The organism is uncultured Sphingomonas sp. (genome assembly GCF_913776855.1).
Lineage (GTDB): Bacteria > Pseudomonadota > Alphaproteobacteria > Sphingomonadales > Sphingomonadaceae > Sphingomonas.
Window position 1 is genome coordinate 1 of the sequence record NZ_CAJYQD010000027.1, and the last position, 41713, is coordinate 41713.

At 66.5% G+C, this 41713-nt stretch carries 31 protein-coding genes and 1 tRNA gene; 16 read left to right on the forward strand and 16 right to left on the reverse strand.

Annotation, left to right across the window (positions count from 1 at the left end; translation table 11 throughout):
* Positions 1 to 114: 114 nt before the first annotated feature.
* Both QZ755_RS06865 and QZ755_RS06870 read right to left on the reverse strand, forming a co-directional pair.
* Positions 115 to 1650, reverse strand: coding sequence for a tryptophan halogenase family protein (locus QZ755_RS06865; RefSeq protein ID WP_294321130.1), 1536 nt, complete (start codon positions 1648 to 1650; stop codon positions 115 to 117).
* Positions 1647 to 2648, reverse strand: a complete 1002-nt coding sequence (locus tag QZ755_RS06870) for a LacI family DNA-binding transcriptional regulator (RefSeq protein ID WP_294321132.1) — start codon at positions 2646 to 2648, stop codon at positions 1647 to 1649. The genes QZ755_RS06865 and QZ755_RS06870 overlap by 4 nt, the downstream gene beginning before the upstream one ends.
* A gap of 165 nt (positions 2649 to 2813) precedes the next feature.
* On the opposite strand from QZ755_RS06870, the gene bglX reads away from it, so the two are divergent.
* The 3 genes from bglX (at position 2814) to QZ755_RS06885 (ending at position 8597) form a co-directional block, all read left to right on the forward strand.
* Positions 2814 to 5090 carry a beta-glucosidase BglX gene (gene bglX / locus QZ755_RS06875; RefSeq protein WP_294321134.1) on the forward strand — a complete coding sequence of 759 codons (2277 nt, stop codon included), beginning with the start codon at positions 2814 to 2816 and terminating at the stop codon, positions 5088 to 5090.
* Between the two features lie 189 nt (positions 5091 to 5279).
* The gene (locus QZ755_RS06880; protein ID WP_294321204.1) at positions 5280 to 6473 is read left to right on the forward strand and encodes a multidrug effflux MFS transporter; all 1194 of its coding nucleotides are present in this window, start codon (positions 5280 to 5282) and stop codon (positions 6471 to 6473) included.
* 78 nt (positions 6474 to 6551) lie between these two features.
* Positions 6552 to 8597 carry a M13 family metallopeptidase gene (locus QZ755_RS06885; RefSeq protein WP_294321136.1) on the forward strand — a complete coding sequence of 682 codons (2046 nt, stop codon included), beginning with the start codon at positions 6552 to 6554 and terminating at the stop codon, positions 8595 to 8597.
* 45 nt (positions 8598 to 8642) lie between these two features.
* Here QZ755_RS06885 and QZ755_RS06890 read toward each other — a convergent pair whose 3' ends face one another.
* Complete coding sequence (locus QZ755_RS06890) at positions 8643 to 11714, reverse strand: autotransporter domain-containing protein (RefSeq protein WP_294321139.1); 3072 nt, start codon at positions 11712 to 11714, stop codon at positions 8643 to 8645.
* Between the two features lie 365 nt (positions 11715 to 12079).
* Here QZ755_RS06890 and QZ755_RS06895 point away from each other — a divergent pair, with 365 nt between their 5' ends.
* The 8 genes from QZ755_RS06895 to QZ755_RS06930 all read left to right on the forward strand — a co-directional run bounded on the left by QZ755_RS06895 (position 12080) and on the right by QZ755_RS06930 (position 24608).
* The gene (locus QZ755_RS06895; RefSeq protein ID WP_294321142.1) at positions 12080 to 14536 is read left to right on the forward strand and encodes a prolyl oligopeptidase family serine peptidase; all 2457 of its coding nucleotides are present in this window, start codon (positions 12080 to 12082) and stop codon (positions 14534 to 14536) included.
* Positions 14537 to 14737: 201 nt separating this feature from the next.
* A complete protein-coding gene (locus QZ755_RS06900; protein WP_294321144.1) occupies positions 14738 to 15058 on the forward strand; it encodes a hypothetical protein in 321 nt (106 codons plus the stop codon).
* A 369-nt stretch (positions 15059 to 15427) separates the two neighbouring features.
* The gene (locus QZ755_RS06905) at positions 15428 to 16570 is read left to right on the forward strand and encodes a succinylglutamate desuccinylase/aspartoacylase family protein (protein ID WP_294321147.1); all 1143 of its coding nucleotides are present in this window, start codon (positions 15428 to 15430) and stop codon (positions 16568 to 16570) included.
* 130 nt (positions 16571 to 16700) lie between these two features.
* On the forward strand, positions 16701 to 17897 hold the full coding sequence (locus QZ755_RS06910; RefSeq protein ID WP_294321152.1) for an aspartate aminotransferase family protein: 1197 nt from the start codon (positions 16701 to 16703) through the stop codon (positions 17895 to 17897).
* Entirely contained in the window at positions 17894 to 19315 is a 1422-nt protein-coding gene (gene astD / locus QZ755_RS06915; protein ID WP_294321155.1) for a succinylglutamate-semialdehyde dehydrogenase, read from the forward strand. Before QZ755_RS06910 ends, astD begins: the two co-directional genes overlap by 4 nt.
* Positions 19312 to 20328 (forward strand): arginine N-succinyltransferase, encoded by a 1017-nt coding sequence (locus tag QZ755_RS06920; protein WP_294321157.1) that lies wholly within the window; start codon positions 19312 to 19314, stop codon positions 20326 to 20328. The genes astD and QZ755_RS06920 overlap by 4 nt, the downstream gene beginning before the upstream one ends.
* A gap of 21 nt (positions 20329 to 20349) precedes the next feature.
* Positions 20350 to 21726: a VOC family protein gene (locus tag QZ755_RS06925; protein WP_294321207.1), complete on the forward strand. Its 1377-nt coding sequence runs from the start codon at positions 20350 to 20352 to the stop codon at positions 21724 to 21726.
* Positions 21705 to 24608, forward strand: coding sequence for an FAD-binding and (Fe-S)-binding domain-containing protein (locus QZ755_RS06930; protein ID WP_294321160.1), 2904 nt, complete (start codon positions 21705 to 21707; stop codon positions 24606 to 24608). The genes QZ755_RS06925 and QZ755_RS06930 overlap by 22 nt, the downstream gene beginning before the upstream one ends.
* Positions 24609 to 24614: 6 nt before the next feature.
* On the opposite strand, the gene QZ755_RS06935 is transcribed toward QZ755_RS06930, so the two are convergent.
* Both QZ755_RS06935 and QZ755_RS06940 read right to left on the reverse strand, forming a co-directional pair.
* Positions 24615 to 25067, reverse strand: coding sequence for an Lrp/AsnC family transcriptional regulator (locus tag QZ755_RS06935; protein ID WP_058715504.1), 453 nt, complete (start codon positions 25065 to 25067; stop codon positions 24615 to 24617).
* Positions 25054 to 26979 (reverse strand): isoaspartyl peptidase/L-asparaginase, encoded by a 1926-nt coding sequence (locus QZ755_RS06940; protein WP_294321162.1) that lies wholly within the window; start codon positions 26977 to 26979, stop codon positions 25054 to 25056. The genes QZ755_RS06935 and QZ755_RS06940 overlap by 14 nt, the downstream gene beginning before the upstream one ends.
* 155 nt (positions 26980 to 27134) lie before the next feature.
* On the opposite strand from QZ755_RS06940, the gene QZ755_RS06945 reads away from it, so the two are divergent.
* On the forward strand, positions 27135 to 29912 hold the full coding sequence (locus QZ755_RS06945) for a TonB-dependent receptor (RefSeq protein WP_294321165.1): 2778 nt from the start codon (positions 27135 to 27137) through the stop codon (positions 29910 to 29912).
* 29 nt (positions 29913 to 29941) lie between these two features.
* On the opposite strand, the gene QZ755_RS06950 is transcribed toward QZ755_RS06945, so the two are convergent.
* The 6 genes from QZ755_RS06950 to QZ755_RS06975 all read right to left on the reverse strand — a co-directional run bounded on the left by QZ755_RS06950 (position 29942) and on the right by QZ755_RS06975 (position 34316).
* Positions 29942 to 30856 carry a LysR substrate-binding domain-containing protein gene (locus tag QZ755_RS06950; protein ID WP_294321169.1) on the reverse strand — a complete coding sequence of 305 codons (915 nt, stop codon included), beginning with the start codon at positions 30854 to 30856 and terminating at the stop codon, positions 29942 to 29944.
* Positions 30857 to 31403: 547 nt separating this feature from the next.
* Positions 31404 to 31480, reverse strand: a tRNA-Arg gene (locus QZ755_RS06955).
* Positions 31481 to 31526: 46 nt separating this feature from the next.
* Positions 31527 to 32195, reverse strand: a complete 669-nt coding sequence (gene nth / locus QZ755_RS06960) for an endonuclease III (protein WP_294321172.1) — start codon at positions 32193 to 32195, stop codon at positions 31527 to 31529.
* A gap of 5 nt (positions 32196 to 32200) precedes the next feature.
* Entirely contained in the window at positions 32201 to 32929 is a 729-nt protein-coding gene (gene dapB / locus QZ755_RS06965; RefSeq protein ID WP_294321174.1) for a 4-hydroxy-tetrahydrodipicolinate reductase, read from the reverse strand.
* A gap of 281 nt (positions 32930 to 33210) precedes the next feature.
* On the reverse strand, positions 33211 to 33525 hold the full coding sequence (locus QZ755_RS06970; protein ID WP_294321177.1) for a DCL family protein: 315 nt from the start codon (positions 33523 to 33525) through the stop codon (positions 33211 to 33213).
* On the reverse strand, positions 33525 to 34316 hold the full coding sequence (locus QZ755_RS06975; RefSeq protein WP_294321180.1) for a KilA-N domain-containing protein: 792 nt from the start codon (positions 34314 to 34316) through the stop codon (positions 33525 to 33527). Before QZ755_RS06975 ends, QZ755_RS06970 begins: the two co-directional genes overlap by 1 nt.
* 356 nt (positions 34317 to 34672) lie before the next feature.
* Between QZ755_RS06975 and QZ755_RS06980 the strand changes: the two genes are divergently transcribed.
* Positions 34673 to 35374 (forward strand): NAD-dependent deacylase, encoded by a 702-nt coding sequence (locus QZ755_RS06980; RefSeq protein WP_294321182.1) that lies wholly within the window; start codon positions 34673 to 34675, stop codon positions 35372 to 35374.
* Here QZ755_RS06980 and QZ755_RS06985 read toward each other — a convergent pair.
* Positions 35364 to 36155, reverse strand: a complete 792-nt coding sequence (locus QZ755_RS06985) for a 3'(2'),5'-bisphosphate nucleotidase CysQ (protein WP_294321185.1) — start codon at positions 36153 to 36155, stop codon at positions 35364 to 35366. The genes QZ755_RS06980 and QZ755_RS06985 overlap by 11 nt on opposite strands.
* A complete protein-coding gene (locus tag QZ755_RS06990; RefSeq protein ID WP_294321187.1) occupies positions 36142 to 37488 on the reverse strand; it encodes a metallopeptidase TldD-related protein in 1347 nt (448 codons plus the stop codon). Before QZ755_RS06990 ends, QZ755_RS06985 begins: the two co-directional genes overlap by 14 nt.
* A 141-nt stretch (positions 37489 to 37629) precedes the next feature.
* On the opposite strand from QZ755_RS06990, the gene QZ755_RS06995 reads away from it, so the two are divergent.
* On the forward strand, positions 37630 to 38013 hold the full coding sequence (locus QZ755_RS06995; protein WP_294321190.1) for a VOC family protein: 384 nt from the start codon (positions 37630 to 37632) through the stop codon (positions 38011 to 38013).
* A 195-nt stretch (positions 38014 to 38208) separates the two neighbouring features.
* Entirely contained in the window at positions 38209 to 38721 is a 513-nt protein-coding gene (locus QZ755_RS07000) for a hypothetical protein (RefSeq protein WP_294321192.1), read from the forward strand.
* A 282-nt stretch (positions 38722 to 39003) separates the two neighbouring features.
* On the opposite strand, the gene QZ755_RS07005 is transcribed toward QZ755_RS07000, so the two are convergent.
* Positions 39004 to 39633, reverse strand: coding sequence for a DNA-3-methyladenine glycosylase 2 family protein (locus tag QZ755_RS07005; RefSeq protein WP_294321195.1), 630 nt, complete (start codon positions 39631 to 39633; stop codon positions 39004 to 39006).
* Positions 39634 to 39702: 69 nt separating this feature from the next.
* Between QZ755_RS07005 and QZ755_RS07010 the strand changes: the two genes are divergently transcribed.
* Positions 39703 to 40020, forward strand: a complete 318-nt coding sequence (locus QZ755_RS07010; protein ID WP_294277554.1) for a 2Fe-2S iron-sulfur cluster-binding protein — start codon at positions 39703 to 39705, stop codon at positions 40018 to 40020.
* 456 nt (positions 40021 to 40476) lie between these two features.
* Here the strand turns inward: QZ755_RS07010 and rlmB are convergent, their stop codons facing one another.
* Positions 40477 to 41220: a 23S rRNA (guanosine(2251)-2'-O)-methyltransferase RlmB gene (rlmB, locus tag QZ755_RS07015; protein ID WP_061779285.1), complete on the reverse strand. Its 744-nt coding sequence runs from the start codon at positions 41218 to 41220 to the stop codon at positions 40477 to 40479.
* On the reverse strand, positions 41220 to 41713 hold a 494-nt coding region (locus QZ755_RS07020), incomplete at its 5' end, for a M28 family peptidase (RefSeq protein WP_294321199.1). The genes rlmB and QZ755_RS07020, both read right to left, overlap by 1 nt.

Here is a 41713-nt window from a genome sequence, read left to right on the forward strand (position 1 = left end):
GGGAGAGGCTTATGAAACCGGTTACTTGCGCGCGTAACCGGTTACAACCGTCGTTGTGCATTCCATTTCACTATCGTGACGGCTGTTGCGCAAACGTCACAGGTGACGCATCGGTCAGCCCTGGAGCGGCGGGGCCTGGCAATGGCGGGCGATAAACGCCTCATGGGTGGGCAGGCCGTTCGCCACCTCGGCGATCACTTCCTCGACCTCGCGCAGGAAGGCAGTAGTCTGCGCGTCGGGGATCATGTCGACCATCGGGTCGTACTGCGCGTCGAGCCCCTGCCCCAGCAGAACCTGCACCCAGCTCTCCTCGCGGAACAGCTCGGCCTTGCCGTGCATGAAAAAGCGTGCCGAGGAGCGGAACAGCTCGATCCGCTCGGCCAGGCTGTCGGGCACGTCCATATGGCGCAGATACTGCCAGAAGGGCGTGTCCTCGCGCAGCGTGACCTTGTAATGCGCGATGATGAAGTCGCGCACGTCGCGATATTCGAAATCAGTCTGGCGGTTATACTCGGCCATGTCCGCCGCGTGGAACCCGCGCCCCGGAAACAGCGCCAGCAGTCGCAGCAGTCCGGTCTGGATCAGATGGATGCTGGTCGATTCCAGCGGCTCCAGGAAACCGCCCGCCAGCCCCAGCGCGACGACATTCTTTTCCCAGGCGCGGATCCGCTTGCCTGGCCGGAACCGCACGGGGCGCGGGTCCCCGAGTGCTGGCGTATCGAGATTCGCCAGCAGGGTCGCCGCCGCGTCGTCGTCCGACACGAACCGGCTGCTATAGACATGGCCGTTGCCGGTCCGATGCTGCAACGGAATGCGCCATTGCCAGCCTGCACCATGCGCGATCGAGCGGGTATAGGGGGTCAGCGGCCCACTGCCCCGCGCGCTCGGCACCGCCAGTGCCCGGTCGCAAAGCAGCCACTGGCTCCAATCCTCATAGCCGACGCCCATCGCCTCGCCGATCAGCAGGCCGCGCATGCCCGAGCAGTCGATGAACAGGTCGCCGTCCACGGTGCGCCCATCGGCTAGCACGACATGATCGAGATGGCCATCGCTTGCCCGTCGGTTGGCAGCGACGATCCGCCCCTCGATCCGCTCGACCCCCGCCTTCTCCGCCCGCGTCCGGAGGTAGCGCGCATAGAGCGAGGCGTCGAAATGATAGGCATAGTCGATATCGGCGATGGGCGAGTTCGGATGCGCCGGATCGGGCATGGTGAAGCGGTTCATCCGCGCCGCCAACGTGTTCAGCGCATAATGATCGAAATGCTTCGCACGCCCCCGCGCCGCTTCCTTCAGCCAGAATTGATGGCAGTGCAGCCAGTAGAGGTCCTGCCCGATCTTGCCGAAACCGTGGATATAGCTGTGCCCCGGCGCGCGCCAGTTGCGGAACTCGATGCCCAGCTTGAAGGTCGCCTGGGTCGCGCGGACCATCTCGAACTCGTCGATCCCGGCCAGCCCGTTGAAGGTGCGGATGGCCGGAATGGTCGCCTCGCCCACCCCGATCGTGCCGATCTCCTCCGACTCGATCAGCCGGATCGTGTAGGCGCCGAGCAGCAGCCGAGAGAGCAAGGCCGCCGCCATCCACCCGGCCGTCCCGCCACCGACGATGGTGACGGTCTTGATCGGCGGATTGGAATGCGCCGCCCCCGTCATGCCGCACCCGCCGGGCTGGTCGCGCGGATCACCAATTCGGTCGCGATGGTCTGCGTCTCCAGCGCCAGCGTCCCGCCCTCCAGCGCATCGACCAGCCGGGCGACGGCGCGCTCGCCCATCTCGGCCAGCGGCGCGCGGACCGTGGTCAGGCCCAGATAACGGGCGAGTGGGATGTCGTCGAAGCCGGTGACCGCGACCGTGCCCGGCACATCGACCCGCCACTCGCGCAGCACGCTCAGGACGCCCAGCGCCATCATGTCATTGCCCGCGACAATGCCGTCGTAGCGCACGCCCCGTTCGGCGATCTCGGCCATCGCCGCCGCGCCCGAATCCTCGTGGAAATCGCCCTCTATCACGACCGGCTCCACCTCGGGGGCCAGTCGCGCCATGGCGGACAGATAGCCCTGCCGCCGCTCGTCCGCATCGATATTGCCGAACGGGCCCGAGACATGGACCAGCCGTCGCCGCCCCTGCGCAACCAGATGTTCGACGCTCGCCGCGATTCCCGCCGCATTGTCGATGTGGAAAGACGCGCGGCCCGGGCCGTGCTGGGAATTGATCAGGACGGCGGGCACGCCCAGCGGCAGCGCCTCGTCCAGCCCGCCCGCGACCAGTTGCGGCGCCATGACGATCAGCCCGTCGACGCGGCCGCGCATCGATCGCACCGCCTGCGCCGCCCGTTCGGCATCGGCATGCATGTTGGACAGCAGCAGGTGATAGCTGCGCGCCGTCACCTCGCGATCCATGCCGCGCACGATCTCGGAAAAGAACTCGCCATGCAGGTCGGGCAGGACGACACCGATCGCATGGCTGCGCGACAGCGACAGGCTGCGCGCACCCGCATGGGGGACATAGCCCAGCGACCGCGCGGCGGCCATCACCCGCTCGCGCGTGTCGGGATGCACGCTGCTATGTCCGTTCATCGCCCGCGACACCGAGGCGACCGATACCGCCGCCTCGCGCGCCACATCACGGATCGTGGCCGATGACTGCCTCACATTCCTCCCCTTCCCCGCAAAATGCGCGAGGAAACCCGCTATAGCATGTGTCGCATCTTGTGCGATGCCGATCGCCTGTGTAACCGGTTACACAATAGCGTCAACATCCATGCTGTAATGCGAAACGTCCAAACGTTCGCCGTGGTTTAGGGGAGTAGAAGGCCGATGTCCGACAACACCATTTCGCGCCGCGCCGCGCTGCTGGGCATGGGCACCGTCGCCGCCTGGGCGGCCAGCCCCGCCCGCGCGCTGCTGGCGCAGGGAGACGGCACCACCCTGTCCGCCTCGGTCGAGGCGATCCTGGCCAAGATGACGCTGGAGGAAAAGGCCGGGCAGTTGCAGCTGAACGCGGCCGCCTGGGGCGGCGGCGTCGCCACCGCGCTCAACCCGCCGTCCAACGGCCCCAGCTTCGAGGGACAGTTGGCCGATGCCATCGCGGGCAAGCTGACCGGCGTGTTCAACGGCAACGGCGCGGAGATGGCGCGGCGGATGCAGGGCGCGGTGATGCGCGATTCGCGCCTGAAGATCCCGCTGATCTTCGCCGCCGACGTCATCCATGGCCATCGCACCATCTTCCCGGTGCCGGTCGCCGAGGCCGCCAGCTTCGACCCCGACCTGGCGATGCGCACCGCGCGCATGGCGGCTTACGAGGCGGCGGGTGCGGGCATCGACTGGACCTTCTTCCCGATGGTCGACATCGCGCGCGACCAGCGCTGGGGCCGGACCATGGAGGGCGCAGGGGAAGACCCGATGCTGGGCCAGCTGTTCGCCATCGCCCGCGTCAATGGCTTCCAGGGCAAGAACCTGGCCGCCGACGATGCGGTCATGGCCTGCATCAAGCATTTCGCGGCATACGGCGCGGCCGAAAGCGGCCTCGACTACAACATCGTCGACATGTCCGAACGGACGCTGCGCGAAGTCTATCTGCCGCCCTATAAGGCCGGGTTCGATGCGGGCGCGATGAGCGGCATGGCCTCGTTCAACGAGATCAACGGCATCCCCTCGACCGGCAATCCCTGGCTGATGAAGCAGCTGCTGCGCGACGAGTGGAAATTCCCCGGCATCATCGTCTCCGACTATACCGGCGACGAGGAGATGATCGCGGCCGGTTTCGCCAAGGACGGCAAGGACGCGGCACGCATCGCCTTCCTGGCGGGCGTCGACATGAGCATGCAGTCGAACCTGTATGCGCTCCACCTGCCCAGCCTGGTGCGCGAGGGCGCGGTGCCGCAGGAGGTGCTCGACCGCTCGGTCCGCCGCGTGCTGGCGGTCAAGCAGATGCTGGGCCTGTTCGACGACCCCTTCCGCCGCATCGACCGCAAGCGCGAAACGGCCCGGTCGCGGACCAAGGCCGCCATCGCCCTATCGCGCGAGGCTGCGCAGAAGTCGATGGTGCTGCTGAAGAATGACGGCGACCTGTTGCCGCTCGACCCCGCCCGCAAGATCGCGCTGATCGGTCCCTTCGCCAGCGGCCAGCATGACCTGAACGGCCCCTGGGTGGTGTATGGCGACAATAACCAGGCGATTGATCTGGTGACCGGCCTGCGCGCGGCGGGCGCGAAGAACGTGACGGTCACGCAGGGCTCAGGCGTCGAGGAAGCGCTGCCCGGCGGGATCGAGGCGGCGGTCGCGGCGACGCAGGGCGCGGATGTCGTGGTACTGGCGATCGGCGAGAGCGAGAGCATGTCGGGCGAGGCGCAGTCGCGCACCTCGATCACCGTGCCCGCGCCACAAATGGCGCTGGCCGAGGCGGTGGCGAAGACCGGCAAGCCGATCGTCGTGCTGCTGAAGAACGGTCGCGGCCTGGCGCTGGAGGGCGCGGTCAAGGACGCGCCCGCGATCCTGGTCACCTGGTTCCTGGGATCGGAGACCGGTCATGCCATTGCCGACGTGCTGTTCGGCAAGGTCGGCCCCTCGGGCCGTCTGCCGCTGAGCTTTCCGTATGAAAGCGGACAGGAACCCTATTATTACGCGCACAAGGAAACCGGCCGCCCCGCCCCCGCCGGAGCGCGCGTGCCCTACAAGACCCAGTGGCGGACCGCGCCCAATGCCGCGCTCTATCCGTTCGGCCATGGGCTGACCTACGGCAAGGTCAGCTATGACGCCGCTGACGTGCCTACCAGCCTGGCCTGGGACGGGCGGATCACCGTGTCGGCGACCGTGACCAACACCGGCACGCGGGCCTGCGAGGAACTGGTCCAGCTCTACATCCGCGACCAGGTGGCCAGCATCACCCGGCCGGTGCGCGAGATGAAGGCGTTCCGCAAGGTCGCGCTGGCACCGGGCAAGAGCGAGCGGGTCAGCTTCACCCTGACCCGTGCCCAGCTCGAGTTCCTGGGCACCGATCTGCGCCCGACGGTCGAGCCCGGCACCTTCGACGTGTGGATCGCCCCCTCGGCACAGGCCGACGGTGCGCACGGCACGTTCGAGCTGGTAAAGTAAGTCCGTCACGGAACCTACCGCCCCCTTCCACCGAAGGCCCTAATGCGGTTTAGGAAGCTATGCAGCCCCTCTCCTCTATCCGGAGAGGGGCTGCATAAATGTCGATCGTCTTTCGGGATTTAGCCATGGTCACCGCCACCTGGCATCTCTAGACGGACCATCATGACGGATCAGACTGAGCGCGCCCCCATGCGCGCGGGCGAATATGTCGCCTTCATCGCGGCCTTGATGGCGGTCAACGCCCTGGGCGTCGACCTGATGCTGCCGGCGCTTGCCGATATGGGTCGCCAGCTGGGGATCGCCACCGCCAACCACCGGCAATGGATCATCACCGTCTATATGCTGGGCTTCGGCGCGGGTCAGCTGGTCTATGGCCCGCTCGCCGACCGCTATGGGCGGCGGCCGATCCTGCTGGTGACGCTGGCCGGGTTCGTGGGCGCCAGCATCTTTGCGGCGGGGTCTCAGACCTTTGCCGCGCTGCTCGGCGCGCGGGTGTTGCAAGGGCTGATGTCCGCCTCCACCCGCGTGCTGGCGGTGGCGATCGTGCGCGACCGGTTTTCCGGCCGCCAGATGGCGCGCACCCTGTCGATCGCCCAGATGATCTTCTTCCTGGTGCCGATCATGGCACCCAGCCTGGGCCAGGTGCTGCTGGGGTTCGGGCCGTGGCGGTTCATCTTCTACGCGCTGGCCGGTTTCGCCGCCTTCGTACTGGCCTGGTCGGCGCTGAGGCTGACGGAGTCGCTGCCCGTCGCGCGACGCTCGCCTTTGTCGCTGGTGTCGCTGAAGAACGCCTATCGCCTGACCCTGACCAACCGCTTCTCGGCGGGCTATGCGGTATGTGCGTCGATGACCTTTGGCGGGGTCATCGCCTTCGTCTCCTCGGCCCAGCAAATTTTCGTCGACGAGTTCGGCGCAGGCGACCGCTTCACCATCCTGTTCGCGCTATGCGCCTTTTCCATGGGCTGCGCGTCCTTTGCCAACAGCCGGTTGGTCGAGCGGCTGGGCACGCGGCTGATCTCGCAATCGGCGGTGCTGGGGCTGATCGCGCTGTCGGTGCTGCATCTGGGTGTCATCGCGGCGGGACACGAGACGCTGATCACCTATATGGTCTTCCAGGCGCTCAGCATGACGTGCATCGGCCTGTGCGGATCGAATTTCGGGGCGATGGCGATGGAGCCGGTCGGCCATATCGCGGGCACCGCCTCGTCGATCCAGGGCTTCATCACCAGCGTCGGCGCGGTCATCGTCGGCTCGGCGATCGGCCAAGCCTATAACGGCACCACCTATCCGCTGGCGATCGGCTATCTGGCCATCGGGCTGGGCGTGCTTGCGCTCGTCTATCTCATCGAGGACCGCCAGCTGTTCCGCGCCCGCCATGGTTAAGATGACAGGCCGTTCACTTGACACCGACCGGCGACGGGTTCTCCATCCGCGCCAACATCACCGGATCGCAGGACACTCATGAAGCGCTACGCGTTCGCCACCGCCCTTCTCGTCACCACCGCCGCCATCGCGCAAACGGGCCATCTGCCGGGCGTGGACAAGGCCTATATGGACCCCAGCGTGAAGCCGGGCGACAATTTCGACACCTATGCCAATGGCGGCTGGCGCAAGACCGCCGAAATCCCGGCCGACCGCTCGTCGATCGGCGTCGGGCTGGACGTGTCGCTGCGCGCCGAGGCCCGCACCGCCGCGATCATCAAGGGTGCCGCCGCGACCAAGGGCGCACCGGGCAGCGACCAGCAGCGTATCGCTGATTATTATGCCGCCTATACCGACACGAACGGTATCGAGGCGCGCGGGCTGACGCCGATCCAGGCGAGCCTTTCCGCCATCGCCGCAATCAAGGACAAGAGCGACCTGTCGCGCGCGATCGGCGCGGCGATGCGGTCGGATACCGACCCGTTCAACAACAACAATTACGCCAGCACCAATGACCTGTTCGGCCTGTTCGTCAGCCAGGACCTGAACCAGCCGACGCGCAACGTCCCCTATCTGATGCAGGGCGGGCTGGGCCTGCCCGATCGCGACTATTACCTGTCCGACAAGCCCGAAATGGCGGAGATCCGCACCGCCTATCAGACTTATCTGACCCAGCTGATGCAGCTGGCGGGGCTTTCCGATCCGCAAGCGCGCGCCGCCCGCGTCTTCGCGCTGGAGACGAAGATCGCCGCCGCCCAGACCGACATCATCGCCAGCCAGGACGCGCATAAGGGCGACAATCCCTGGACCCGCGCCGATTTCGATAAGCGCGCGCCGGGGTTGGACTGGACGGCCTTCTGGACGGCGGCGGGCCTTCCCGCCGGGCAGCGCGACTTCATCGCGTGGCAGCCGGACGCGATCACCAAGCTGTCGGCGCTGGTCGCCAGCGAGCCGCTGCAAAGCTGGCAGGACTGGCTGACCTTCCACACGATCAACCAGGTCACAAGCGTGCTGCCCAAGGCGATCGACGACGCCTCGTTCGGCTTTTACGGCCGCACCCTGACCGGCACGCCAGCGCAGCAACCCCGCGAGAAGCGCGGCATCGCGGTGGTCAACGGCGCGCTGGGCGAGGCGGTGGGCAAGATCTATGCCCAGCGTTACTTCCCCGCTTCGTCCAAGGCCGAGATTCAGACGATGGTGAAGAACATCGTCGGCGCTTTCGACCGGCGCGTCGCCGCGCTCGACTGGATGGCGCCCGCGACCAAGGCGGAGGCGCGGCGCAAGCTGGCCGTGCTGAAGGTCGGCGTCGGCTATCCCGACCATTGGTGGAATTATCCGAAGTTCGAGGTGCGCGCCGACGACCCCGTCGGCAATGCCCAGCGCGCCCGGCTCGCCCTGTACCGCTATCACCTGTCGAAGCTGGGCAAGCCGGTCGACCGCAGCGAATGGTGGATGACGCCGCAGACGGTGAACGCGGTCAACCTGCCGCTGCAGAACGCGCTGAACTTCCCGGCCGCCATCCTCGAAAGCCCCTACTTCGACCCGAAGTTCGACGCGGCCGCCAATTACGGCGCGATCGGATCGGTGATCGGGCATGAGATCAGCCACAGCTTCGACAATCTGGGCGCCGATTTCGACTCGACGGGCCGCCTGCACAATTGGTGGACGCCCGCCGATCTGAAGCGCTTCGAGGCCGCGGGCCAGGCGCTGGTGGCGCAATATAGCGCATACGAGGCGCTGCCCGGCCTGCACCTGAACGGTGAACAGGAACTGGGCGAGAATATCGCCGATGTCGCCGGACTGACCGCCGCCTATGAAGCGTACAAGGCCTCGCTGGGCGGCAAGCCCGCGCCGGTCATCGACGGGCTGACCGGCGACCAGCGCTTCTTCCTGGCCTTTGCGCAAGGCTGGCGGACCAAGATGCGCGACCGGGCGCTGCGCGCGCGGATCGCCACCGATGTCCACGCGCCCGCGCCGTGGCGCGTGCTGACCGTGCGCAACCTCGACGCTTGGTACGCACCATTCCACGTCCAGCCGGGCCAGGCGCTGTACCTGCCGCCCGAAAAGCGCGTCCACGTCTGGTAAGAAGGGCCCCCGGCCCGCCATCAGGGCGGGCCGGGACGAGCCGCATCAAAAGGCGAGTGTCAGCCCCATCTTGCCCGCCACGCCAGTATGGTCCTGCTGGCGCTCTTCGCCGACATCGACATTGACGGCGAAATAGCGGCTGCCACCCTTCAGCCGGACATTGCCCAGCCAGCCCGCCTTGCGCGCCTCGGGCGTCAATGCGAAGTCGCTGCCGCCCGCGAAGCTCGCCACCGTCGCGTCCATATGACTGCTGAGCAGCGCGCGGTCGCCGCCCTCGACCTCGACGCGCAGGAAGCCGCCGTCCTCGGGATCGGGCTTGCGGAAGTTGTAGCCCAGCGCCAGCGTCGTGTTGACGCCCGTCTCATAGGCGCTGCGCCCCGCCAGGATCAGGTCGAAGCCCGCGCCGCCGCCGGTTTCGGCATAGCCATTCTGGTTCAGCCGGACATAGTCGATCGTCGCCTGGGGCCGCAGGTACAGGCGGCCGATATCGAGCTGATAGGACAGGCCGCCCGCCGCGTCATAGGTCCGCCCACGCGAACGGCCATTGGCGGTGCGGCTGAAGGCGTTGCCCCCGCTGGTCCCGTTGAAGGTCCGGTTACCATCGAAGCTGATCGCGCCGATCATGCCGGTCGCAAAGGCGTGCAGCCCGCCCCACTGCCCGCGCCAGTACAAGCCACCCTTATATTCCTGGCTGGTCATCGCATCGGCATTGTCGACCGCGTCGTTAATGCCGATCAGATAGGCCACCGACACGCCCACCCGGCCAAAGTCGCCCAGGCCATGTTCCACGCCCCCGGTCAGGCCCCAGCCGCTGACGTCATACCCCGCGCTGCCGCCCGTACCCTTGCGGTCGGCCCAGGCGACCTGCTGCAACCAGCCCGCATAACCATTGTGGCGCAGCGGCGGCATTTCGGGATCGGCCAGGATGCGGTTGAGCGCGCGCGACGACAGGCTGACCGAATCGAAATGGCCATCGCCGAAATCGGGCAGCATCTGACGAAGCCCCGCCGCGACCTGCGTGCCATTGCCCCAGGACAGGAAGGTATCGCCCACCGCCGCGTCGCCCAGCGCGGCGGCATAGGCGGGGTCATAGACGCTCGCCAACGCTCCGTTTAGGCCAAGTTGCGCGGCGCTCTTGCGCGCGACGGTGACGATGACGGCATGGCCGGTGGCATCCGCGCCGAGCGTGCCGGTGAACAGATAAGGCAGGCTGAGATCGGCCAGCCCCAGATTGGCCGCACCGTTCAGCGTGCCCGCCTGCAGCACGGTATAGCTGCCGACCGCATTGTTCAGCGCGGTCGCCAGCACCGCGACCTGCGCCCCCGTGCCGATCGTCGCGGTGCCGGTGACGTCGAGCAGGCTGGCGGTGCCGTTCGTTCCGTTCACCGTCACGCCCAGCGTACCGCCGTTCAGCGTCAACGCGCCAATCGTCGTCGTTCCCGTGGCGCTCAGGTTCAACGTGCCGCCATTGATCGTGACGGCGGTGTTGCCCGCATGGGCGAGCCCGCCGGTAAAGGAGGAGGTGCCCGAGAGGCCCAGCGTCGAGGCGCCGCCCCCAAAATCGGCCATGCCGCTATAGGTCGCCGCCCCGGCCAGCGTCATCGCATTGCTACCCGCGCCGAAGGTGACATTGCCCGCCACCTTGCCCGCATTGATCGTCAGGCTGTCGGGGCCGCTGCCGAACAGGATCGCGCCGGTGATCGAAGGGGCGATGCTGCCGGTCGTCGGGAAATTCTGGGTGATGCTGGTCCCGGTCGCATTGGCCGACAGGTCCATCGCGATCGGGGTGCCCTGGCCATTGGCAAGGATAGTGCCGGTGTTCGTGATCGACGCCAGCGTGCCCGACAGGTCGCGCACCGCATAGCTGGTCGCGCCGGTGGCGGACAGCGCGGTGATCGAGCCGCTGTTGGTCATCGACCCGACCGAGGCGCCGGTGTCGATCAGCACCGCCGTCGATGCCTGCCCCGCGCCGCCCGCGCCGCTGGCATTGACGATGCCGCTATTGTCGAGCGCGGACGCGGTCGTGCCGCTGCCGATCCAGATACCCGTCGCGCTGGCGGCATTGGACACCGCGCTGACGCTGCCGCGCACGACCATGCCGCCGGTCAGCGCGGTGGTGCCGCCCAGGCCGCCGATATGCACCGCATTGGTCGCATTGCCCGCATAGACGCCCGAGCCGGTCGCGGTGCCATTGATCGCGACGCTATAACCGCCGGTGTCACCCGCAATCGCGCCGATCGTCGTCGCGCTGCCGGCCGACCCGATCTGAAGCGCGGGCGCACTGCCATAATTGGTCAGCGTGCCCGCCGTCGTCGTCGTGGTCGTTCCGTTGGTCGTCGTGCTGGTCGCCGCCGCGATGGTGACGCCGCCGCCGACATTGCCCGCAACCCACAGTGTCGGGCCGCCCAGCGCCAGATTCTGCGCGGTCAGGCTGGCCACGCTGGTCGGCAGTGTCACCGAGCTATAGCCGCTGGTCGCCATCGTCGCGGTCACGTTCACCGCGCCGGACACCGCCCCGTTCAACACCGTCGCACTGCTGCCCGTGCCATAGGCGGAGATCGAACCGCCCAGCGTCACGTCACCGTTCACCGCGCCGGTGACAATGCCATAGCTGGCATCGCCGTATACCGTGGTCGTGCCGCTATGGACCAAGCTGCCGTTCAATGGTCCGCCGAGCGCGATGCCCGCGCTGGTGTTGCCGTTGACCGTGATCGTGCCGCTATTCGTGATCGTGCCGTTGAACGCGCCCAGCGTCTGGATGCCGAACCGGGCCGCCCCTTGCGCATACGGCCCGTCGAGCACGCTGTCGCCATTGGTATCGGTGCGCGTATAGCTTTCGGTCAGCGCGATCGAGCCGCTGTTGGTGATCCCGCTGGTGACACCGGGATTGGCCAGGATGCCGATACTGTTGCTGATGTCTTTCGACGTGATCGAACCGGCATTGGACACGGTGGCGTTGCTATCGATGGTGACGGCCGCTCCCGCCCCGCCCGGCGTGACCGACCCGCCGCTGGCGATCGCCACATTCCCCGCGGTCGAGGTCGCGAGCGGAGTGGTGGTCGCGCCGCCCACGGTCGTATCGGCCAGCGCCGGGGTAGCGATCAGACCAAAGGCCACGGTCGAGAGATAACGGATCGTCCTTTGCGCCACGCGGAACCCCAGTGTTGCGGCGGATGATCCGCCTGGAAAGAATACAGGCCCGCCACACAGCCAGACCAATTCCCGCCCCTAAGTATCGCAGCGATAGAGCGTCAAATTAAAAGGCTGATATATTCAACATCTACAGATTACATCTTCATCATGTCAGTTTTCGTAAAATTTCTTTCCTATATTATCATGCTATATTTGTATCAAAATGTCTCGAGCTGTCGCAAAACTTCCGAGACAGGATTTGGTCGAGCCGACATTTCCCCGGCCGGGGTCTGGCGTGGGCGGCGCGGGCGTGCCACACCCCCTTTGCACGTCATAACAAGGGGTTGGGAATGCGCGTCGGAACTCGTTTGGTCTCGGTCTTCCTGGCAACCAGCGCGGCCGTCACGGCCCCCGGCCTGGCACAGGCGCAAACATCCGGCACCCCCTATCACCGCGCGCCCGACGCCATCGCGAAGGCACTGGAAACGCCGCCGACCCCGGCGGTCGCGCTCAGCCCCGATCATCGCACCATGGCGATCCTGGGCCGCGAGAACCTGCCCTCCATCGCCAATCTGTCGAAGCCGATCCTGCGGCTGGGCGGATACCGCATCGACCCCGCCACCAACGGCCAGGCCGAGGTGCGCGTCGCATGGCTGAACGCGCTCAGTTTCCAGGATGTGGCGAGCGGCCGGACGGTCGCGGTCCAGCTGCCCCAAGGCACCCGCTTCGCCGCGCCGGACTGGTCGCCCGATGGCGCCCACCTGGCCTTTTACGTGCAGGAGCCGAACGGCCTCTCGCTCTGGGTCGCCGATCGCGACGGATCGGCCCGGGCGATCGCCAAGGGGCTGAACGGCACGTTTGGCACGCCCTTCGCCTGGACGCCCGACAGCCGCGCACTGATCGCCTATATGGTCGCGCCCAACCGTAGCGCTCCGCCCGCCGCCGACCCGACCCCGGCAGGCCCGATCGTACAGGAAAGCCATGGCCGCACATCGGCGGCGCGAACCTATGAGGACCTGCTCGGCGATGCGCATGACGAGGCGCTGTTCGACTATTATTTCACAGGCCAACTCGTCCGGGTCGACCTGTCCGGTGCCGCCCAAGCCATCGGCGCGCCGGGGCTGATCGCGGACTTCAGCGTCTCGCCCGATGGCCGCTACCTGCTGACCGAGCGGCTGAAGCGCCCCTATTCCTATCTTCTTCCTGCGCGCTTCTTCCCAACGGAAATCGCGGTCGCCACGATCGAGGGGCAACCGGTGAAGACGCTGGTCGACCGGCCGCTTGCCGATGATCTGCCGGTCGATTTCGATGCGACCGTCAAGGGCCCGCGGGACGCGGTATGGCGCTCGGACGCGCCCGCCACGCTGGTCTGGGCCGAGGCACTCGATGGCGGCAACCCCAAGGCCAGGATCGCCTTTCACGACAAGGTGATGATGCAGGCCGCCCCCTTCACTGCCGAGCCGGTCGAGCTGGCAAAGACCCCTGCCCGCTATGCCACGACGATGTGGGGCGATGACGACTTTGCGATGGTCGTCGACCGCGAATGGCGCTCGCGCACCGAACATCGGCTGGCGGTGTCCCCTGCCCGTCCCGGCGAGCCCCGCATGCTGCTGACCCGCAATTACCAGGACCAATATGGCGACCCCGGCCGCCCGGTCCTGGAGGAGAATGCGGCGGGCAAGCCGGTGATGCGCTTCACGCCCAAGCACGACGCCGTCTATGTCACCGGCGAAGGCGCGACCAAGGCGGGGGCCTTCCCCTTCCTGGCGACGATGCCCCTCAGCGGCAGTGAGCAGACCCGGCTGTGGACGGCCAAGGCTCCTTATTACGAAAGCGTCGTCGCGATGCTCGACGATCAGGGACAGCGCATCCTGACCCGGCGCGAAAGTGCGACGCTGGTCCCCAATTACATGATCCGCTCCGTAAAGGGCGGCGGCGTGAAGCCGGTCACCCGCTTCACCGATCCCGCACCGGTCTTTGCGGGCGTGTCCCAGCGGACGATCACCTACACCCGCGCCGACGGGCTGCCGTTGTCGGGCTCGCTTTATCTGCCCGCCGGTTATGATGCGAAGCGCGACGGGCCGCTGCCGACGCTGCTTTGGGCCTATCCGGCCGAATATACCGATGCGAAGGTCGCCGGGCAGACGGTCGATCAGGGCAATCGCTTCGTGCGGCCGCGCGGGATCAGCCATCTGTTCCTGCTGACCCAGGGCTATGCCATCCTCGACAACCCCGCCATGCCGATCATCGGCGAGGGCGGCGCGGAGGCCAACGACACCTATGTCCAGCAGCTTCAGGCCGATGCCCAGGCGGCGGTCGACGCGGTCGTCAAGCTGGGCGTCGCCGACCGGTCCCGCATGGCGGTGGGCGGCCACAGCTACGGCGCGTTCATGACCGCCAATCTGCTCGCCCACACCAAGTTGTTCCGCGCGGGAATCGCCCGGTCGGGCGCATACAACCGCACCCTCACCCCCTTCGGCTTCCAGGCCGAACAGCGCACCTATTGGCAGGCGACCGACACCTATTCGAAGATGAGCCCCTTCACCTATGCCGACCGGATCAAGGCGCCGATCCTGCTGATCCATGGCGGCGCCGACGACAATAGCGGCACCTTCCCCATCCAGTCGGAACGGATGTACGCCGCGCTGAAGGGGAATGGCGCTACGGTGCGCTATGTCGTCCTCCCCAACGAGCCGCATGGCTATCGCGCGCTGGAGTCGACCGAAGAGACGCTGTGGCAGATGACCGACTGGCTCGACCGCTACGTCAAGCCACCGGTCCCTGCTGCGCCGCCCGCCGCGCGGTAAGTACCGCAACGGCGCGCGACGCGTGATGGTAGAGAAGTCGAGAAATGCTGGTCGTGGCGCTGGTTTGCAGTCCGAACCGATACGCAATGCCGCCTTTTTCGATGCTGGATACGAGACGATCGCCGCACATGGTCGGGCTCGCCGGGCTGTGGCGAACGCGAAATTGTGCGTGGATCGAGCTGGCATGCTAGAGGCCGCCGTATGGCAAAATCCCAAAGCAACACCGGTACGGTCAGCGTCGATGGCGACCAATATGATTGGCGGCTCCAGCGTGAGCCGCATCTTTCCGATGACGAAGGCTGGAAGGGGATGACCATTTCCCTGGTTCAGCAAAACACCAAGCGCGAAGCGTGGGTCGAGTTTCCGGCACCCAAGCGGCTCTTGAGGGGTTTGCCGCCCGGTCGCCTGCAGCTTGATGATGCAACGATTTCGCGCTGCGTGCGGGCCGCTCTGGCAGCGGGTTGGGAACCCATGTCGCGGGGCAAGCCGGTGGTGTTCACGGTCGACGCCGAAGGCAACTGACCCCAGGTCCACCACCCTGCGGCGTTCGGGATCACACCGTCCAATCGGGGGTCAGACACCTGACGCACCAGCAAGTGGCAAAGCAGGCACGGGACGATGAGGAGAGGCCGAGAAGGATATCGCGTCGCGGTCGAGAAAATCGAACCCAATGCCCATCCGTCAACAGGACGGACATAGAAATGGTACGCCCAAGATGGAAGCAATGGACACGCGGACCGTACCTGAAGCTGCTACCTCACTGACAGAATTGCGAAATCCTTCATGTCGCCTTCCGTGATGAGCGGGACGCATCAAGACATGACGGATTATCGCTTGGCCGCGCTCGTAACGACATGGCACGCTTTGCTCCTGTCGTCCTGGAGAGCCGCCATGTCCCGTCTGTTTTCCGTTCTTGCCCGGCCCCTGCTGGCCGTCGCGCTGTTCGCCGCCCTCCCCACCGCCGCGATGGCGGGCGAGCCGGGGGACCGGATCGACGGATCGCCGGTCATCGAGAAGCTGGACGTCGCCACCATGCCTTCCGGCAAGACGCGTTTGTGGCTGCGGGTCGACGACAATGAGATCGGACAGGGCTATTATGTGCCGATCATCGTGGTGAAGGGGGCGCAGCCCGGTCCCCGCTTCCTGCTCACCGCCGGCATCCATGGCGACGAACTGAACGGCATCGGCGTGATCCACCAGTTGGTCGAAGGGCTCGACCCGGCGACCATGAAGGGGACGCTGATCGCCATGCCGGGCCTCAATGCGCCGGGCCTGCGCAATTCGACGCGCGCTTTTACCGGCGGCCACAATGGTTCGGGCGAGAATCTCAACCGCCTGATTCCGCGCGATCCGCATGTGCAGGGCGATGAAGGCAATGCGGCGCAGCGTTATGCCCGGCGGCTATGGTCGCGCGTCTTCACCGGCAACACCGATTTCGCGATCGACCTGCATACCCAGTCGCGCGGGGGTGCCTATCCGGCCTATGTCTTCGTCGCGACCCCGGTCGCCAAGCGGATCGCGATGATGCTGCGACCGGACAGTGTCTATGTGAATGCGGGCATCGACGGCGCGGTGGAGGACATGCTGAATGCCAATGCCATCCCCGCCGTCACCTATGAGCTGGGCGGTGCGGAGGTGTTCGACAACGCGATGATCGCGCGGGGCCTGCGCGGCGTGCGCAATGTGATGATCGACCGGGGGATGCTGCCGGGCAAGCCCGATATCCGCGATCCGGAACCCTTTCTCGGCAATGTCGTGACCAATGTCGACAGCCCGCGCGGGGGATGGGCGCAGCTGCGCGTGAAGTTGAACCAATATGTGAAGAAGGGCGATGTGCTCGCGGTCGTGACCGATCCGTTCGGCCGGACCATCGCCACGCTGACCGCGCCGCTCGACGCGCGGGTTGCGGGCCTGGGCACCGATCCACGGACCCAGCCGGGCGACATGGTCGTCCGCCTGCTGTCCTGGGACGACAGCCTGCCGTGCAAGCGCGACGGGTGCCCGTCGACCGTCACCCCGATCAAGGCACGCTAAGCCCGTCTTCTTCATTCCCATTGCTCATCAACAGATGATGGCAATGCGTTTGTTCATGGTTCTTCCAGGGGCCAAATAGGGCGGCAGCCTGACCCGCCAGTGCATTCCCGAATCCGTAATAGGAGCCGTCATGACCGATCCCCTGATGAACCTGTACAACCGCGCACCGATCGCGGTGGATCGTGGTGAGGGCGTGTGGCTGATCGATACCGAGGGGCGGCGCTATATCGACTGTGTGGCAGGCATCGCGACCGACGCGCTGGGCCATGCCCATCCCGCTTTGGTCGCCGCGCTGACCGAACAGGCGGGCAAGCTGTGGCATGTCTCGAACATCTTCCGCATTCCGGGGCAGGAAGCGCTGGCGCAGCGGCTGGTCGATGCGTCGTTCGCCGATTGCGTGTTCTTCGCCAATACCGGCACCGAAGCGGTCGAATGCGCGATCAAGACCGCGCGCCGCTATCATCACGTCAACGGCCAGCCCGAGCGGATCGACATTATCGGCTTTGCAGGCTCGTTCCACGGCCGCACCTATGCCGCGATCAACGCCTCGGGCAATGCGGGCTATATGGAAGGCTGCGGCCCGCGGCTGCCGGGCTTCGTCCAGCTGTCGATCGACGATACGGCGGCGATCGAGGCCGCCATCGCCAGCCCGACCACCGCGGCGGTGATCGTCGAGCCGGTGCAGGGCGAGGGCGGCGCGCGCGCGCTACCCGGCGAATGGCTGCTCCGCCTGCGTGAGCTGACCCGCGAGCACGGCGTGCTGCTGATCCATGACGAGGTGCAGAGCGGCATGGGCCGCACCGGCAAGCTCTTCGCGCACCAGTGGTTCGATGGCGCGGCACCCGACATCATGGCGCTGGCCAAGGCGCTGGGATCGGGTTTCCCGGTCGGCGCTTGCCTCGCCACGACCGAGGCGGCGAAGGGCATGACCCCCGGCGTCCACGGCACGACCTTCGGCGGCAATCCGCTGGCCATGGCGGTCGGTATCGCCGCGTTCGACACCATCGCGAAGGAGGAAACCCTCGCTCATGCCCGTGCGGCCAGCGCCGATTTCTTCGAGCGGCTGGAGGCGCTGCGTGGCCGTTTCCCCGATGTGATCGCCGAAGTGCGTGGCAAGGGGCTGCTGATCGGTCTCAAGATGATCCCGAACAATCGCGAGTTCATGGGGATCGCGCGCGACCATGGCATATTGGTCGCGGGCGGCGGTGAGAATTGCGTCCGCCTGCTGCCGTCGCTGCTGATCTCTGCGCAAGAGATTGCCGAGGCGGTCAACCGGCTGGAAGCGGCGTGCGTCGCGGCGCGCGGGCTGATGGCGAAGGCGGCATGAGCGTGTTGACCTCCACCTGCCCGGCGACGGGCGACACCGTCTGGACCGGTCCGGTCGCCAGCGGCGCGGATGTCGATGCAGCGGTCGCCCGCGCCCGTGTGGCGTTTCGCGATTGGCGGCGCACCTCGGTCGCGGAACGGGTGGCGATCGCGCGCGCCTATGCCGCCGTGCTGAAGGCGCACACCGCCGACCTCGCCGAGCTGATCGCGCGCGAAACCGGCAAGCCGCTGTGGGAAGCCACGCAGGAAGTCGGCACGATGGTCGGCAAGGTCGAACTGTCGATTGCCGCCCAGGCCGAGCGCGCGGGCGAAAAGCGCAGCGCGATGCCGTTCGGTGAATCCGTCCTGCGCCACCGCCCGCACGGGGTGATGGCGGTGCTGGGGCCGTACAACTTCCCCGGCCACTTGCCCAACGGCCATATCGTGCCCGCGCTGCTCGCCGGGAACACGGTGGTGTTCAAGCCGTCAGAACTGACCCCGGCGGCCGGCGCGGCGATGGCGGACGCCTGGAGTGAAGCCGGTCTGCCCGAAAACGTGTTGCAGGTCGTACAGGGCGCGCGCGAGACCGGCGCGGCGCTGGTCGCGGCGGACATCGACGGGCTGCTCTTCACCGGATCGGCGACGACCGGCGCGCATTTCCGCCGCGCTTTTGCCGAGCGGCCCGATGTCATCCTGGCGCTGGAACTGGGCGGCAACAACCCGCTGATCGCGTGGGACGGGGACGTGACCGAGGTGGCGGCGCTGATCGTCCAGTCCGCCTATATCACCACCGGACAGCGTTGCTCCTGCGCGCGCCGCCTGATCCTGCCGACCGGCGCGTTCGGCGATGCGGTGGTGGAGGCGGTTGCCGCGCTGATCCCGCGCCTACCCATCGGTCGCTGGGACGAGAACCCCTATATCGGCCCGCTGATCTCCGACGCCGCCGCCGCGACCGCCCGCCGCCAAGTCGCTGCACTGGAGGCGGCCGGGGCGCGTGCCATCGTGCCGTTCGGCGGGATCGAAAGACGCAGCGCGGCTTTCGTGACGCCCGCGCTGCTCGACGTGACCGGCGTGGCCGTGCCCGACGAAGAGATTTTCGCGCCGGTGCTGCAGGTCGTCCGCGTCGCGGACTTCGACGCCGCCATCGCCGCCGCGAACGATACCCGCTTCGGCCTGTCCGCCGGACTGCTGACCGACGACGATGCGCTATGGGAGCGTTTCGTGCTCGATGCGCGCGCGGGCGTGGTCAATCGCAACCGCCCGACCACCGGTGCGGCGGGCGCGCAGCCCTTTGGCGGGATCGGCGATTCGGGCAATCACCGCCCCAGCGCCTATTATGCCGCCGACTACTGTGCCTATCCGATGGCGAGCTTCGAGGCCGGTAGCGCGACGGGCAACTGGGACGCGCTGAAGCCGGTATTGGGAGCCGGCGCGGCGTGACGATCGTCCTGCGGGCCGCTGGCGGGCATGACCTGTCGGCGCTCTATGCCATGGCGCAGACCACCGGCGGCGGGTTCGTCAACCTGCCGCCGGACAAGGCCAAGCTGGCCGAGCGACTGGCCGCCGCCGATGCCGCCTTCGCGCGCGACACCGACCGCTTCGGCGTCGACCGGTTCCTGTTCGTGCTGGAGGATTTGGGCAGCCAGGCGATCCACGGCACCTGCCAGATCTTCTCGCATATCGGCACCGACGCGCCCTTCTACAGCTATCGCATCGACCGGCACGGCGCGGACCATGCCGTGCTGGGCCGGTCGGTCGATCACACGACGCTGACCATCTGCACCGACCATGCCGGGTGCAGCGAGGTGGGCGGGCTGTTCCTGCGCGCCGATGCCCGTGCGGGCGGGGCGGGCACCTTGCTGGCACGCAGCCGCTATCTGTTCATCGCGATGCACCGCCCGCGCTTTGCCGACCGGACCATCGCCGAATTGCGCGGCGTGGTCGACGAGGCGGGCGAGGCGCCCTTCTGGGACGGGATCGCCGCGCGCTTCTTCGGCATGGGCTTTGCCGCGGCCGATGCGTTCAACGCGGAGCATGGCACCCATGTCCTGGCCGGCCTGATGCCGACGACGCCGGTACTGCTGGCGATGCTGCCCGACAGCGCGCGCGCCGTGCTGGGCGTGCCGCATCCCTCCGGTCGCCCCGCGCTGCGGCTGCTGGAGAAGGAGGGGTTTCGCCATGACCATTATGTCGACCTGTTCGACGGCGGCCCGACCGTGACCGCCGCGACCGACGACATCGCCACCATCCGCGCGGCGCGCACCGCCATCGTCCGCGCGGTGGGGCAAAGCGACGACGCCACGCCAGCCATCGCCGCCGCCGGTCGGCTGGCTGGGTTTCGCGCCTGTTTCGCGCGCATCGCGCGCCATGACGACGGCATCCTGCTTGACCCCGACGCCGCCCGCGCGTTGCATGTCGGGATCGGCGATACCCTTACCCATGCCCCGCGCTGACCCTATCTGTCCGAGGTGACCATGACCCAAAGCTTCACAGCCCCCGACGCGATCCGCACCCGCTTTTCCGAAGCCATGTCGGCGATGTACCGCGCTGAGGTGCCGCTATACGGCGACCTGCTGTCGATCGTGGCCGAGGTGAACGCGCAGGTGCTGACCGACCGCCCCGAACTGGCGGCGGAAATGGCGGCGGCGGGCGAACTCGACCGGCTGGACGTCGAACGCCACGGCGCGATCCGGCTGGGCAGCGCGGCGGAACTGCACAGGATGCGCCGCGCCTTTGCGGTGATGGGAATGCATCCGGTCGGCTATTACGACCTGTCGGTGGCGGGCGTGCCGGTCCATTCGACCGCCTTCCGCCCGGTTGACGACGCCGCGCTCAACGCCAATCCGTTCCGCGTCTTCACCTCGCTGCTGCGCCTCGAACTGATCGAGGATGAAGCGTTGCGCGCCGAGGCGGAATCGATCCTGTCGACGCGGCAGATCTTCACGGACGAGGCCATCCGACTGATCGAACGGGCCGAGGCGCAGGGCGGGCTGGACACCGCCGATGCCGACCGCTTCGTCGCCGCGCTGCTCGAAACCTTTCGCTGGCACGGCGATGCGCGGGTCGACGCCGCGACCTATGACCGGCTCCACGACGCGCACCGACTGATCGCCGATGTCGTGTCGTTCCGCGGGCCGCATATCAATCACCTGACCCCGCGCACGCTCGACATCGACGCGGCGCAGGCGGCGATGCAGGCGCGCGGGATCGCGGCGAAGGCGGTGATCGAAGGGCCGCCGCCACGCGCCGTCCCGATCCTGCTGCGCCAGACCAGCTTCAAGGCGATCGAGGAGGGCGTGACCTTCCCCGGCGACCGGCCGGGTCATCACACCGCCCGCTTCGGCGAGATCGAACAGCGTGGGGCGGCGCTGACCGCCAAGGGACGCGCGCTGTACGACCAATTGCTCGCGACCGCGCGGGGGGAGCAGGGATCGCAGGGCGACAGCTATGCCGACCGACTGGCCCTCGCCTTCGCCGCCTTTCCCGATACGCCGGAGGCCTTGCGCGAACAGGGGCTGGCCTGGTTCCGCTACGACCTGACCGAGGCCGGGCAGCGGCTGGTCGCGACCGGCGTGCAGCCGGCGGGCGATATCGATGCATGGCTGGCGGCGGGCTATGTCCGTGCCCAGCCCATCGTGTACGAGGATTTCCTGCCGGTCAGCGCGGCGGGCATCTTCCAGTCCAATCTGGGCGGCACCGAACAGCGCAGCTATGCCGCGTCCGCCGCGCAGGCCGCGTTCGAGGAAGCGCTGGGCGACACGGTGCAGGACGAACTGGCGCTCTATGCCGAGGCGCAGGCACGGTCGATCCAGCAGGTGCAGGACGCGTTGTGCGGAGTGGCAGCGGCCTGATGGGGTCGGTCGCGAACCTGCTGCGCCGCCTCGACCAGGCGGGCTTTGCCGGTGATGCCGAGGACGGCATCGGCGCGCGGCAGGTCGCATCGACCGACAACAGCATCTATCAGGTTCGCCCGGCGGCGATCGTCTATCCCTGCACCGGCGAAGACGTGACCCTGCTGGTCCGCACCCTTGCCGATACCGGCCTGTCGCTCACGCCACGCGGCGGCAATACCGGCACCAACGGCCAGTCGCTGAACGACGGGATCATCGTCGATTTCGCCCGTCATATGCGCGGGATCAGTGCTTTCGATCCCGAGACGAACACCGTCACGGTCGAACCCGGCGTCGTGCTGGACCAGCTGAACGCCTTCCTCAAACCGCATGGCCGCTTCTTTCCGCCGATGGTGTCGACCGCCAGCCGCGCGACGATCGGCGGGATGGTGGCAACCGATGCATCCGGCAAGGGATCGCGCCGCTGGGGCAAGACGTCGGACTATATCGCCGCGATCGACCTGACCCTGTCGGACGGCACGCCGTGGCGCGCCGAACCGATGACGCGCGCTGAGGCCGAGAGAATCGCGGCGGGCGACGGCATCGTCGCCGACATCCACCGCGAAGCGCTGCGCATCGTGACGGAGCGCGCCGACGATATCGCCGCGATCTTCCCGGAGATGAACCGGGGGCTGACCGGCTATAATTTGCAAAAGACCTGGGACGCCGCCGCCGACCGGTTCTTCCTTGGCTATCTGCTCGCCGGGTCGGAGGGGACGCTGGCGATCACGCGCTCGATCAGCTTGCGGGTCGCGCATCGCCCAAAGAAGCGCGCGCTGGCGGTCATCCGCTATGCCGCCTTCGATACCGCGATGCGCGACGTACAGCGGCTGATCGCCGCCGATCCGGTCGCCATCGAAATCCTCGACGACAAGGTGCTGGGCGTCGCGCGCAGCGACATCATCTGGTCGAGCGTCGAGGGGCTGCTGGGCGGGGCGAGCGACGCGCCGGTGGCGGCGATGAATTTCGTCGAATTCACCGCCGACGACGATGCGACCATCGACGCAGGGCTTGCCGCGCTCGCCGATATCGGACCGCAGGGTGACATGCGCATCGTGCGCGACGATGCCGCCATCGGCCAGCTCTGGACCTTGCGGGAGAAATCCGTTGGCCTGCTCGCCCGGCTGGGTGGCGCGCGGCAGGGCATTCCCTTTGTCGAGGACACCGCCGTCCCGCCGGAAAAGCTGGCCGATTTCGTCGCCGAGTTTCGTGCGCTGCTCGACGGGCATGGCCTTAACTATGGCATGTTCGGCCATGCCGATGTCGGCTGCCTGCACGTCCGCCCGTTTCTTGACCTGCGCGATCCCGCACAGGCCGCGCTGATCCGGCCGATCTCCGACGAAGTGGCGCGGCTGACCAAATCCTATGGCGGGTTGCTGTGGGGCGAACATGGTCGCGGCTATCGCGGTGAGTTCTCGCCGCTGTTCTTCGGCAGCCTCTACCCCGAACTCCAGGCGCTGAAAGCGGCGTTCGACCCGCATAACCGGCTCAACCCCGGCAAGCTCGCCGCGCCCGCCGGGCAGCCGATCGACCGGATCGATGGCGTACCCTTGCGCGGCGAGGTCGACCGACGGATCGACGCGACGCGCTCCAAGGACTTCGACCGCGCGGTGGCGTGCAACGGCAATGGCGCGTGCTTTGCGTGGGACTCGCTCGACGTGATGTGCCCGTCCTACAAGGCGACGCGCGACCGCGCGCAGTCTCCAAAGGGCCGTGCGTCGTTGTTGCGCGCCTGGGCCCGGTTGGATTCGATCGCCGAGCCGACCCCGGCGGAAGTCGCCGAACGCGATGCGCTGGCCGCCGATACGCAGGCGTCGCTCGCCACCTGTCTGTCGTGCAAGGCGTGTACGACTTTGTGCCCGGTGAAGGTCGACGTGCCGACGATGAAGTCGCGCTTCGCCGAGCGCTACTGGGCCAAGCGCACCCGCCCGCTGCGCCACCGCGTCGTCGCGCAGATGGAAGCCATGCTCGCCGCCGCGCGCAAAATGCCCGGGATCGCCAATGGCGTCGCCAGCAGCGACCGCGCGAAAGCAGCGCTGGAACGCACGCTCGGTTATGTCGACTTGCCCGCCTTCGCGGTGGCGGACCCGCACACCCTTCCGCCTGTCGTGTCGAAGGCGAAGATCGACGCACTGCCAGCAGACGCGCGGGCGAACATCGTCATCCTGGTCGAGGACAGCTTCACCGCCAGCTTCGACGGCCCGCTGGTCGCTGCCGCCGGGCGGGTGCTGGCGGCGTGCGGCTATACCGTGCTGCGCCTGCCGCCGCGCAGCAATGGCAAGGTGCTGCACCTGTTGGGAATGCGCGACCGCTTCGCCCGCATCGCCGCCAAGCGCATGGCGGAGGCGAAGGCGTTTGCCGATCTGGGCGTCCGGCTGGTCGGGCTGGATGCCGCCACCGCGCTGATGTTCACCCAGGAATTTGCCGAGATGACCGGCACCAGCGTCGATGTCGCCGGGCTGGAGACCCTGCTGGCCGAGGAGGTTCGACAGGGCCGCGTGCCCGCCGCCGTCCGCGCCGTTCCGCCGCAACGCCTGCTGGGCCATTGCACCGAACAGGCGCTCCGCCCGCAGGCGCTGGCGCTCTGGGCGGAGGCGCTGGCCGGGTTCGGCATCGCCGCCCAGCCGACCAAGACCGGTTGCTGCGGTATGGCCGGACTGTTCGGGCATGAGGCGCAGAACCAGACGCTATCGCGCGATATCTTCGCACTCAGCTGGGCAGACGTGACTCGCGACGACGCGATGCTCGCCACCGGTTTTTCCTGCCGTTGCCAGACCAAGCGCCTGACCGGCCGCCGTCCGCTGCACCCGGTCGAACTAATCGACCGGGTGCTGGCGGGGTAGCACCCGCTACCGCCGCAAGCGCGTCGCCAGCACGACCGCCGACATCGTCCGTCCGATCCCTTCCATGCGCCCGATCGCGTCGATCACATCGTTCAGCCGCTCCAGGCTGGGCGCCTCGACCATGGCGATCAGGTCATATTCGCCCGCAATGGCATAGACGCCGGTCAGCTCGGGGATCGCGGCCAGCGCCTCGTTCGTCTCGTCCAGCAGCTTGGGCAGAGTCGTCATCATCACATGCGCGCGCACCATGCGCCGGTCATGCGCCTCGCCCAGCCTGACGGTATAGCCGTCGATCGTCCCGTCCTGCTCCATGCGCGCGATGCTGGCATAGACATGCGCGCGCGACACGTTCAGCACATGCGCCAGTTCGGACACCGGAACGCGCGAATCCTGCCGCAACAGCGCCAGCAATCGCGCGTCCAGCTCACGCTTCGACGGGTGGGGGTTATCGGCCGACATCCATTTCTCCCGCATAGATGGCGGTACGTGGGGATTGGTCATCCGATACGCTACCACGATACATGCCATCGGTATTCATGGCGAAGGCGATATGCCCGCGGCCGTCCATCGCGATCAGCCCGCCGTCGCCGCCGATCTCGCCCACCTCCTCGATCGTGTCACTGGCCGCCGTGGCGATGTCCTGTCCCTTCCACTGCACCCGGTCGCAGATCTGGCGCGCGGCGACCTGCCGGATGAAGAATTCCCCGGTGCCGGTCGCCGACACCGCGCAGGTCTGGTCCATCGCATATGTGCCCGCGCCGATGATCGGTGAGTCGCCGATCCGTCCCCAGCGCTTGCCGGTCAGCCCGCCCGTCGATGTCGCGGCGGCCAGGTGCCCGCGCTGGTCCCGCGCCACCGCGCCGACCGTGCCGAAACGATGCGTCGGATCGAGGGCGGCATGCTCCTCGTCGCGCTTCCACGCCTGATATTCGCGCCAGCGCTTCTCGGTGCGGAAATAGGAGGGATCGACCTGCTCCACGCCCTGTTCGCGCGCGAACTGGTCGGCACCCGCCCCGGTCAGCAGGACATGGCGGCTATGCTCCATCACCGCGCGGGCCAGCACGATGGGGTTCTTGGTGGCGCTGACCCCGGCGACCGCGCCCGCGCGCAGGGTCGCCCCGTCCATGATCGCCGCGTCGAGCTGGTTCTTGCCCTCCGCGTCGAACACCGCGCCGCGCCCGGCGTTGAAGTGGGGATCGTCCTCCAGCACACGCACCGCCGCCTCCACCGCATCCAGGCTGCTGCCGCCCTTGGCCAGCACCGCCGACCCGGCAGCCAGCGCCGCGTTCAGCCCGTTGCGATAGGCGCGCTCCTGGTCCGGCGTCAGCGATCCCTTCGGAATCACGCCTGCCCCGCCATGGATCGCCAGCGACCAGTGGCCGCCGGGCGGCAAGGGGGCATCGATCAGCCTGCCCGCGACCACCTTTGCCGTGCCGACGAATGCGGGCTTGGACACGGTCATGGTGTTCAGGTCGATCCTGTCCCCCGGCGCGACGCCGGTGATGCGGATATCGGCCCAGTCCAGCGGCTTGCCCCGTGTCAGCTTCGGGATGCCTTGCGGCTGCACCAGCCAGGCATGGGTGTTCTTCGGCCCGTAGAAGGTCGCTTGTCCGTCCGACTCGACGCACAGCGTGCCCGCTTCGTCGACGCCCAGGCCGATCGCGGTCGGATCGCCGGTCGCGCGCGCCTTGGCGACAAAGGCGATCAGCCGCCCCAGCCGGTCGCGCTCGTTGAAATGCGTGTCGGTAATGACATGAGCGAGGCGCGGCATGTGCAGGAAACCATGGACCAGCGTCACCGCATCGCCCAACGGATCGGACAGCGCCTTGAACGAATCGATGCTGCCGCCATCCATCGCGCCGTAAGCCGTACCGCCCAGCACGGCGAGGCCGGCGCTGGTGCCCGCGATCGGCTTGCCCGCCGCGACATGCGCGTCCAACGCGCGGGCGACCGGCGTCCCCTGCCAGAAGCGGACATATTTCGCCTGGTCGCCCCCCGCCAGGAAGATGCCGTCCGCCTTGGCGATCGCCGCCAGCACGCGGGGGTCGGTCGATGCGGTGCGATCGGTGAACAGGATGGTCGACACCGACTGGACGCCGGCCATCGTCGCGAACATCTCGCGTCCGCCCTCGCCATCGCCCGACGCGCGAAGGATCAGGATGTGGCCATAGCCTGCCTTCTTCGCAAACCACTGGAACGCCTGCTTGTCCCAGTCGCCGCCGCCCATCAGCATCAGGCCCTGCGACGGGGTTGCGGGTCGGGGCTTGGCCGGATCGCCGGTCACGAAGAAGCGCGCGCCGGCAACCGTCGCCCCCGTCTGTTGCCCCACCGCCTGCTGCCCTGCCGCCGGCGCCGCCGACGCAATCCCCACGCATATCAATGCGATACCCAGACCATAGTGTCGCAAGGCCACACTCCTCATCAAAACAAAGAGACGAACATTCAACATGGCGTTTTTATGTTTCAATATGGCGGAAGTCCATGGCATTATGATTGCGCCTAGGGGTAAAAATGGGGAGCTTTATAATGCGGGGGACCTCGGTCGTTCATTGGCTGACGGGTGTGGGGATGATGGCGATGGCGGGGAGCGCGATGGCGCAGGACCTGCCGGCCAACGCCCCGACGGCGGACGCATCGGATGAAATCACCGTCCTGGGATCACGCATCCCGCGCGTGCAGAAGGAAGGGCCCGCACCGGTTACCGTCGTGACGTCGGAGGATATCCTGAAGGGCGGCTTCCTGAGCGTCCCCGACGTGTTGCGCAGCCTGACCCAGAATAGCGGCGAGACTCAAGGGCAGCAGAGCGCATCGGGCGCCAGCTTCAGTCCCGGCGCGCAGCAGGTCGACCTGCGCGGCCTGGGGCCCAACCATACGCTGGTGCTGGTCAACGGCCGCCGCATCGCCGACTTCCCGCTGCCGTTTCAGGGCAACAGCAACTTCACCGACATCTCGAACATTCCCGTCGGCCTGATCGACCGGGTCGAGGTGCTGAGCGGCAGTGCCTCGGCCATCTACGGGTCGGACGCGATCGCGGGCGTCGTCAATTTCCAGCTGAAGACCAAGGCCGACGGCACCCGTATCGACATGCGCTACAGCGATACCGACCATGGCGGCGGCGCGGCATATCGGCTGATGGCGACGACCGGCTGGGAAACCGGCGGCTTCCACGGCGTGGCCGGAATCGAATTCCTGAACCAGCGCCCCTTGTGGCAATATCAGCGCAAGCGGCAGGACTCGACCGCCGACAACCCGACCACCGCCACCCCGCTGGCGCAGCGCACGTTCCTGCGCGCCGACGAGGATGCGAACTATATCGATCCGGGTCAGGCGACGTGCAGCGCGCTGTCCTCGCTCAATCAGGGTACGATCTATTACGCCGATCGCCGTCGCTACGGCCGCTTCTGCGGCAGCAATGAATCGGTCGCTTATGGCACGATGCTATCCGACCGAAAGTCCATCACCGCCTATGGCTCGATGGGCTATGATCTGGGCGGCGGCACCGAACTCTTTGCCGACCTGCAGTTCAGCTATTCCAAGCTGAAGCTCTTCCGCCGGGTCAAGAGCTGGTATTACGTGTCGCCCGACGGCAACGAGGAAGGCACCTTCTTCAACCCCAACCTGGCGCCCGACGCGACCGACAGCGGGTTGCAGCTCGACAACTGGACCCGCCAGTTCACGCCCGAGGAAATGGGCGGTTTCCAGAACGGCATGACCCGCAACCGGTCGATCACCTTCAACATCACGCCCGGCATTCGCGGTCAATTCGGCACGAACGACAAGTGGAAGTACGAGGTGTCGTTCAACCATGCGCAGTATGATTCGCGCGTCACCTTCCCCGAAATCGTCATCTCGAAATCGAACGCGTTGTTCCTGGGACAGCAGCAGGGGGTCGATCCGGCCACCGGCTATGCGATCTTCAATGCCGATGTCCGCCGCCTCTACACGCCGCTGACGCCGGCCGAATATCGCTCGATCTCGGTCGATTCGCTCTATCGCCCGCGTTCTTGGACGGACACGCTGGCCGCCGCGCTCAACACCACCGACCTGTTCCAGCTGCCCGCCGGTCCGGTCGGCTTCGCCTTCGTCGCAGAGGCGGGCAAGCAGGGCTATGAATTGCGCCCCGATCCGCTGACGCTGACCAACTATTATGTCGGGCTGGTGGATTCAGACGGCAGCGGGTCGCGCAATCGCTGGGGCTTGGGGTATGAATTCCGCGTGCCGGTGTTGTCGTTCCTGCAGCTCAGCACCGCAGGGCGGTACGACTCGTTCCACATCGCGGGCAACACGTTCGGCCGCTTTACCTATAATGTCGGCAGCGAATTGCGGCCGACCAAAAGGCTGCTCTTCCGCGCCGCCTATGGCACCGGCTTCCGTGCGCCCGACCTCAATTACGTCTTCCGGGGGCCGGGCAACACGCACCCTTCGGCCACCGACTATTATCTGTGCCGCGTGGAGGAGCCGAACGAGACGATCGGCGATTGCAGCTATTCCGACCAGACGATCATCGCCCGCAAGACGGGTAATCGCCAGCTTCAGCCCGAGACCTCGACCTCGCTCAACGCCGGTGTGGTGTGGCAGCCGTCGAACCGCATCGACCTGTCCGTCGATTATTTCCGGGTGAAGATGAAGGATCAGGTGCGCGACATCAGCATCGATTCCGTGCTGCGCGATGAATCGCGTTGTCGCGCAGGCGGCGGTGCCGATCCATCGTCGCCGACCTGCCGCGACGCGCTGGCCCGCGTAATCCGCTATACCAGCGGCGCACTGGCCGGGCAGCTACAGGCGGTGGCGGTCAATCCGATCAACGTCGCGGAGGAAACCACCGACGGCATAGACATCGCCGCCAATATCCGCCTGCCGACCGCCGCGATCGGCGACTTCGCCCTGTCGGGCGGCTATACCTATGTCTTCAACCACACGGTGCGCCAATATCCGGGCGATCCGATCATCAACAAGTTCGCGGTCGACAGCAATTTCGACATTCCGCGCGATAAGGGCACGGCCAGCCTGACCTGGAGCCTTGGCGATTTCTCGACGACGATCACCGGTTTGCGGTTGGGCAAGCTGCCGAACTATGATCAGGACGGCTTCATCAAGGCCAGCTATCTGTTCAACCTGTCGATGCGTTACGATCTGAACGAACGCCTTCGCCTGACCGGGACGGTGACCAACCTGTTCGATCAGGCGCCGATCCACGATCCGACCTATGCGTCCTATCCCTATTACGACATCTCCTGGTTCGACGGGATCGGCCGCAGCTATGCCGTGCAGCTGACGTGGAAGATGGGCGGGAAACCGCTTTGATCCCAAGCGCCTAGCCCGTCAGCGCCCATTCACGCCTCCGCCCTGGCTTCATCCAGCAGCCAGTGGCGGAAGCGGTCGAAGAGCGGGCTGTGGCTGCTACGGCGCGGCCAGACCAGATAATAGGCCTCCGACGCGCTGAGCGTGACATCGATCGGCGTCACCAGCGCGCCGGACGCCAGCTCCGGGCGGATCAGGAAGGACGGGATCAACGCCATGCCCATCCCCGCCGCCGCAGCATGGGCAAGCATCAGGAAATGCTCGTACACGGGCCCTTCGCGGATCGCCGCCTCGGCCATACCGGCGGCGGCGAACCAGCGCGCCCAGGCATCGGGCCGCGCCTCCAGCGACAAGAGGGTATGCGGCAACAGGTCGGCGGGCTTCGCCACCGGATGGCGCGCCAGCCAGTCGGGCGAACAGACGGCCACGACATCCTCATGGAACAGCAGCGCATGGTCCGCACCCGGCCAGTCGGGCAGGCCGAAATGGATGGCGGCGTCGAACCGCTCTTCGGCAAAATCGAACGGATAGGAGCGCGCGGCAAAGTTCACCAGCAATTCGGGGTGCCGCGCGGTCAGGCCCGGCAGGCGCGGGGCCAGCCAGCGCATGCCGAAACTGGGCAGCGTCGCGATGGTCAGCGCGCGGTCGGCCACCGGAGTCAACAGCCGCCGTGTGGCGCTGCGCAACCGTTCGACCGCCGGTCCGACCGCTTCGGCATAGGCCAGCGCCGCCGGGGTCGGCGTCACCCGCCGCCCGCGCCGCTCGAACAGCGGCACGCCCAACCAGTCCTCCAGCAGTGCGATCTGTCGGCTGATCGCACTCTGCGTCAGCGCCATGCGCTGCGCCGCACGCGAAAAGCTGCTGGTCTCCACCGCCGCCAGGAAACTGGCGAGCGCGGGCAACGGCGGCAGTTCGCGACGGTGGATATCACTATGATCATTGGGCATGAAGGATGGGCCGGGTCCGCTATCATGACGTCTGGTCCACGCTGACATTCCGGGCCCGAAACGGCAAGGCCATCATACCAGTTAGGCATCAAGCAAAGCTTTGCCCCATACCCCTGTTCCCGGCCTCCCATAGGACAATGACGGGCGATCGATCATCGCCGACACCATCATCGATTACCCATTCACCACCACGGCGCCCCAGGTTCGCGCGGTTTATCGACGAGCGCTGAGCAACATAGTCGTCGTCGACCGCAACGGACGGCGCGGGCTTCGGCAAATGTTAAAGAAGCTAGCTGCGCAGGATAATCTTGATCGATATGTCGCATCGTACTGCGTCCAGCCAACACGTCAAACGGGGAGCCGAAGCGAATGTTCTGCCGCAACCCGTAGGTGTCTGAACACGAAACTTCACGCCATCGCCGATACCAAGGCCCGCCCTTGCGCCTCTTCATCACGACTGGTCAAATAAGCGACGACACTGACCCCATGCGTCGTCATCCAGGCTCTCACCCAAAATGCCATTATCATTGGCCAATATGTTGGAAGCTGGCGCACCCGACAGGATTCGAACCTGTGGCCTCTGCCTTCGGAGGGCAGCGCTCTATCCAGCTGAGCTACGGGTGCGTGGGCTGGCCGACTAGCATTGCGGGCCCAGGCGCGCCAGCCCTTTTTATGTAGGCGCGGCTTTTCCGGCCTTGAGCGCAGGCGCGGGCGTCTTGGGGCGATAGGCGCACAGATCCTCGACCGGGCAGCGCCAGCATTCGGGGCGCCTCGCCTTGCAGATGTACCGACCGTGCAGGATCAGCCAGTGATGCGCGTGCAGCCGGAACGGGGCGGGGGTCGCCTTGTCCAGCTTCAGCTCGACCGCCAGCACTGTCTTGCCCTTGGCCAGGCCGGTGCGGTTGCAGACGCGGAAGATGTGTGTGTCGACCGCGAAGGTCTCGTGGCCGAAGGCGGTGTTGAGCACGACATTGGCGGTCTTGCGCCCGACACCGGGCAATCGCTCCAGATCGGCCCGCGCCTGCGGCACCTCGCCGCCATAGTCGTCGACCAGCATCTGCGACAGGGCGATGACGTTCTTGGCCTTGGTGTTGAACAGGCCGATCGTCTTGATGTGGGCTTTGAGCCCCTCCTCGCCCAGATCGAGCATCTTCTGCGGCGTATCGACCTCGGCGAATAGCGCGCGCGTCGCCTTGTTCACGCCGATATCGGTCGCCTGCGCCGACAGGGCGACCGCGACGACCAGCGTATAGGGGTTGCGATATTCCAGCTCGGTCTCGGGATGCGGGTTCGCCTCCGCCAGACGGTGGTAGAATTCGACGACGTCCGCCTTCTTCATGGCGCTTACAGCCCCAGCACGTCGCCCATGCGATAGCGGCCCGGCGCCTGCCCCGCGAGCCACAGCGCCGCCCGCACTGCGCCGCGCGCGAAAATCGTCCGGTCCTGCGCGAAATGGCCGAGCGTCAGCCGCTCGCCCTCGCCTGCGAAGATCACCTCATGGTCGCCGATCACCGAACCGCCGCGCAGGGCCGCCAGCCCGATCGTCCCCTCGGTGCGCGCGCCAACCAGTCCGGCGCGACCATCGACGCGCAGTTCCGACAGCGGATGCCCCCGCCCAGCCGCCGCCGCCTCACCCAGCAGCAAGGCGGTGCCCGAGGGCGCGTCGACCTTGTGCCGGTGGTGCATCTCGGTGATCTCGATATCCCAGTCGCTGCCCAGCCGCGCCGCCGCCTCGCGCACCAGATTGGCAAGCAGCGTGATGCCGAGCGAGGTGTTGCCGGTCTGGAGCACCGCGATCTCGGTCGCGGCGGCGTCGATCGCGGCGTGCTGCACAGGGGAAAGGCCGGTCGTGCCGATCACGATGGGGGTGCGCGCCGCCCGGGCGGCCGCCAGATGCACGTCGAGCGCGCCTGCGATCGAGAAGTCGACCAGCACGTCGGCGGACTTGGCCAGCGCGTCCGGATCGTCGCGCGAGTCGCACCCGCCCGCCAAGGTCGCGCCCTCGCCCTCGATCAGCTCGGCGATCGCGCGGCCCATGCGCCCGGCGCTGCCGTAGATACCGATGGCGGTCATGCGAGGGTTCCGGTGGATGAAAGGGAGGAGGTCTTCATGCCGCGTTCCTTGGCACAGGTCCCTGCCGGAAGAAACCGGCTGGTGACCATCCAAGCCGCTATCCGCAACGCATCGTCCAGCAGATTATCCAGAGCTTCTCACCGAACCCAAGTAGATTGCGCCCATAAGATAACTTTGCCGACACCCAATGCGATCTTGACAAAAAACGATATTTATCAGGACGCTGTCACTGTTGTTAATGCCTAACGTGAAAGGTTGGGCGCCGGTGCTCCCCATGCCTATCAGTCGTAGGGCTTCTTCTCAAGGCAGTGCTGATATGAGAAATCGATACGGGTGCCATCTGTGCGATTGATCCAGAAGCACTGTTGATTAAAATAGTCCGGGGCAGGACCAACCGTGATATGAGAAATACCCGATCCAACTTTGTCGGCTTCCTCGTCATGGCGGCGCAGCAAGGCCTTTAGATGCGCTGCATCCTCATCATTGACCCGATCACCAGGCGAATAGCGTTGCAGCATCTCACTAAAAAAGATTCGAGCATCTCCCGCTTTGGCAAAGGCCTTCGTATCAAGAACAATAGGTCTAGCCCGTCCCATTACTTATCTCCAATGAAGCCTGCCACATCGGCATAGTTTGGCAGGGCAAGAAGCCTTTCGATATGTGGAAGCGCCTTCTGGTCACGTTCACCAAAGTAAGGAAGGGCGCGTTTTGCCATCCATACCTCCACAAAATGGCGGCGGAAGTCGGCAAGGACGCTATTTGGGTATGCCCTAGCGTTAACAGCACGCCCATCTTCATATAGGTGAATATAAGTCGGCATACTATCTGGATCATGGCCATTCTCCCTCAGCCATCCAGAAAACATGCGCCCTTCTGAAATGTCAGGCACCATATTGTCAGGAAGAACATAACCTAGATGTTCGAGCGGCGCTATCAAGGCGACTGTCATCTCATTTAACATAGAAAAATGACCGTTTGGAACATTGGTCATATTGGCCATGTAGCGTCGTAGATGGTACGGAAGATTTCCACCGGAAACCTTCCCAGTCATCCAATCCATAATCCACTTGGTCACTTTCACTGCGAATTGCGGTGATAGCCATTGGGCTAGATTGATAGCGACCTGAGGATGGACCCATGTTCCTTGTAGCGTCGGGTCGCCGCCTCGAACCGACTGCACCAATTCCGTTATGGGAATCCCCATGTCGGCCACTAACGCGCCATAAAAGGCTTGGGTTACGCCTAAGCGGTTGTAATCTGACCACGCCTTTCCGCCTGCTTTACACATAGCGGTTGCGTTAACGTAGCCATCTTTCACCCGTTGGTGGATGACCTCTGTTTCGAGTTCATATTGAACAAGCGGCAACGCGATCTGAAATCCGGCCACAGTACCTCCCCAGATAAGTGAGGCAGCTTATGCCGCTCCTCTTCAAAGTCGAGTCATAAACTGCACTAATCCGGGTACGGCGGGAAATTTCCAGAGATATGCGAAAGGGCAATCAGACGCTTCTTAGCGCCCGACCGCACCGACACCATTAAGGAACCCGCTGACAATTATGACACGCATGCCTGACCTGCATTATCGCGCACGGTTCTGTATCCCTGCATAGCGCGTACATTAGCAGCATCATGGCGGGATAGGCGCTATCCAGAATATCCAACCTAGCGCTTGGATTTGCGGCCGTCCCAACAAAGCACTCCCATCCCTTCCGATGAATCCGTTTCCACGATAGTCCTCCGGCCATGCTCCCCATCCGCAACATCGTCATCCTCACCGGCGCGGGCATCTCCGCCGAGTCCGGTATCGCCACCTTTCGCGGGCCCGGCGGGCTGTGGGAGGGGCACCGGGTCGAGGATGTCTGCACACCCGAAGCCCTCGCCGCCGATCCCGAGCTGGTGCACCGCTTCTATGACCTGCGGCGGGCGGCGCTGGCCGGTGTCTCGCCCAATGCGGCGCATGAGGCGCTGGCGCGGCTGGATCGGGAATGGTCGGGCGAGTTGCTGATCGTCACGCAGAATGTCGATGACCTGCACGAGCGGGCAGGGGCGACGCGGATGCTGCATGTGCATGGTGCGCTGAAGCAGGCGCTGTGCGCGGCGTGCGGCGAGCGGTCCGACTGGGCGGGCGACCTGCCGCCCGGCACGGCCTGTCCCGCCTGTGCCTCACCGCGCCTGCGGCCCGACATCGTGTTCTTCGGCGAGATTCCCTATCACATGGACCGGATCGAGGCGGCGCTGGCCAAGGCCGATCTGTTCGTGTCGATCGGCACCTCGGGCGCGGTCTATCCGGCGGCCGGGTTCGTGCGGATGGCGAGCGCTTACGGCGCGGCGACGCTGGAGCTCAATCTCGATCGGTCGGAGGGGAGCGGCTGGTTCGATGAGAGCAGCCTGGGTCCCGCCGGGCAACTGGTGCCCGAATGGGTCGACCAGATGCTCAGCCGGTAACCGGCACGATCACTTCGCGGGCGCGGGGCGTCAGCCGCTCGAGCGCCGAATCCTGAAGCCCGCGCGCGGTCACCAGCACGCCGAAAGCGCGCGGATCGGGCTTGTTGAACAGCAGCGGCTGGCCCAGCGCGTCGGCGACCCCTGCCCCAGCCTCGGACGCGATCAGCGCGGCGGCGGCGATGTCCCACTCATTGCCCCAGCGCAGCGTGGCGACCAGATCGGCCTCGTCGGCGGCGACCATCGCGATGCGCAGCGCGATCGAGTTGGGCTTGAACACCGCCACCAGATCGCGGTCGGCCTTGGGCAGCCCATCGACCGGCACGCGCGCGCCGGGCATCTGGTGGCAATAGCCCGCGCTCAACGTACGGCCGTTACGGGTCGCACCGCCGCCCGCCGTCGCCAGCCACAGCTCGCCGCGTGCCGGCGCGGCCAGCACGCCGATCACCGGCCGCCCATCCTCGATCAGGGCGACCGACACCGCCCAACCCTCGCGCCCGCGAATATAGTCGCGCGTGCCATCGATCGGATCGACCACCCAGACCCGGCGCGCGGCCAGCCGGTCGGGCTTGTCCGCCGTCTCCTCGGACAGCCAGCCCGCCTCGGGAATCAGCGCGTGCAACCGGGCATAGAGCATCCGGTCGACATCCAGATCAACCTCGCACACCGGGCTGCCCGGCACCTTTTCCCATTGCCGGAAATCGGTGCGCCAGCGGGCGAGCGCCATCGCCGCCGCCTCGCGCGCCGCCGCGACGACAGCTGGGATCAGCTCAGCTGCTGGCAACCGTCATTCCATCGATGCGCAGGGTCGGCACATTGACGCCGTAGCGAAATTCCAGGTCGTTGGCCGGGGTCATGGCGAGGAACATGTCCTTCAGGTTACCCGCCACCGTGAACTCCGCAACCGGCTCGGCGATTTGTCCGTTCACGATGCGGAACCCCGCCGCGCCCCGGCTATAGTCGCCGGTGACGAGATTGACTCCGCTTCCGATCAGCTCGGTCACATAGACGCCGTCGCCGATATCGGCGATCAGCGTTTCGACCGGCACACGGCCCGCCGCCATGAACAGGTTGCTGGTCGACACGCCCGGCGCCCCCGCCGTCCCGCGCGCGGCATGGCCGGTCGGCTCCAGACCCAGTTGCCGCGCCGACGCGGAATCGAGCAGCCAGGTCTCCAGCACGCCGTCCTCGACGATCGCCGTCGGCGACACCGCGAGCCCCTCGCCGTCGAAGGGCCGCGAGCGAAGCCCGTGCGGGCGATGCGGATCGTCCTCGACCCGGATGCCCTCCGCCATCACCCGCTCGCCGATCCGGTCGAGCAGGAAGCTGGTCCGCCGCGTGATCGCCGCCCCCGCGATCGCCGAGACGAGGTGTCCGATCAGCGACGATCCCACGCGCGGGTCATAGACGACCGGCATCGCGCCGCTCGCCAGCTTGCCGGGATTTAGCCGCGCCACGGTCCGCTCGCCCGCCCGCGTCCCAATCGCCTCGGGGCTTTCGAGCAGGCGGCGCAGGCGTGCGCCGTGATGGGCATAGTCGCGCTGCATATTCGCGCCCTCGCCCGCCACCACGCTGACCGACAGGCCGTATCCGGTGGCGCCGTAACCCGCCGCAAAGCCATGACTGGTCGCCAGCGCCGAGACGACACGCGAGGCGGACGCACCGCCGCCTTCGGAATTGGTGACGCCTGCCACGGCACGCGCTGCTTCCTCGGCCGCCAAGGCGGCGGCGCGCAAGGCTTCGGGCTCGACCTCGCCGCCATCATCCAGGTCGAGCATCGGCGGCGCGCCGTGCAGGAGACGTTCCTCGGGAGCCAGGCCCGCCCAGCGATCCTCGGGCGCCTCGCGCGCCATGGCGACGGCGCGCTCGACCGCGAGGGCCATCGCATCGCCCGACAGGTCCGAGGTCGAGACGCTGGCCGAGCGCCGCCCGACAAAGACGCGCAGGCCCAGTTCCTCGCTCTCGGACCGGCCGACATCCTCCAGCGCGCCGAGCCGCACCGATACCTCCAGCGCGGCATCGGCGGCAAAGACCGCATCGGCGGCGTCGGCACCGGCAGCACGGGCACGGGCAACGATATCGGCGGCCCGGTCGCGGGCCTGTTCGGGAGTCAGCATGGTTAGGGACTTAGGGGCGCGGGCGGCGGGATGCCAGACCCGTCCGACCAGGATCGACTGCGATCCCGCGCCAAACAATTTTGTTCTTTTTATGTTCCGATTTTCGCGATATGTTGAAGCCTCACAAACAGGAGAGGAATCATGAGCTGCTATGCGACGATCGGCGCGGTCGACATCGAACAGGCGTACGCCTTCTACGACGCGGTCCTGAAGGAGATCGGTTGGAGCAGCCATGCCGACTTCCCCGGCTGGCGCGGCTATTCGCAGGGCGGACGCGGCGAAGGTTTCGTGCTGTGGGTCTGCCGCCCCTTCGACGGCCAGCCTGCAACGGCAGGGAACGGCACCATGACCGGATTTCTGGTCGATTCGCCGGAAAAGGTCGACGCCTTTTATCGGACGGCCCTGACACTGGGCGGCCGCGATGACGGCGCGCCGGGCCCGCGCGCCCATTATGGTCCGAACTGGTATGCCGCGTATCTGCGGGACCCGAGCGGCAACAAGCTCGCGGTCGTCCATAACGTTTGATCGGCCTGGCGGCGTCACATCGTCCGCGATGCGCGTGCACCGGACCGGTCGGACCACCCCGAAAACGGGTTCGGTTTGCAGGTCGCCATCATATCCCGTTTCTCGCACATATCCTTCCGTGCGAGGACAGACAGCGCAAGACGGTGCACGGCGGCCATCACGGAGCAACCCACGACAATCAGGATATCGAGCGGCATGAGAGGCGTTGTCACTGCGATTGGCAGCACCTGCATACTGGCAATGCTTCTCGGCACTCTTTCGATCACCGGCGCCGCTTCGGCCCGACCTGCTTCCCAACCGGCAGGCCACTCGCTGTGCATGGCGGGAGAAACGCGCATTTTTTCCTGTCCCCTGGGCGCAAAACAGGTTTCGGTCTGCGGAGCGGGCAAGCAAGCCGTCTATCGCTATGGCAGGCCGGGAAAGATCGAACTGGTGTCCCGGTCGATGACGTTAGCGGAACAAGGCTATTCCGGCGGTGGCGAAACCCAGATCCAGGTGACGAACAACGGATATAGCTACATCCTGTTCGATCGAACGGTCCGTACCGGCTTCGGCCCCGACGGCCGTCATGATCCGGCTTTCAGCAGTGGTCTTCTGGTCCGTCGCGGGGGCCGCATCCTGTCATCGAAAAGGTGCGGCAACGATGCGTCCATCCCCTCGCTGGCGAGACAATTCATGCCAACGGGCAACGAGATCGTCGTCCACTGAATGCGGCGGGTACATGGGGGCGGGTCCTGTTCCTCGTGCCTTGCTCGCGCCGCCGTCCCTGAACCAAGATATATTTCGTACGTTGGCCGATCATGGGATCATCCAGCCAGAACCGCGCACGACTCACTATTCGACTGGGCAGCCACTGCCGCGCGAGCGCAGACATCCGCATGACAGGTAGCGGCCTGCTTGCCGTCGGCGCTCTGGTTTCCTCGATCCTACTGTCGACGGCCATCCTGGTCGGCGTGGCGACGCGTCACACGCCCGACCGCCGCTGATCCGTCAGACCGGGGCGGCATCGGCCTCGGCGCCGTAATGGTGCCAGGTAAAGATCGCCAGCGCACTGCGGTGGGGGCGGAAGGCTTCGGCAAGCGCGCGCACCTGTTTCTCCGACGGGCGTGTGTCGTGTCCCAGGATGCGGCCCATCTCGATCTGCACCGCCAGGTCACCTGCGGGCCAGATATCGGTACGGCCTTCCGCGAACAGCAGATAGACCTCCGCCGACCAGCGACCGATACCCTTGACCGCGACCAGCTTGGCGATCGCCTCTTCGTCGTCCTTGGGCAGGTCGGACAGGTTCAGGCGGCCGCTCGTCACCTCCTGGGCCAGGCTGCGCAGATAGCCCGCCTTTTGCCGCGAGATGCCCGCACCGCGCAGTTCCTCATCGGTGACGCTGTGAAGCCGGGTCGGATCACTCGCATCGCCCAGCAATTCGTTCAGCCGCCGCCAATGCGCATCGGCCGAGGCGACTGAGACCTGCTGGCCCAGGATCGTGCGGACGAGAGTCGCATAACCGCGCGCCCGGATACGCGGCGCGGGATAGCCGATCCGCTGCAATGCCGCGGCGATGGCGGGCTCGGCGGCGGCGAGCGCGTCCATGCTGTCGCGAATCTGTTCGGCACTCAGGCCCATGATGCTTGATCCGTGCGTTCAGGCCCGGCAGAGGCGCTTTCAACATCAGGTCCGACAAGGAGAATGGACATGCCCAAGCTTATCGTCGTGACCCGCGACGGGGAAGAACGCGAAATCGACGGCGAGGCCGGTCTGTCGGTGATGGAAGTCATTCGCGACGCCGGTGTCGACGAACTGCTGGCGCTGTGCGGCGGATGCTGTTCCTGCGCGACCTGCCATGTGCATGTCGATCCGGCCTTCGCCGATACGCTGCCCGCGCTCGGTCCGGATGAGGACGACCTGCTCGATTCGACCAGCGACCGGGATGCGACGTCGCGCCTGTCGTGCCAGTTGCCCTTCGGCACGGCGCAGGACGGGATGCGGGTGCGGATCGCGGCGGAGGACTGACGGCGCATTTCCCGTGAACGTCGGAGGCGGGGTTATGGCCCCGCCTCTTTTTTTGCGCGCAGAGGCGCGGAGGGCGCAGAGATGCCGTCCTGTTGGGTAGCATTCCGGCTTATCCAAGAGATTGTGTTCACGCGGAGGCGCGGAGATGTCCGGCGCGGGGCAAGCGGAGCCTGCCATCACGACCGGCAGACTTTTGGGCGGCTCGCGAGGATAAAGGGGTCTTGCGGCCAGGCACACGATCTCCGCGCCTTCGCGTCTCCGCGCGAACCCTAATCCCGTGGCCTTCGACTTCGCTCAGGCTGAACGGAGTTAGGGAATGGTGGCCACGCGTACCAACGGCCGTTCACGCTGAGCGAAATCGAAGCGCACGCCCGGCGCTTGCCACTTCTACTCTCTGCGTCCTCCGCGCCTCTGCGCGCAAAAAAGGCGGCAGGGACCAACCCCGCCGCCCGCAAATCACCGCGCCGCCACTGCGTACAGCGCGATCGCCGCCGCGTTGGAGACGTTCAGGCTTTCCACCTTCGAGCTGATCGGCAGCTTGGCGAGTTCGTCGCAATGCGCTTCGGTGTTCTGGCGCATGCCTTCGCCCTCGGCGCCCAGCACGATGCAGATGCGCTGCGTGCCCATCGCCTGCGCCAGCGTCTGGTTCGCATGGCCGGTCAGGCCGATACGCCAGAAACCCGCTTCCGCGATCTCCTCCAGCGCGCGCGCCAGGTTCACCACACGCACCCACGGCACCGTCTCCAGCGCGCCGCTGGCCGAACGGGCGACCGTGCCCGATTCGGGCGGCGCGTGCCGGTCCTGGGTCACGATGCCCACCGCGTCGAAAGCGGCGGCCGAGCGCAGGATCGCGCCGACATTGTGCGGATCGGTCACCTGGTCCAGCACGACCAGCGGCCGCTGATTGTCCTGCACCTCATGCAGCAGGTCGCCCAGCCAGATATCCTCCAGCGGATCGACCTCGGCCACCAGGCCCTGGTGCGGCGCGTCGGCCGGGACCAGGCGACCCAGGTCCGCCGCATCGGCAAAGGTGACCGGCAGGATCGGCGGCAGGTCGAGCGCGGCCAGCGCCTCGCGCGTGCCCCAGATCTTGCGCACCGTCCGGTTGGGGTTGGCGAGCGCCGCCGTCACCGCATGCCGTCCCCAGAAGCGGGGGCGGTTGGATGAAGCCTGGCTGGGGCGATGTCCTCGGCGTGCCATCAGTCGTCGTTGTCCGTAAAGTCAAAGGGTTTGGTCGTCGCCGGTTGCGTCGGCACCGGCGGGCGCGGCAACGCCTTGTCCGCATTCGCCGCCGCGAGCAAGACCCCGGCGAGCACGACCGAGGCCTGGCGCATATCGTCGGCCTTCAGATGGTCGAAGGTATCGGCCGAGCTGTGATGCGTGCGGCTGCCATAATCCAGCGGGTCCTGGATGAACTGGAACCCCTGCACGCCGACCGCCTGCATGAAGACATGGTCGGTACCGCCGGTCGTCCTCTGCACGACATTACCCGCGCCCATCGCCGCATAGGGCGACAGCCATTCCTTCAGCATCGGCACCGCCGCCGGATTATTCTCGGCGTAAATCCCGCGCAGCTTGCCCGAGCCATTGTCGATGTTGAAATACGCCGCCAGCTCGCCGTAACCCGGCTTGGGCGTGATCGGCCAGCGATTGGTCCAGCCATAATAGCGCTTCAGGCCCGATTGCGGGGCGT

What these genes read in the sequence shown, in the direction of transcription:
- QZ755_RS06990 (WP_294321187.1), bottom strand. Translation starts at nt 37,488, where the DNA reads ATGCTGACTCCCGAACAGGCCCGCGACCGGGCCGCCGATATCGTTGCC.
- rlmB (WP_061779285.1), bottom strand. Translation starts at nt 41,220, where the DNA reads ATGGCACGCCGAGGACATCGCCCCAGCCAGGCTTCATCCAACCGCCCC.
- QZ755_RS07010 (WP_294277554.1), top strand. Translation starts at nt 39,703, where the DNA reads ATGCCCAAGCTTATCGTCGTGACCCGCGACGGGGAAGAACGCGAAATC.
- QZ755_RS06980 (WP_294321182.1), top strand. Translation starts at nt 34,673, where the DNA reads ATGCTCCCCATCCGCAACATCGTCATCCTCACCGGCGCGGGCATCTCC.
- QZ755_RS07005 (WP_294321195.1), bottom strand. Translation starts at nt 39,633, where the DNA reads ATGGGCCTGAGTGCCGAACAGATTCGCGACAGCATGGACGCGCTCGCC.
- QZ755_RS06925 (WP_294321207.1), top strand. Translation starts at nt 20,350, where the DNA reads ATGACCCAAAGCTTCACAGCCCCCGACGCGATCCGCACCCGCTTTTCC.
- QZ755_RS06895 (WP_294321142.1), top strand. Translation starts at nt 12,080, where the DNA reads ATGCGCGTCGGAACTCGTTTGGTCTCGGTCTTCCTGGCAACCAGCGCG.
- astD (WP_294321155.1), top strand. Translation starts at nt 17,894, where the DNA reads ATGAGCGTGTTGACCTCCACCTGCCCGGCGACGGGCGACACCGTCTGG.
- QZ755_RS06945 (WP_294321165.1), top strand. Translation starts at nt 27,135, where the DNA reads ATGCGGGGGACCTCGGTCGTTCATTGGCTGACGGGTGTGGGGATGATG.
- bglX (WP_294321134.1), top strand. Translation starts at nt 2,814, where the DNA reads ATGTCCGACAACACCATTTCGCGCCGCGCCGCGCTGCTGGGCATGGGC.
- QZ755_RS06900 (WP_294321144.1), top strand. Translation starts at nt 14,738, where the DNA reads ATGGCAAAATCCCAAAGCAACACCGGTACGGTCAGCGTCGATGGCGAC.
- nth (WP_294321172.1), bottom strand. Translation starts at nt 32,195, where the DNA reads ATGAAGAAGGCGGACGTCGTCGAATTCTACCACCGTCTGGCGGAGGCG.
- QZ755_RS06865 (WP_294321130.1), bottom strand. Translation starts at nt 1,650, where the DNA reads ATGACGGGGGCGGCGCATTCCAATCCGCCGATCAAGACCGTCACCATC.
- QZ755_RS06950 (WP_294321169.1), bottom strand. Translation starts at nt 30,856, where the DNA reads ATGCCCAATGATCATAGTGATATCCACCGTCGCGAACTGCCGCCGTTG.
- dapB (WP_294321174.1), bottom strand. Translation starts at nt 32,929, where the DNA reads ATGACCGCCATCGGTATCTACGGCAGCGCCGGGCGCATGGGCCGCGCG.
- QZ755_RS06885 (WP_294321136.1), top strand. Translation starts at nt 6,552, where the DNA reads ATGAAGCGCTACGCGTTCGCCACCGCCCTTCTCGTCACCACCGCCGCC.
- QZ755_RS06910 (WP_294321152.1), top strand. Translation starts at nt 16,701, where the DNA reads ATGACCGATCCCCTGATGAACCTGTACAACCGCGCACCGATCGCGGTG.
- QZ755_RS06995 (WP_294321190.1), top strand. Translation starts at nt 37,630, where the DNA reads ATGAGCTGCTATGCGACGATCGGCGCGGTCGACATCGAACAGGCGTAC.
- QZ755_RS06905 (WP_294321147.1), top strand. Translation starts at nt 15,428, where the DNA reads ATGTCCCGTCTGTTTTCCGTTCTTGCCCGGCCCCTGCTGGCCGTCGCG.
- QZ755_RS06970 (WP_294321177.1), bottom strand. Translation starts at nt 33,525, where the DNA reads ATGGGACGGGCTAGACCTATTGTTCTTGATACGAAGGCCTTTGCCAAA.
- QZ755_RS07000 (WP_294321192.1), top strand. Translation starts at nt 38,209, where the DNA reads ATGAGAGGCGTTGTCACTGCGATTGGCAGCACCTGCATACTGGCAATG.
- QZ755_RS06935 (WP_058715504.1), bottom strand. Translation starts at nt 25,067, where the DNA reads ATGTCGGCCGATAACCCCCACCCGTCGAAGCGTGAGCTGGACGCGCGA.
- QZ755_RS06880 (WP_294321204.1), top strand. Translation starts at nt 5,280, where the DNA reads ATGCGCGCGGGCGAATATGTCGCCTTCATCGCGGCCTTGATGGCGGTC.